Annotated in this window: 69 protein-coding genes and 5 tRNA genes (2 of these 74 running past the window's edge); 13 read left to right on the top strand and 61 right to left on the bottom strand. The window is 38.9% G+C overall.

Annotated features, from left to right (window positions below; all coding sequences use genetic code 11):
- The 15 genes from rpoC to CCAL_RS06600 form a co-directional block, all read right to left on the bottom strand.
- Window positions 1-467, bottom strand: partial view of a DNA-directed RNA polymerase subunit beta' gene (gene rpoC, locus CCAL_RS06530; protein ID WP_169937784.1) — the 5' end (the start) only. 4,042 nt of this gene lie to the left of the window's left edge; 467 of the gene's 4,509 nt are visible here — the first part of the coding sequence; it begins with the start codon at window positions 465-467; the stop codon falls past the left edge of the window.
- The gene (rpoB, locus tag CCAL_RS06535) at window positions 460-4,599 is read right to left on the bottom strand and encodes a DNA-directed RNA polymerase subunit beta (protein ID WP_172285081.1); all 4,140 of its coding nucleotides are present in this window, start codon (window positions 4,597-4,599) and stop codon (window positions 460-462) included. Before rpoB ends, rpoC begins: the two co-directional genes overlap by 8 nt.
- A 120-nt stretch (window positions 4,600-4,719) precedes the next feature.
- Entirely contained in the window at window positions 4,720-5,094 is a 375-nt protein-coding gene (gene rplL / locus CCAL_RS06540) for a 50S ribosomal protein L7/L12 (RefSeq protein ID WP_169937780.1), read from the bottom strand.
- Between the two features lie 20 nt (window positions 5,095-5,114).
- Entirely contained in the window at window positions 5,115-5,600 is a 486-nt protein-coding gene (gene rplJ, locus CCAL_RS06545) for a 50S ribosomal protein L10 (protein ID WP_169937778.1), read from the bottom strand.
- A gap of 163 nt (window positions 5,601-5,763) precedes the next feature.
- A complete protein-coding gene (gene rplA, locus CCAL_RS06550; protein ID WP_169937776.1) occupies window positions 5,764-6,465 on the bottom strand; it encodes a 50S ribosomal protein L1 in 702 nt (233 codons plus the stop codon).
- A gap of 62 nt (window positions 6,466-6,527) precedes the next feature.
- Window positions 6,528-6,953 (bottom strand): 50S ribosomal protein L11, encoded by a 426-nt coding sequence (rplK, locus tag CCAL_RS06555; protein WP_169937774.1) that lies wholly within the window; start codon window positions 6,951-6,953, stop codon window positions 6,528-6,530.
- A 12-nt stretch (window positions 6,954-6,965) separates the two neighbouring features.
- Complete coding sequence (gene nusG, locus CCAL_RS06560) at window positions 6,966-7,496, bottom strand: transcription termination/antitermination protein NusG (protein ID WP_170016757.1); 531 nt, start codon at window positions 7,494-7,496, stop codon at window positions 6,966-6,968.
- 16 nt (window positions 7,497-7,512) lie between these two features.
- Window positions 7,513-7,692: a preprotein translocase subunit SecE gene (secE, locus tag CCAL_RS06565; protein ID WP_170016755.1), complete on the bottom strand. Its 180-nt coding sequence runs from the start codon at window positions 7,690-7,692 to the stop codon at window positions 7,513-7,515.
- A gap of 15 nt (window positions 7,693-7,707) precedes the next feature.
- A tRNA-Trp gene (locus CCAL_RS06570) sits at window positions 7,708-7,783 on the bottom strand.
- 14 nt (window positions 7,784-7,797) lie between these two features.
- A complete protein-coding gene (gene rpmG, locus CCAL_RS06575) occupies window positions 7,798-7,956 on the bottom strand; it encodes a 50S ribosomal protein L33 (RefSeq protein ID WP_169937769.1) in 159 nt (52 codons plus the stop codon).
- A gap of 57 nt (window positions 7,957-8,013) precedes the next feature.
- On the bottom strand, window positions 8,014-9,213 hold the full coding sequence (gene tuf / locus CCAL_RS06580; RefSeq protein ID WP_169937767.1) for an elongation factor Tu: 1,200 nt from the start codon (window positions 9,211-9,213) through the stop codon (window positions 8,014-8,016).
- A 73-nt stretch (window positions 9,214-9,286) separates the two neighbouring features.
- Window positions 9,287-9,361, bottom strand: a tRNA-Thr gene (locus tag CCAL_RS06585).
- A gap of 126 nt (window positions 9,362-9,487) precedes the next feature.
- Window positions 9,488-9,564 (bottom strand) — tRNA-Gly (locus CCAL_RS06590).
- Between the two features lie 7 nt (window positions 9,565-9,571).
- Window positions 9,572-9,656: transfer RNA gene (locus CCAL_RS06595), tRNA-Tyr, on the bottom strand.
- A gap of 54 nt (window positions 9,657-9,710) precedes the next feature.
- Window positions 9,711-9,786 (bottom strand) — tRNA-Thr (locus CCAL_RS06600).
- Window positions 9,787-9,946: 160 nt separating this feature from the next.
- Here CCAL_RS06600 and CCAL_RS06605 point away from each other — a divergent pair.
- On the top strand, window positions 9,947-10,195 hold the full coding sequence (locus CCAL_RS06605; RefSeq protein WP_194239127.1) for a hypothetical protein: 249 nt from the start codon (window positions 9,947-9,949) through the stop codon (window positions 10,193-10,195).
- Between the two features lie 23 nt (window positions 10,196-10,218).
- Here the strand turns inward: CCAL_RS06605 and CCAL_RS06610 are convergent, their stop codons facing one another.
- The 12 genes from CCAL_RS06610 to hemB all read right to left on the bottom strand — a co-directional run bounded on the left by CCAL_RS06610 (window position 10,219) and on the right by hemB (window position 24,340).
- The gene (locus CCAL_RS06610; RefSeq protein WP_170016753.1) at window positions 10,219-10,845 is read right to left on the bottom strand and encodes a helix-turn-helix transcriptional regulator; all 627 of its coding nucleotides are present in this window, start codon (window positions 10,843-10,845) and stop codon (window positions 10,219-10,221) included.
- Window positions 10,817-11,341, bottom strand: coding sequence for a DUF5416 family protein (locus tag CCAL_RS06615; protein ID WP_170016751.1), 525 nt, complete (start codon window positions 11,339-11,341; stop codon window positions 10,817-10,819). Before CCAL_RS06615 ends, CCAL_RS06610 begins: the two co-directional genes overlap by 29 nt.
- Window positions 11,341-12,774 carry an HlyD family type I secretion periplasmic adaptor subunit gene (locus tag CCAL_RS06620; RefSeq protein WP_170000294.1) on the bottom strand — a complete coding sequence of 478 codons (1,434 nt, stop codon included), beginning with the start codon at window positions 12,772-12,774 and terminating at the stop codon, window positions 11,341-11,343. Before CCAL_RS06620 ends, CCAL_RS06615 begins: the two co-directional genes overlap by 1 nt.
- Window positions 12,775-12,776: 2 nt before the next feature.
- Window positions 12,777-14,915: a type I secretion system permease/ATPase gene (locus CCAL_RS06625; protein WP_170016749.1), complete on the bottom strand. Its 2,139-nt coding sequence runs from the start codon at window positions 14,913-14,915 to the stop codon at window positions 12,777-12,779.
- Window positions 14,916-14,920: 5 nt separating this feature from the next.
- Window positions 14,921-16,867 (bottom strand): bifunctional diguanylate cyclase/phosphodiesterase, encoded by a 1,947-nt coding sequence (locus CCAL_RS06630; protein ID WP_172285082.1) that lies wholly within the window; start codon window positions 16,865-16,867, stop codon window positions 14,921-14,923.
- Entirely contained in the window at window positions 16,864-17,529 is a 666-nt protein-coding gene (locus CCAL_RS06635) for a transglutaminase-like cysteine peptidase (protein ID WP_169937755.1), read from the bottom strand. The genes CCAL_RS06630 and CCAL_RS06635 overlap by 4 nt, the downstream gene beginning before the upstream one ends.
- 6 nt (window positions 17,530-17,535) lie before the next feature.
- Complete coding sequence (locus tag CCAL_RS06640; RefSeq protein ID WP_170016747.1) at window positions 17,536-19,248, bottom strand: TolC family protein; 1,713 nt, start codon at window positions 19,246-19,248, stop codon at window positions 17,536-17,538.
- Window positions 19,249-19,326: 78 nt separating this feature from the next.
- A complete protein-coding gene (locus CCAL_RS06645; protein WP_170016745.1) occupies window positions 19,327-20,577 on the bottom strand; it encodes a (Fe-S)-binding protein in 1,251 nt (416 codons plus the stop codon).
- Window positions 20,577-21,938 (bottom strand): oxygen-independent coproporphyrinogen III oxidase, encoded by a 1,362-nt coding sequence (gene hemN, locus CCAL_RS06650; protein WP_170016743.1) that lies wholly within the window; start codon window positions 21,936-21,938, stop codon window positions 20,577-20,579. The genes CCAL_RS06645 and hemN overlap by 1 nt, the downstream gene beginning before the upstream one ends.
- A complete protein-coding gene (locus CCAL_RS06655; RefSeq protein WP_169972243.1) occupies window positions 21,931-22,419 on the bottom strand; it encodes a DUF2603 domain-containing protein in 489 nt (162 codons plus the stop codon). The genes hemN and CCAL_RS06655 overlap by 8 nt, the downstream gene beginning before the upstream one ends.
- Window positions 22,420-22,438: 19 nt before the next feature.
- Entirely contained in the window at window positions 22,439-23,362 is a 924-nt protein-coding gene (gene argF / locus CCAL_RS06660; protein ID WP_170016741.1) for an ornithine carbamoyltransferase, read from the bottom strand.
- Window positions 23,363-24,340: a porphobilinogen synthase gene (gene hemB / locus CCAL_RS06665; RefSeq protein WP_170016739.1), complete on the bottom strand. Its 978-nt coding sequence runs from the start codon at window positions 24,338-24,340 to the stop codon at window positions 23,363-23,365.
- A 66-nt stretch (window positions 24,341-24,406) separates the two neighbouring features.
- On the opposite strand from hemB, the gene ribA reads away from it, so the two are divergent.
- The 5 genes from ribA to htpX are packed head-to-tail and all read left to right on the top strand — an operon-like array spanning window position 24,407 to window position 26,971.
- Entirely contained in the window at window positions 24,407-24,979 is a 573-nt protein-coding gene (gene ribA, locus CCAL_RS06670; RefSeq protein WP_170016736.1) for a GTP cyclohydrolase II, read from the top strand.
- Window positions 24,969-25,523, top strand: a complete 555-nt coding sequence (gene rsmG, locus CCAL_RS06675; protein WP_170016734.1) for a 16S rRNA (guanine(527)-N(7))-methyltransferase RsmG — start codon at window positions 24,969-24,971, stop codon at window positions 25,521-25,523. Before ribA ends, rsmG begins: the two co-directional genes overlap by 11 nt.
- Window positions 25,517-25,720 (top strand): PP0621 family protein, encoded by a 204-nt coding sequence (locus tag CCAL_RS06680; RefSeq protein WP_170016732.1) that lies wholly within the window; start codon window positions 25,517-25,519, stop codon window positions 25,718-25,720. The genes rsmG and CCAL_RS06680 overlap by 7 nt, the downstream gene beginning before the upstream one ends.
- Window positions 25,720-26,094, top strand: coding sequence for a hypothetical protein (locus tag CCAL_RS06685; protein ID WP_169937735.1), 375 nt, complete (start codon window positions 25,720-25,722; stop codon window positions 26,092-26,094). The genes CCAL_RS06680 and CCAL_RS06685 overlap by 1 nt, the downstream gene beginning before the upstream one ends.
- On the top strand, window positions 26,081-26,971 hold the full coding sequence (htpX, locus tag CCAL_RS06690; RefSeq protein WP_170016730.1) for a zinc metalloprotease HtpX: 891 nt from the start codon (window positions 26,081-26,083) through the stop codon (window positions 26,969-26,971). The genes CCAL_RS06685 and htpX overlap by 14 nt, the downstream gene beginning before the upstream one ends.
- Before the next feature lie 2 nt (window positions 26,972-26,973).
- Here the strand turns inward: htpX and CCAL_RS06695 are convergent, their stop codons facing one another.
- From CCAL_RS06695 to CCAL_RS06715, 5 genes are read right to left on the bottom strand one after another with little or no spacing between them, the layout of a single operon-like run.
- On the bottom strand, window positions 26,974-27,381 hold the full coding sequence (locus CCAL_RS06695) for a hypothetical protein (protein ID WP_194239126.1): 408 nt from the start codon (window positions 27,379-27,381) through the stop codon (window positions 26,974-26,976).
- Window positions 27,372-27,806, bottom strand: a complete 435-nt coding sequence (locus CCAL_RS06700; RefSeq protein ID WP_170016728.1) for a hypothetical protein — start codon at window positions 27,804-27,806, stop codon at window positions 27,372-27,374. Before CCAL_RS06700 ends, CCAL_RS06695 begins: the two co-directional genes overlap by 10 nt.
- Window positions 27,803-28,819 carry an alanine racemase gene (locus CCAL_RS06705; protein ID WP_169972246.1) on the bottom strand — a complete coding sequence of 339 codons (1,017 nt, stop codon included), beginning with the start codon at window positions 28,817-28,819 and terminating at the stop codon, window positions 27,803-27,805. Before CCAL_RS06705 ends, CCAL_RS06700 begins: the two co-directional genes overlap by 4 nt.
- A complete protein-coding gene (cmeU, locus tag CCAL_RS06710; protein ID WP_169972247.1) occupies window positions 28,812-29,060 on the bottom strand; it encodes a CmeU family protein in 249 nt (82 codons plus the stop codon). The genes CCAL_RS06705 and cmeU overlap by 8 nt, the downstream gene beginning before the upstream one ends.
- Before the next feature lie 2 nt (window positions 29,061-29,062).
- On the bottom strand, window positions 29,063-30,025 hold the full coding sequence (locus CCAL_RS06715) for a L,D-transpeptidase family protein (RefSeq protein WP_228026748.1): 963 nt from the start codon (window positions 30,023-30,025) through the stop codon (window positions 29,063-29,065).
- Window positions 30,026-30,179: 154 nt separating this feature from the next.
- Here CCAL_RS06715 and CCAL_RS06720 point away from each other — a divergent pair, with 154 nt between their 5' ends.
- The 6 genes from CCAL_RS06720 (at window position 30,180) to CCAL_RS06745 (ending at window position 33,563) form a co-directional block, all read left to right on the top strand.
- Window positions 30,180-30,611, top strand: a complete 432-nt coding sequence (locus CCAL_RS06720; protein WP_169972248.1) for a copper chaperone PCu(A)C — start codon at window positions 30,180-30,182, stop codon at window positions 30,609-30,611.
- A 49-nt stretch (window positions 30,612-30,660) separates the two neighbouring features.
- The gene (locus tag CCAL_RS06725; RefSeq protein ID WP_169937723.1) at window positions 30,661-31,203 is read left to right on the top strand and encodes an SCO family protein; all 543 of its coding nucleotides are present in this window, start codon (window positions 30,661-30,663) and stop codon (window positions 31,201-31,203) included.
- A gap of 5 nt (window positions 31,204-31,208) precedes the next feature.
- Window positions 31,209-31,595, top strand: coding sequence for a rhodanese-like domain-containing protein (locus CCAL_RS06730; protein ID WP_169937721.1), 387 nt, complete (start codon window positions 31,209-31,211; stop codon window positions 31,593-31,595).
- 71 nt (window positions 31,596-31,666) lie between these two features.
- Window positions 31,667-32,299 carry an NAD(P)H-dependent oxidoreductase gene (locus CCAL_RS06735; RefSeq protein WP_170016726.1) on the top strand — a complete coding sequence of 211 codons (633 nt, stop codon included), beginning with the start codon at window positions 31,667-31,669 and terminating at the stop codon, window positions 32,297-32,299.
- Between the two features lie 474 nt (window positions 32,300-32,773).
- The gene (locus tag CCAL_RS06740) at window positions 32,774-33,370 is read left to right on the top strand and encodes a hypothetical protein (RefSeq protein WP_170017149.1); all 597 of its coding nucleotides are present in this window, start codon (window positions 32,774-32,776) and stop codon (window positions 33,368-33,370) included.
- Window position 33,371: 1 nt separating this feature from the next.
- Entirely contained in the window at window positions 33,372-33,563 is a 192-nt protein-coding gene (locus tag CCAL_RS06745; protein ID WP_170017147.1) for a hypothetical protein, read from the top strand.
- A gap of 130 nt (window positions 33,564-33,693) precedes the next feature.
- Here CCAL_RS06745 and CCAL_RS06750 read toward each other — a convergent pair whose 3' ends face one another.
- The 29 genes from CCAL_RS06750 to CCAL_RS06890 form a co-directional block, all read right to left on the bottom strand.
- On the bottom strand, window positions 33,694-34,251 hold the full coding sequence (locus tag CCAL_RS06750; protein ID WP_172285083.1) for a glycosyl hydrolase 108 family protein: 558 nt from the start codon (window positions 34,249-34,251) through the stop codon (window positions 33,694-33,696).
- Complete coding sequence (locus CCAL_RS06755; protein WP_172285084.1) at window positions 34,251-34,631, bottom strand: phage holin family protein; 381 nt, start codon at window positions 34,629-34,631, stop codon at window positions 34,251-34,253. Before CCAL_RS06755 ends, CCAL_RS06750 begins: the two co-directional genes overlap by 1 nt.
- On the bottom strand, window positions 34,624-34,920 hold the full coding sequence (locus CCAL_RS06760) for a hypothetical protein (protein ID WP_236860481.1): 297 nt from the start codon (window positions 34,918-34,920) through the stop codon (window positions 34,624-34,626). The genes CCAL_RS06755 and CCAL_RS06760 overlap by 8 nt, the downstream gene beginning before the upstream one ends.
- A complete protein-coding gene (locus CCAL_RS06765) occupies window positions 34,913-35,308 on the bottom strand; it encodes a hypothetical protein (RefSeq protein WP_172285085.1) in 396 nt (131 codons plus the stop codon). Before CCAL_RS06765 ends, CCAL_RS06760 begins: the two co-directional genes overlap by 8 nt.
- Entirely contained in the window at window positions 35,308-35,601 is a 294-nt protein-coding gene (locus CCAL_RS06770) for a hypothetical protein (RefSeq protein WP_172285086.1), read from the bottom strand. Before CCAL_RS06770 ends, CCAL_RS06765 begins: the two co-directional genes overlap by 1 nt.
- Window positions 35,602-35,730: 129 nt before the next feature.
- The gene (locus CCAL_RS06775) at window positions 35,731-36,063 is read right to left on the bottom strand and encodes a DUF1353 domain-containing protein (RefSeq protein WP_172285087.1); all 333 of its coding nucleotides are present in this window, start codon (window positions 36,061-36,063) and stop codon (window positions 35,731-35,733) included.
- Window positions 36,056-36,532 carry a hypothetical protein gene (locus CCAL_RS06780; protein WP_172285088.1) on the bottom strand — a complete coding sequence of 159 codons (477 nt, stop codon included), beginning with the start codon at window positions 36,530-36,532 and terminating at the stop codon, window positions 36,056-36,058. Before CCAL_RS06780 ends, CCAL_RS06775 begins: the two co-directional genes overlap by 8 nt.
- 11 nt (window positions 36,533-36,543) lie before the next feature.
- Complete coding sequence (locus CCAL_RS06785) at window positions 36,544-38,313, bottom strand: tail fiber protein (RefSeq protein ID WP_172285089.1); 1,770 nt, start codon at window positions 38,311-38,313, stop codon at window positions 36,544-36,546.
- On the bottom strand, window positions 38,313-38,459 hold the full coding sequence (locus CCAL_RS06790; RefSeq protein ID WP_172285090.1) for a hypothetical protein: 147 nt from the start codon (window positions 38,457-38,459) through the stop codon (window positions 38,313-38,315). Before CCAL_RS06790 ends, CCAL_RS06785 begins: the two co-directional genes overlap by 1 nt.
- Window positions 38,452-38,832, bottom strand: a complete 381-nt coding sequence (locus CCAL_RS06795; protein WP_170017129.1) for a hypothetical protein — start codon at window positions 38,830-38,832, stop codon at window positions 38,452-38,454. Before CCAL_RS06795 ends, CCAL_RS06790 begins: the two co-directional genes overlap by 8 nt.
- Complete coding sequence (locus CCAL_RS06800) at window positions 38,829-39,821, bottom strand: SU10 major capsid protein (protein WP_172285091.1); 993 nt, start codon at window positions 39,819-39,821, stop codon at window positions 38,829-38,831. The genes CCAL_RS06795 and CCAL_RS06800 overlap by 4 nt, the downstream gene beginning before the upstream one ends.
- 104 nt (window positions 39,822-39,925) lie before the next feature.
- Entirely contained in the window at window positions 39,926-41,605 is a 1,680-nt protein-coding gene (locus CCAL_RS06805; protein ID WP_172285092.1) for a hypothetical protein, read from the bottom strand.
- Between the two features lie 17 nt (window positions 41,606-41,622).
- Complete coding sequence (locus CCAL_RS06810) at window positions 41,623-42,192, bottom strand: hypothetical protein (RefSeq protein WP_172285093.1); 570 nt, start codon at window positions 42,190-42,192, stop codon at window positions 41,623-41,625.
- Window position 42,193: 1 nt separating this feature from the next.
- Window positions 42,194-45,844, bottom strand: coding sequence for a PBECR2 nuclease fold domain-containing protein (locus CCAL_RS06815; protein WP_172285094.1), 3,651 nt, complete (start codon window positions 45,842-45,844; stop codon window positions 42,194-42,196).
- The gene (locus tag CCAL_RS06820) at window positions 45,844-47,061 is read right to left on the bottom strand and encodes a DUF4670 domain-containing protein (RefSeq protein WP_170017119.1); all 1,218 of its coding nucleotides are present in this window, start codon (window positions 47,059-47,061) and stop codon (window positions 45,844-45,846) included. The genes CCAL_RS06815 and CCAL_RS06820 overlap by 1 nt, the downstream gene beginning before the upstream one ends.
- A gap of 2 nt (window positions 47,062-47,063) precedes the next feature.
- A complete protein-coding gene (locus CCAL_RS06825) occupies window positions 47,064-47,345 on the bottom strand; it encodes a hypothetical protein (RefSeq protein WP_172285095.1) in 282 nt (93 codons plus the stop codon).
- A 10-nt stretch (window positions 47,346-47,355) separates the two neighbouring features.
- A complete protein-coding gene (locus CCAL_RS06830; protein WP_170017115.1) occupies window positions 47,356-48,051 on the bottom strand; it encodes an HIT family hydrolase in 696 nt (231 codons plus the stop codon).
- Window positions 48,052-48,054: 3 nt separating this feature from the next.
- The gene (locus CCAL_RS06835; RefSeq protein WP_172285096.1) at window positions 48,055-48,330 is read right to left on the bottom strand and encodes a hypothetical protein; all 276 of its coding nucleotides are present in this window, start codon (window positions 48,328-48,330) and stop codon (window positions 48,055-48,057) included.
- Between the two features lie 22 nt (window positions 48,331-48,352).
- Entirely contained in the window at window positions 48,353-49,861 is a 1,509-nt protein-coding gene (locus tag CCAL_RS06840; protein ID WP_172285097.1) for a portal protein, read from the bottom strand.
- Complete coding sequence (locus CCAL_RS06845; RefSeq protein ID WP_216656456.1) at window positions 49,854-50,165, bottom strand: resolvase; 312 nt, start codon at window positions 50,163-50,165, stop codon at window positions 49,854-49,856. Before CCAL_RS06845 ends, CCAL_RS06840 begins: the two co-directional genes overlap by 8 nt.
- Window positions 50,143-51,438, bottom strand: a complete 1,296-nt coding sequence (locus CCAL_RS06850) for a terminase large subunit domain-containing protein (protein WP_172285099.1) — start codon at window positions 51,436-51,438, stop codon at window positions 50,143-50,145. Before CCAL_RS06850 ends, CCAL_RS06845 begins: the two co-directional genes overlap by 23 nt.
- Entirely contained in the window at window positions 51,431-51,898 is a 468-nt protein-coding gene (locus CCAL_RS06855) for a hypothetical protein (protein WP_172285100.1), read from the bottom strand. The genes CCAL_RS06850 and CCAL_RS06855 overlap by 8 nt, the downstream gene beginning before the upstream one ends.
- Entirely contained in the window at window positions 51,891-52,280 is a 390-nt protein-coding gene (locus CCAL_RS06860) for a VRR-NUC domain-containing protein (RefSeq protein WP_172285101.1), read from the bottom strand. Before CCAL_RS06860 ends, CCAL_RS06855 begins: the two co-directional genes overlap by 8 nt.
- Window positions 52,280-52,480 carry a hypothetical protein gene (locus CCAL_RS06865; RefSeq protein WP_170017103.1) on the bottom strand — a complete coding sequence of 67 codons (201 nt, stop codon included), beginning with the start codon at window positions 52,478-52,480 and terminating at the stop codon, window positions 52,280-52,282. Before CCAL_RS06865 ends, CCAL_RS06860 begins: the two co-directional genes overlap by 1 nt.
- Window positions 52,477-53,097 carry a DUF6475 domain-containing protein gene (locus CCAL_RS06870; RefSeq protein WP_172285102.1) on the bottom strand — a complete coding sequence of 207 codons (621 nt, stop codon included), beginning with the start codon at window positions 53,095-53,097 and terminating at the stop codon, window positions 52,477-52,479. Before CCAL_RS06870 ends, CCAL_RS06865 begins: the two co-directional genes overlap by 4 nt.
- Window positions 53,094-53,984, bottom strand: a complete 891-nt coding sequence (locus tag CCAL_RS06875; RefSeq protein WP_172285103.1) for a helix-turn-helix domain-containing protein — start codon at window positions 53,982-53,984, stop codon at window positions 53,094-53,096. The genes CCAL_RS06870 and CCAL_RS06875 overlap by 4 nt, the downstream gene beginning before the upstream one ends.
- Complete coding sequence (locus CCAL_RS06880) at window positions 53,974-54,210, bottom strand: hypothetical protein (RefSeq protein ID WP_172285104.1); 237 nt, start codon at window positions 54,208-54,210, stop codon at window positions 53,974-53,976. Before CCAL_RS06880 ends, CCAL_RS06875 begins: the two co-directional genes overlap by 11 nt.
- Window positions 54,210-54,479, bottom strand: coding sequence for a hypothetical protein (locus CCAL_RS06885; protein ID WP_172285105.1), 270 nt, complete (start codon window positions 54,477-54,479; stop codon window positions 54,210-54,212). Before CCAL_RS06885 ends, CCAL_RS06880 begins: the two co-directional genes overlap by 1 nt.
- Window positions 54,480-54,597: 118 nt before the next feature.
- Complete coding sequence (locus CCAL_RS06890; protein WP_172285106.1) at window positions 54,598-54,840, bottom strand: hypothetical protein; 243 nt, start codon at window positions 54,838-54,840, stop codon at window positions 54,598-54,600.
- A 110-nt stretch (window positions 54,841-54,950) separates the two neighbouring features.
- Between CCAL_RS06890 and CCAL_RS06895 the strand changes: the two genes are divergently transcribed.
- Window positions 54,951-55,313: the 5' portion of an XRE family transcriptional regulator gene (locus CCAL_RS06895; protein WP_172285107.1), read on the top strand. It continues 300 nt past the right edge of the window; 363 of the gene's 663 nt are visible here — the first part of the coding sequence; its start codon is at window positions 54,951-54,953; the stop codon falls past the right edge of the window.

Raw genomic sequence — 55,313 nt, forward strand, 5'->3', positions numbered from 1 at the left:
TCATAAAATGCTTCGCCTGAATTTTCAACAATATATGCCTCATAATAAAGCACACGCTCAAGATCTTTCATCTTTATACCAAGAAGTGTTCCTATACGGCTTGGTAGTGAGTTTACATACCAAATGTGAGCCACCGGTGTTACAAGCTCGATGTGCCCCATGCGAGAACGGCGAACTTTAGAACTAGTTACTTCAACACCGCATTTTTCACATTTAATGCCTTTATAGCGCATCTTTTTATATTTACCGCAAAGGCACTCATAATCACGAATAGGTCCGAAAATTTTAGCACAAAATAGTCCGTCACGCTCAGGCTTGAGTGTTCGATAATTAATGGTTTCAGGCTTTTTGACTTCGCCGTGACTCCAAGACTTTATCCTATCAGGACTTGCTAAACGAAGCTGGAAAGCTTCGAAATCACGCGGTCTGCGTTCTTCTTTTATCTCAACAGGTATTAACTCACTCATCTGCCTCTCCCTCATCATATATCTCAACATCAAGTGCCAATGATTTAAGCTCGTTTGTTAAAACGAAGAATGTTTCAGGAATTCCCGTCTCAGGCACATTTTCACCACGTGTAAGCGCCTTATATGCAGAAAGTCTACCCTCAACATCGTCTGATTTTACCGTTAGCATCTCTCTTAGAGTGTGCGCTGCGCCATAAGCTTCAAGCGCCCAAACCTCCATCTCACCAAATCTTTGACCACCAAATAGTGCCTTACCTCCAACAGGTTGTTGTGTTACAAGGCTGTATGGTCCGGTACTTCTTGCGTGTACTTTTTCATCAACCAAGTGGTGAAGTTTTAACATATACATACAACCAACATTAACACGTTCTCTTATCTTAGAGCCGGTTCTGCCGTCATAAAGCTCTGTTTTACCATCACTGTCGATCTTAGCCATTTCAAATAGTTTCGCAAATTCCTCAGGTTTAACACCTTCAAATATCGGTGTTGCAAATCTAACGCCTTTACTCCAGTCTTTTGCATACTCAAGTAATTTTTCATCACTCATCTTGCCAAGAGCATTTTTAGCATCCATAAGTTTTGAAACACTTGCAATCTCTATCATTTTATTTCTTAGATCTTTTATCCATTCGCCTTTTTTGGCTTCAAAAATTTCATTTATCTGCTCACCAAGACGATATCCGACAAGACCCAAGTGACTCTCAAGAATTTGACCGATGTTCATACGGCTTGGAACACCTAGTGGGTTCAAAACGATATCTACTATCTGTCCACTTGGAAGATAAGGCATATCAACCTCAGGAACAATATTTGAAACGATACCTTTATTTCCGTGGCGGCCAGCCATTTTATCGCCCACTTTTAGCTTACGTTTAGTTGCGATGTAAACTTTTACAAGTTTAACCACACCGCTTGGCAATATATCATCTTTACCTAAAATTTCAATCTTAGCATCATGCTCTTCTTTTAACTTCTTCTTCTCGTTTTGGAAGTAGTTTTTAAGATCGTCGTATTGCTTTTGTATCTCTTTTGAGAAAGCTTTCACAACAGCATTTAGAGTAAAGCGGTTAATATTTTCAAGATCAGCCTTGTTTATCTTTTCGCCTTTTTTATACTCTTTTTTGTTGATCTCATAGTCACTAACAAGCTCATTTTTAGATAGCAATAATGTAACTTTTAGCATCTCTTCGCGATCAAGCATTAAAAGTCTATCGTGATGCTCTTTTTCTAGCAACGCTTTTTCATCTTCGTAAGCTTTATGTGTTCTACTATCTTTTTCATGACCTTTTTTAGTAAATATTTTAACATCTATAACAACGCCTTCCATTGAAGCCGTAGCATAAAGTGATTTATTTACAACGTGACCGGCTTTTTCGCCAAATATCGCACGAAGCAAGCGCTCTTCAGGAGTAGGCTTTACTTCGCCCTTAGGAGATACTTTACCAACCAAGATCATGCCAGGTTTTACCTGTGTGCCGATCTTAATGATGCCACTCTCGTCAAGATGAAGAAGATCCTCTTCTTTTATATTTGGTATATCTTTTGTTATCTCTTCAACGCCATCTTTTAGCTCACGTGCTTCGATCTCTTTTTCATAGATGTGAACACTTGTAAATTCATCATCACGTATCATCTTTTCACTAATAACAATCGCATCTTCGTAGTTGTAGCCATTCCAAGGCATGAAAGCGATAAGTGCGTTTTTGCCGATAGCAAGTTCGCCTTGTTCCATACTTGATCCGTCTGCTATAACCTGTCCCGCTTTTATCTCTTCACCCTTTTTAACTATCGGATGTTGTGAGAAAGTCGTGTTTTGGTTTGTTCTTAAATTTTTCTCAAGCGAATAGTGATCGATGTATGGACCAGCCTCATCCTCGCCTAAGATAAAGATGTTTTTATTATCAACCTTTTCAATAACACCGCCGCGTTTAGCTTTAATGCTCTCCCAAGCATCTCTTGCTATAACACTCTCCATACCTGTTCCTACGATAGGGGCAGTAGAGCGAAGCAAAGGCACGGCTTGACGTTGCATGTTTGATCCCATTAGCGCACGGTTGGCATCATCATGCTCTAAGAATGGAATAAGAGAAGCCGCAACACCTGCAATCATGCCAGAACAAAGGTCGATTAGCGTAACCTCTTCACGACGTGCAAGCATCATTTCGCCTTCGCGTCTTACCTCGATCAAATCCTCTATAATATGACCGTTTTCATCTAGCTTTGTAGAAGCAGCTGCTATTACATTACCCTCTTCTTGTGTTGCTGTTAAATAAATAATCTCATCAGTAACTCTACCGTCAACAACCTTTTTATAAGGTGCTTCAACAAAGCCTAGCTCATTTACTTTGGCATAAGTTGAAAGAGTGTTGATTAGACCGATATTTTGACCTTCCGGAGTCTCAACAGGGCAAATACGACCGTAATGAGTTGGGTGAACGTCACGAACCTCAAAACCGGCTCTCTCTTTTACTAAGCCACCTTCGCCAAGCGCAGAAAGACGGCGTTTGTGTGTAACTTCACTTAGTGGGTTTGTTTGGTCCATAAACTGGCTAAGCTGTCCACCTGTAAAAAATTCCATAATCGTTGCCGTGATCATTTTTGGATTTATAAGATCATAAGGCATTATCTCATCTGTGTTGTTGCTTAAACTTGTAAATTTATCACGTATCGCTTTTTGCATTTTAACAAAGCCAAGATGAAGCTCGTTTGCTAAAAGCTCACCGATAGAACGGATACGACGGTTGCCTAAGTGATCACGATCATCTATAAAACCTTGTCCATTTTTAACTCTGATAAGATATTTTGCAGTTCTTATTATGTCTTCGCTTGTTAGAACGGTTACATACTCAGGAACATCAAGACCTAGTTTGTGATTCATCTTCATACGACCTACTTTTGTAAGATCGTATCTTTCAGGGTTAAAGAATATATCATTTACAAAGCTCTTAGCCGCCTCTTTTACAACAGGCTCACCAGGACGCATTACTTTATAAATTCTAATCGCAGAAAGATCGTTTTCATCATCGATACCTTCTGTTTGTTTTAAAAGCTTCATGGTTTCGCTGTCAGCCAAGAATGAGTTAATAATAGCATCATCAACTCCAGAAGCTAGGTTATTTATGATCTCAATACTATCTTGCTCGTTTAAAATTTTAGCCAGTTTGTTTTCATCAAGCTGAGAAAGTGTATCATATATAACCTCGCCACTCTCTTTATCTATAACAGGAGTCGCCAAATATCTACTCATAAGAATTTCAACAGGATACTCGACCCATTTAACACCATCTTCTATGAGTTTATCCGCCTTTTTCTTAGTAAGACGCTTACCGGCTTGATGGATTACATTTCCATGCTCGTCTTTTATATCATAATCAATTCTACCTGTATAATCATCAGGGTTAAACGGAGTTAAAAATTTATTGTTCTTAACGCTTAAAGTTTGGAGTGGGTAGAAAATTTTAATAATATCTTGTTTTTTATATCCAAGCGCTCTAAATAGTATAGTTACCGGAACTTTTCTGCGTTTATTTATACGCACATAAAGCACATCTTTAGTGTCATACTCAAAGTATAACCAGCTTCCGCGGTCAGGGATAATTTGAGCAGTGTTTATTAGTTTATTTACGACAGTTGCACTCTCTTCTTGTTTAAAGATAACGCCTGGACTTCTATGAAGTTGGTTTACAACCACACGTTCAACGCCGTTTATAATAAATGAAATTCTATCTGTCATTAAAGGAATTTCACGTATAAAAATTTCTTGTTCTTTTATATCTTTTACGCCGATTCTCTCACCTGTTTTTTCATCTTTTTCATGTAAGATTAGGCGGATTTTCATTTTTAAATTTACAGAATACGTAAGACCTCTTTCGATACACTCTCTAATCGTATATCTTGGTTTGCCGATCTCTGAGCTAACATATTCTAAACTTAAGCGATTTTGTGGATCGTGAATAGGAAAAATTGATTTAAAAACTTTTTCAATTCCGCTTTCGGATTGAGTGTTGTCTAAATTTAAAAAATTATCAAAGCTCTTTTTTTGTAACTGTAGTAAGTTAGGAACATCTATCTCTTGTGGCACATTTGAAAAATCAACCCTTAAGCGACTTCCTGAGTATAAGCTATTTAACATTGCATCTACCTCGTGGTAATTTTGAAAGAAAGTATAGCCTTTTTATATAAGGCATCTAAATTTAAAAAAGAGAGGGTATTCTCCCTCTCTGAATTTTGAATAATCTCAAATAAAATGAAATTATTTAAGCTCGACTTTAGCACCTGCTTCTTCAAGCTCTTTTTTAGCTGCTTCAGCTTCATCTTTACTAACGCCTTCTTTAAGAACTGAAGGAGTTTGCTCAACTGCGTCTTTAGCTTCTTTAAGACCAAGGCCTGTAAGAGCGCGAACAACTTTAATAACGTTGATTTTCTTATCACCGCCATCAAGTAGAACTACGTTGAATTCTGTTTTTTCTTCAGCTGCCTCAGCTGCACCGCCAGCAGCAGCACCAGCTACCATAACAGGAGCAGCGCTAACGCCGAATTTCTCTTCGAATTCTTTTACAAGCTCAGAAAGCTCAAGTACTGAAAGATTAGAGATAAACTCTAATACGTCTTCTTTAGTGATTGCCATTTTATTATCCTTATATATTTTTATGCTGATTGTTCTTTTTTCTCTTTAAGCGCATTTAATCCAATTGTGAAATTTTGAATTGGCGCATTCCAAACTTGTAGAAGCATTGCAATAAGCTCGTCGCGACTTGGCATCTTTGATAGAGCTTTAACTTTCTCAACGCTTGCAACTTCACCATCTATGTAAGCTGTTTTAATTTTGAAAAATTCAGAGTTGGTTTCTTCAAATTTAGCAACAACTTTTGTTACAGCTAATTGATCTTCGCTCCAAACATAGATATTTGTATCTTTAAGATCCATGCCGTCTTTTTCAACGTTTTTAAGAGCTATGTTAGCAAGAGTGTTTTTAACAACTTGAACTTTAACATTTTGCTCTTTTGCAGCTTGTCTTAAAACTTCAAGTTTTTTTACTGTAAGGCCACGATAGTCACAAACTACGATCGCTTCAGCAGTCTTAAATTCAGTCTCAAGCTTAGCTATAACTTCAGATTTCTCGTTACGTGTCACATTTTCTCCTTTCCGACCGGTAATTTCAGGCAGAGCGGGTCGAATCGATTAAGTCAGAAGACCTCGGCCATCTCCAATCTAAAATAAAAGTCTAAATTTGGATTTACAAATTCAGGCTTTTATTTTAGGAAAAAGAGTCATAAAGACTCTTTTTAAATTTTTATTATTTAAGATCCATCACTTCTTGAGTATCAAGTGAGATAGATGGACTCATTGTAAGCGATAGTGCAGCATTTTTAACATATCTGCCTTTTGCAGCGGCAGGTTTATGTTTATTAATTGCTCTAATAAAAGTTGAAATATTTTCTAAAAGTTGCTCTTTAGAAAAGCTTACTTTGCCAAGACCAGCATGAATATTTCCTTGTTTATCAACACGGAAATTTACTTGACCGCTTTTTGCATTATTAACAGCCTGAGCTACATCCATAGTAACTGTTCCTGTTTTTGGGTTTGGCATAAGACCTTTTGGTCCAAGTACACGAGCTACTTTACCTAAAACACCCATTAGGTTAGGTGTAGCAATAAGAACATCAAAATTTATAATTCCCTTTTGAACGTCCTCTATAATCTCTTCTGCTCCGACCAAGTCAGCACCAGCAGCTTTAGCCTCATCGGCTTTAGCGTCTTTTGCAATAACTGCAACACGAACTTTTTTACCGGTTCCTGCTGGTAATACAACTGAACCACGAACCATTTGATCAGCATGTCTTGGGTCAACGTTAAGCTTAAGAGCTATTTCGACAGTCTCGTCAAATTTAGCAGAAGCTAGTGTTTTAACAGTATCAATAGCTTCAGAAATATTGTAGTTTTTTTTGTCTTCTACTTTTTTAAGTAGTTCTTGAAATCTTTTAGTATTTTTTGCCATTAAATTTCTCCGCATTTTAAAGTGCTTCCGCCTTCTGATATACAACCCGGCGGTAAGGGCTATTAGTCGATTACTTCAACACCCATAGAACGAGCTGAACCAGCGATGATCTTAGCGGCTTGTTCTTTGTCTTTTGTATTTAAATCGACAAGTTTTTTCTCAACTATCTCAAGCACTTGAGCTTTGGTGAGTTTGCCGACTTTATTTTTCAAAGGATTATCTGTTCCTTTTGTTATACCAGCAGCTTTTTTAATAAGGTCAGTTGCAGGTGGTTGTTTTGTGATGAAAGTAAAGCTTTTATCTGCATAAACAGTGATAACAACAGGTATATTAAAACCTACCATATCTTTTGTTCTTTCGTTAAATGCCTTACAAAACTCCATAATATTTACACCTTTTTGACCAAGAGCTGGACCAACAGGTGGGCTTGGATTTGCTTTAGTTGCAGCAATTTGCAATTTTATTTCGCCTATAACCTTTTTAGCCATAAACTAATCTCCTTAAATTATCTTCTCAACTTGTGAATACAAAATATCAACCGGTGTACTTCTACCAAATATCGAAACATTTAGTCTAAGTTTACCATGAACCATGTCGTACTCTTCTACAATACCTGTAAAATTCGCAAAAGGACCTTCCGTTATACGAACACTCTCGCCATCTTCAAAATAAATTTTAGGTTTAGGTGCAGCACGTTTTTCAACTTTTTCTAAAATCGTATTAATATCTTTGTCACTTAAAGGTGTTGGCTTTTTTGCCTCACCGATAAATCTTCCAACTTTTGGCAATGATTGAATTTTATGCCAAAGAGCTGTATCTAAATCTAGGTTTGCAAAGGCATAACCAGGATAAATAGTTCTTTCGTTTATTTTTTGTTTTCCGTTTTTTATCTCAATCACATCTTCTGTTGGAACGATTACTTCTTTTAATTGCTCCTCAATACCATGATCTTTTACTAAATTTTCTATAGCTCTTTTAACAGCCATCTCGCTACCGGCATATGTCTGAATAGCATACCATTTGTGCGCCATTAATCTATCCTCTCTTTTAAATTACATTAGAAAGAGTAAATGACATAATAGCGTCAACCAAAGCTAAAAAAAGAGACACCACAGTAACAACAATAAAAACGGTAATAAATGCATTCCTTACTTGTTCTTTTGTAGGAAATATCACTTTCATAATTTCAAGCTTAGATAACTTTATGTAATTTATTATTTTTTCCATTTTTAACCTTAATGATGGCAGGGCAAGAGGGATTCGAACCCCCAACCATTGGATTTGGAATCCAGCGCTCTACCGTTGGAGCTATTGCCCTAATGGTATTTTCCGTTAACTTTTTAGCTTAACTTCTTTATGAACAGTATGCTTTTTAAGTCTTGGACAATATTTTTTTAGCTCTAACTTCTCTGTTGTAGTTTTACTATTTTTTGTAGTAGTATAGTTTATATCACCACTCTCAGAACATTTTAAACCAACTTTAATTCTCATCAAAATTCCTTAAATTTAAAAGAGCGAACAAGTCGCTCTTTAATGTTATTAATTTAATTATGCAAGTATTTTAGAAACAACGCCTGAACCAACTGTTCTACCACCCTCACGGATCGCAAAACGTGTACCTTCTTCAAGAGCTACAGGAGCGATAAGTTCAACAGAAATTCTTACATTATCACCAGGCATAACCATCTCAGTTCCCTCAGGAAGTGTGATAGAACCTGTAACGTCTGTTGTTCTTACATAAAATTGTGGTCTATAGTTGTTAAAGAATGGAGTATGACGACCACCCTCTTCTTTAGTTAAGATATAAACCTCGCCCTCAAATTTTGTATGAGGAGTGATTGATTTTGGCTTACAAAGAACCATACCGCGCTCAACGTCTTCTTTCTTAGTACCTCTAAGAAGAACGCCTACGTTATCGCCAGCTTCGCCTTGCTCCATCTCTTTTCTAAACATCTCAACGCCTGTAACTGTAGTAGTTTGAGTGTCCCTGATACCAACGATCTCAATAGTGTCACCTACTTTAACAACACCTTTTTCGATTCTACCTGTAACAACCGTACCACGACCTGAAATTGAGAAAACGTCCTCAATAGGCATAAGAAGGTCTTTGTCTGTAGCACGAACAGGAGTTGGAATATAGCTATCAACTGCTGCCATAAGCTCCATAACTTTTGCTGACCACTCGCCATCTTTACCTTCTTTAGCTTCGTTAAGAGCTTGAAGTGCTGAACCAGCAACGATTGGAGTGTCATCGCCCGGGAAGTTGTATTCGTTTAGAAGTTCACGAATTTCCATCTCAACTAATTCAAGAAGTTCAGCATCGTCAACCATATCAGCTTTGTTCATGAAAACAACGATGTATGGAACGCCAACTTGACGAGATAGTAGGATGTGTTCTCTTGTTTGTGGCATTGGGCCATCAGCAGCAGAAACAACTAGAATCGCACCGTCCATTTGTGCAGCACCTGTAATCATGTTTTTAACATAGTCGGCGTGGCCTGGGCAGTCAACGTGTGCATAGTGGCGATTTTCAGTTTCATACTCAATGTGTGAAGTTGCGATAGTAATACCACGCTCTTTCTCTTCTGGAGCGTTATCGATATTATCATAATCTTTAAGCTCAGCAAGACCTTTTCTTGAAAGAACAGCAGAAATAGCAGCTGTTAAAGTTGTTTTACCATGGTCAACGTGACCGATAGTACCGATGTTTACGTGTGGCTTGTTGCGTGAAAATTTTTCTTTAGCCATCTTTTCCTCCGTTATGATATGTGTCTCATCTTTAAATTTGCATTATCTTGCAGCCAAATGTCGTATAAACCAGTGGAGCTCATAGCGGGACTTGAACCCGCGACCTCTTCCTTACCAAGGAAGTGCTCTACCTCTGAGCCATATGAGCGTTTAACGCTTGGCTGAGACGACTTTTGCTTAACAATACAAACAACTAAACTTTTGGATACTATAAACTGAATACTGTGTTAGGTAATAAAAATAACTATACAGCTCCCAGTCTGATATCCAATCTTGGAGCGGGAAACGGGACTCGAACCCGCGACCCTCAGCTTGGAAGGCTGATGCTCTAGCCAACTGAGCTACTCCCGCAATAGCATGGTGGTGAGACGTGGATTCGAACCACGGAAGACATAGTCAGCAGATTTACAGTCTGCCCTCGTTGGCCGCTTGAGTATCTCACCCTTTAATTAAAAAAGTATTGCTTGGTTTTTCTGGTCAAACACTGTTACAAAAAATGGAGCTGGTGAACGGACTTGAACCGCCGACCCACTGCTTACAAGGCAGTAGCTCTACCAACTGAGCTACACCAGCACCCCACTGTTTGTGAAGTGGGAATTATACATGAAATAAAATTAAAAGTCAAGGCTATTTTTGCATTTTTTATATTTTTTTGCGAAAAAATAAAAATTTAATTTTTTTTAAAAAGTAAAGCCATATAATAACATTTAAATTTTTAAAAAAGGACGACATAATGCAATTTTTACCATGGATTATTATATTAATGTTAATTTACGCGATATACTTTTTGATGATAAGATATGAAAAAAGAATAACCATACTGAGTAAATTAATAGAACAAAATAGCGAAGGCATAAAACAAAATCGCAATCTCATAGAAAAAAACAGAGCCCTCATAGAAGAAAATAAACACGACATACGCGAAAACACAAAAAGCATAAATACAAATTTAGAAAAAATAGATATTGATTTGGAAGACTAGTCTTTCAAATTTATTATATAAATTTAGCTGTTCTTTTGCATTAAAAGAACAAGCCCTATCCTATCTTTCACGCCTAATTTATTATATATAGAAGCAGTGTGGGCTTTTACCGTGCGTAAGGTTATACCTGTTTGCTCTGATATTTTTTGATTACTCAAGCCTTCATATATGAGTTGCGCCATCTCTTTTTCGCGTTCACTTAAATTTGCAAGACTGGATTCATTTACTTCTAAATCATTTTTTTGACCGCTAGTCATTTCTGTTATCATCTCCTGGATAAACTCAGGATAAAGCCACGCTTTGTCTTCTTGTATAGTTTTTATAGCATCATTTACGTGAATTTCTTGCATGTGAGAGTTTGCGTATCCTTTTGCTCCAAGTGTTAAAAGTGCTTTACCTTGAGCAAATTTTGGCTCATTTGCAATAAATAAAATTCTTAATTTGGCACAAAAATCAAAAATTTCAAGCATAAATTCACTAGCACTTCCCTTGATAGTTGCCACATCAACTATGGCGATATCCGGATCTTCTTGGTTTAACGCACTTAAAAAATCTCTTTTGCTACTTACAAATTTTATATCTTTGGCTAATGCATATCCCTGCCATAAATTTTGCAACGATCTATTTTGCGTGAGTAAAACTATCTTCATCTTGCACCTTTTTATCGCAGTTTGCATTACTGCATAAAATTTCATCATTTATATATATCAAAACATCATGCTTACAGCCATCGTCAAAACTACACTCTATGCTACGTAAAAAATCAATCACTCGATCAGCTTTTTCATTTAAGGTCATACTCATCTCAAAGCCATTGCTCGTTATCGCGTATCTATACGGAGCGTTTAAATTTATTTTATCAAGGTCAAAATTTATACTATCGGTGCTTTCATTATAGCCTTTTATAATTATTTTTAGGCTTTTTATGATCTCATCTTTTATGTTTAAACCATCAAATAAGTTGTTACTTTCACTAACGGTAAGCTCGCTAAAATTTTTTACGCAATCCGCAAATACAAACTCTTCTATGCTTTCATCCACAAGATCGCAACCACTTTCATGTTTAATAATAACAAATTCTCTCAAATTTAAAGGTTTTAAAATTTCACACTCGTTAAAATTAAAATCATAAAAAGCACTTCTCATTATCTTTCCGTTAATGCGTTATTTTTAGCCTTTAAAATCGGCTTTAAAAGATAGTCAAGCACGGTCTTTTTACCGGTTATGATATCTGCCGACACTATCATGCCTACTTTTATCCGCAAAGGTTTTTCTTCGCTACCTAGATAATTTTTCTCAGTTTCTATGCGAACAAGATAGTAGCTTTCTCCTGTTTTTTCGTTAGTTTCGGTGTCTGCACTTATTTGCATAACCTCACCCTTTAATCCCCCATATATACTAAAGTCGTAAGCCGTAAATTTAACCATCGTTTCAAGTCCCGGTCTTAAAAACGCCACATCGGCAGGTTTTACCTTGACTTCTGCTATAAGCTTATCTTCTAGCGGCACGATCTCTGCGATGTTTTCACCTGGTTTTATAACACCTGATACCGTATGTACCATAAGCTTGCTTACGATACCGTTTACAGGAGAGCGAACATTTGTCCTATCTACTCTGTCACTTAAATTTATCTGCGACTCACTTATACGGGCTATCTCAGCTGAAACTTCGTTTAACTCGGCTTTGGCCTTATTTTTAAAGGCAAGTCTTGCTTCGGTTATTTTGTTTCTAGCCTCTTTTATGGTTGATTCCACGCGCGGGACGGCTAGTCTTGACGCATCAAGTTCACCTTTTAAGTCGCTTAACTTTTTTTGTAATTGGATGTATTCTATCTGACTAACAAGCCCTTTTTTAAACACTGGATCCATGATAGCTTTTTCCTTAAGCGTGAGGTTATATCCTGCTTGAGCTTGCTCGATCTTGTTTTGTAGCTCAACCAACTCGTTTTCTCGTTGGGCGATTTGCTCGTTTAAAATTCCTATCTGTTCGTTTAGATGCTCCATATTTGAGTTATGTAGACTTATCTCATACTGTATAGCTTTTGTGTTATTCGCATCTCTAACCTCGTCATATACAAAGGTTGTATCGTTTGACTCGGCATCAAGTCTTAAAAATTTCGCCATCAACTCATTGAATCTAAGCTGTGACTCACCATAACTACTTACGAAATTTTTATTATCTATTTTGACTATAACCTGATCTTTTTTGACCTCATCACCCTCTTTTACTAAAATTTCTTCGATGATTCCGCCTTCTAAATTTTGAATGGCTTGGTTTTTGCCGGATGGTATTATCTTACCGTCTCCTCTTGTTATCTCATCGATTTGCGCCTGTGACCCCCAAACCAAAAGCCAAAAGATCGTTGCGCCTATTACATAAAGCAACATCTTAGAGCTTGATGGGGTTCTTGCAAGGACTGCTTCTGAAAGGCTTGACATAAATTTTAGATCGTTTGAGTCATATTCGTTTTTTTGAATATTGCCTTTTATATTTTTTATACTATTAAGAATTTCTTCGCAAGCCGACTCTTGATTTTTGATATGATCTTGTCTTATTTTTACATTTTCTTTTTCTTGCATATCTACTTCCCGCCAAGTTTTGCTAAAACATCATCTCTTGCACCGTCTAGTAAAATTTTACCGTTATCGATAACTATTAGTCTATCTACAAGCTCAAGCATAGATGTTCTGTGTGTTACCAACAACATGGTTTTTCCGACTGTGTTTGATTTTAAATTTATTTTTAGCTTGTTTTCTACCGTGTTGTCTAGCGAATTTGTCGGCTCGTCAAGCAAAACGATCGGGCTATCAAGCAAAAAAGCCCTAGCCACCGCTATACTTTGACGCTGACCACCGCTTATGCCGTCGCCTCTTTCGTAGACAGGCATGTCAAATCCAAGGGGATGAGCATTTACATACTCGTCAACACCACTGATTTTGGCTGCTTTGATGATTTGTATATCATCTACATAAGGTGCTTTTTGTACGATATTTTCACGAACAGTGCCTTTAAATAAAACAACATCTTGCGGAACATAGCCGATATTTCTTCTAAGGTCTGCAGGATCGATTTGGTTTATATCTATACCGTCAATTAAAACAGAGCCGTCAGTTGGCGAGTAAAGACCTAAAATAAGCTTTTGTATGGTTGTTTTTCCTGAGCCGTTCTTGCCTATGATACCTACCTTTTCGCCTGGTCTTATAACAAAATTTATCCTATCAAGTGATCCTTTTGTAGTGTCCGGGTAAGTAAAGCTTACATTTTTAAATTCTATCTTTCCTTCAAAAGAATTTCTTCTTACAAATTTCTTTCCTTCCGGACGTTCAACAGGCATTTGCATTATCTTATCAAGACTTGCGTAAGCGGTCTTTGTCTGCTCGAAATTTGCCGCCAACGAAGCTACTTGCCCCATAGGTGCGATAGCTCTTGAAGCAAGCATGACTGAGGCTATAAGCCCACCCATAGTAAGCTCAACAGCCTCTATCATATAAACACCAAGAACAATGATAGCAATGGTATTAAGTTGAACCAAAAACGTAGTAACAGTCGTGATAGAGGTAGTTATCATTTTTGATTTGATATTTCTAGTAGCTATCTCGCCCGTTGCCTCTTCCCAGTGCCACTGAATATGTCCGTTGGCACCCAAAGTCTTTATCGTCTCAAGACTGCTTAAACTCTCTATCAAAATTCCGTTTTTAGCAGCCGAGGCTTCAAAAGTACTTTTTATGGCATTTTGCAAAGGATCTTTTATAAAAAATGTATAACAAAGTATGCAAATTATAATAATAATAGGCACAAGCACTAAATATCCGCCGATAAAATACGTAACCACTAAAAATATAAAAGCAAAAGGCAGATCCACAAGTGCGGCAATAGAGGCTGATGAGAAAAAATTTCTAACCGTATCAAATTCTCGCAAGTTGTTTGCAAATGAGCCCACTGACTTTGGCTTGTTGCTAAATTTCATGTCCATAACGCGCTCAAAAAGCATCGAGCTCATGATAATATCACTCTTTTTGCCGGCAACTTCTAAAAAATAAGAGCGTATAAATTTTAAAAACAAGTCAATAATGTAAATTATCGCCACGCCAAGAGCCAAGACCCAAAGTGTTTCTACTGCGTTGTTTGGCACAACTCTATCGTAAACATTCATTGTAAACAATGGAGTTGTTAGAACAAATAAATTTACCAGTAAACTAGCCAAAATAACATCGATGTAAATTTTTTTAGAACGCTTTATCGTGCCCCAAAACCAATGCTCTTTACCCGTATCCACAAGACGAGTTGCATTTGTATCCTCTGGAGTAAATTTACGCTTTAGATAGTAAGCATAACCAAGGTATTCGTCTTTAAGCTTATCTATCTCGATCTCATTTGTGCCAGAACTTGAGTCGGGAGTTATTATCTTTGCTCGTTTTTTATCAGCACTAATCGATTGAAGTATGCATGCCTTTTTGCCCCTAAGCATCAAGATACAAGGCAAAACTAAAGGAGAAATTTCTTCTATGCGTTTTTTAACTATACTTGAAGAAAAGCCGGCTCTAGAAGCCGCACGAGAAAAAAGAGACTTAGAGCCATCGATCGAAAAAAGCTCAACCTCTTCTCCGTCTTGAACAGGAAGTCCGGTAGTTAGCGCATCGGCACTATAAGGGTTGTTATGAAGCTTGGTAAATATAACCAAACACTGAAGTAGCTCGTCTTTTGTCTTTTCATTACTCATGGGCACTATCCGATATTTTTAATCTCATCTATATAAAATCCTTGCATGTTTATAACGCCAAGCTCGATTAGCTTGTTTTTTTGCTCCTCGTTTTCAACGCCGATAGCAATTAATTTTATGCCTTTTGAACTCATTATAACTTCAAGCGAACGTCTTGTTTGCTCACTGCCGTTTTCGCTAAAGAAGTCTATGATGTTGCCTGCTTGAATTTTAACATAATCCGGGCTTAAAATTTTTAATTTCTCTATACTTTTTGCATCAAGCCCAAAATGGTCAAAGCCAAAGCCAAAGCCAAGCTCTTTTAATTTCTGCGTTAATCTAACAATGCTTTGTATACTCATATCGTCTTTATTTGGAATTTCTATATAGTTTTTAAATTTAGAATTTGCACTTATCCTTTTAAGAGCCGTCTCAAGCCTAATAAAACTATTTTGTGAAGTTAAAATTTCTTTACCTAAATTTATAGCCAGCGAGCCGTTTGGTAAAATTTTATTTGGTAAAATTTCAGCTATTCTATTTAATATATGAAGATCAAGCGTCGCACTTAAGTCAAGCTCCTTAACCATCGGCATAAAGTAGCTCGCCGACTGCCATTTGCCCTCATCATCAACAAGACGTAAATAAAGTTCGTATTGTTCAAATCCATTTTCATCACCCACTTTTTGAGAAGCAAATTTAAATTTATCGTTTTTCATGGATTTTGATATTAGATCGCGGTATTTTTCCTTGCCTATAATTAGCGCTGCACTATCATCTTTGAAAATTTTGTATTTGAAATTTCCAAGCTCTTTTGCATCTGCAAGAGTTATGTCTGCCGTAGTTAGGATGGTCTTTAGCCCAGAATTTGGCTTAAATTCAACTATCGCGGCATTTACTAAAAGCTCGTTTTGATCTATATCAAAATTCTCACTCTCTTTTTTAATCTCTTTCATGATACTTTCAATCAAAGTAGCAACACCGCTTGAAGTTACCGCGGGCATTAAAAGCGTAAAGTCATCATCGTTTAACCGTGCTGCAACACCGCTATATTTGCTATCTTCAAGCTCAGTTTCTAAGATATTTGCTATCTTGATAACAAAACTTTGCCATTTTTCAAAACCTAAATTCTTCTTCAAATTTGCAAGCTCTTTAAAGCTCAAAAGCACCATAGATCCGCTTGAATACTCCTCACTTGCGATGTATTCGTTAAATTTAGTCTGAAAATAACGTCTATTATACATGCCACTAAGAGCATCTTTATAAAGGAGTTCTTGGTATCTATCAAGTGTTTTTGCCTCTTGCTCAAATATATCTTGCACCTTTGCAACCATGGAGTTCATAGCCAAAACCATTTGACGAAGATCGGTGGTAAAAGGAATTTTATCTTGGATCAAAAATTTATTATCAAGTATGGCCTCGGCTTGATTTCGCACCTTAACAAGGGGTCTAAATATCGTTTTAAGCCCAAAGTAAGTCGCACAAATAGCCAAAACCATCATTGCCAGCAAAAAGCCAAACATCTCTTTCATATTGTTATAAAGCTCATAGTATGCAAGTCCTGCACTGCTTTGAACATAAAGCGTGCCAAATTTCGTCCAACCAGTCATTATCTCACTGCTTTCGATAGGAGCCGTAAATTTGGTTAAATTTAAAAACCACTCCGGAACACTGACGACTTGTATATCTTGCGCTCGCTCGATCAAAATTTCATCATCCACGCCTTTTAGTGTGATATTTTGATAATACCCACTATCAAACATGGAATTTATCATAGTCTCCGCCATAGACATATCGTTAGGATCTATAACAGGCTTTAGCGCAAGTCCTAGCGAATTTGCAGTATGTCTTGCATTTGCTCCAAGTTGGTCTGCTATGTAGGTATTTAGACTTTTAAAATTTAAATACCCAACCGCGCCAAATATCACGAAACTAAACAGTGTCGTAGCTATTATTATCTGTTTAAAAAGTGTCATAGTCCCTCTTTTTTCATTTTGTCTATTAATTCCATCCATTTTGGATTTTGCTTTTTGTTTCCACCAGGAACAACCTGCCCAAGCCCCTCTTGTTTTGCAAGGTAAAGCGAATCACCATTAAAACTATAGACCGGAGCTAGGTCTGTTCTTTGTGTTGCTATTTTGATATTACCGTTGATATTATCTAAGATAAGCGGCACCGACTTTGGTGTCTCATAATAAGAAAGCACCATGTGTGCTTGGTTAAATTTAAGAGCTTTAACATAGGTAAAATAAAGCTTACTCGTAGGAACACCAAGCTGTTTTAGAGTAAAATACTTTGCCGTAACAAAGTCCTCACAATCCCCGGCCCCTTTGCCTAAAAATTCCATCCTAGTAGCCCAATAATCCTTTTTGCCCCAAACTTCCATATCATTAGCCCATCTTAAAGAGTTAAAAAATTCATTTACTTTTTTTAATTTTTCTTGCTCGGATTCGTTTTTGAGTGAATTCATTAAGGCATTTAGCGCTACAACTCGTCTTTTGGCATTTTCGCCATATATCTTAGAAACATTAGCTATAGTTGTTGACTGGATAAATTCGCCTATGGCGCTAACGCAAAATAGTAAGGCAAGAGCTGCTAAAAACGCTCTTGCTAAAGAATTTTTTACCTTTTTAGGCATAAATTTTTACTTTAAATCATTTTGGATACTGCAAGCACCTTGAATATATCTTTTAGCAAATCCCGGCTCAAAGCTATCAGCTAGCAAACCCATATTATCAAGAAGTCTGTATTTTGCATAGATTAAAGCCGTTTCGGTATTGATAATCTCTTTTAACGCAGTGTTATACTCACTCTCTGCATCAAGTAAATTTATAAGATCACGACGACCTATCTTAAATTCGTCCTGATATGCGTCAAGCGTTGCCTTTGCATATTCGACGTGTTGAGCAAGATACGACATCTTTTTTTGCTCGAGTTCATAGCTTTGCCATGAAAACTTAAGCGACTCTCTAAGCTCTCTTGTTAGGGTTTCAAGGGCTTGCTGCTCTTGTCTAACAGCCAGCTGACTCTTTTCTTTGTCTAGCTTATCATTTCCTTTATTATAAAGGTTATAGTTAAACCTCACAAGCGCATTTACGCTTTGATCTTCGTAGTTATTATATAACACATCAGTATGATCATACCCGCCAGATACCACAAGATCTACTTTTGGTAAAAACGGTGCATTTTTTTCTTTCACCACAGACTCCGCCATCGCAACATTTGATCTTTGAACCAAAAGAGATGGGTTGCATAGTAAAGCTCTATCATAGACCGCCTGCTCGTTGGTCGGTAGAGGTATATTAAATTCAGGCTCGATTAAATTTTGAGCAAAAAGCTTTTTACCGTATAATCTCTCAAAAGTAGAAACTGCATCTTCATAATTGTTTGCCGCAGAAATATAATTTGACTGCGCCAAGGTATACCTAGATCCTGCTTGGCGCTCTTCTGAAGCTATACCGTATCCAGACTGTGCCCTATCTTTTATCTGTGAGTAAATTTCTTCGTGATTTTTAACATTTAAGTCTTCTATGTCTAAAATTTTCTTAGTTTTTATAACTTCAACATAAGCATTTACCATCTCAAGAGCAAGTCTGTCGGCTCTTTGTGCCACGCTATAAGCAGCAGAGTCAAGACGCGCGCTTTGAGAATTTATCCTATTTTTATCGGCTCCGCCATTGTATAAATTTTCAACTAAAGTAAGTGTTGCGCTTGAAATTCTACCGTTGCCGGTTCTTGTGTTCGTATCATTATCCAAGCGTCTTCTTTCATGCCCAACCGAAGCTTGAGCATCAAGCGTTGGATAGTAGGCGTTTTTGGCGATATTTAGATCTTTACCAACTTGAAGGTAGTTATACTCCGTCTCTTTTAAGCTTGGATTTTCACTAAGAACGGTTTTTATAACTTCATTTAGCGTTACTGCACTATTTTTATCAGTGCCATTTGTTTGTGTTGAGGCAAAATTTGATTGACTAGTTTGAACCAAAAAGCTCTCTTTAGCTTTCTTGGTATCAGCGATATCGGTTTTGCTTAAATTTGTAAAATTTTCACTTTTGATCTTCATGTAAGCGTCGCTATAGCCAGGTGTCGCTCTTAGGTTTTTTAGTATATTATCTGCTTCAAAGGCCGAGATTGCAGAAGTATCGACGTAAAGAAATTCCCTGCCATTTTCAGCATAACTGCCAAAACTAAGTCTTTCGTCTTGTGAAATTATATCTTTTATATTTTGTTTTACGTTAGTTAGCTTAGTCTCGTTTTCAGACTGGGTAAACGCACCTAAAAACACCCTATACGTTAGGTCTTTAGCGGAAGAAATCGTAGCCGCAACTATCATTCCTACGATAAATATCTTTTTCATAGAAATTTCCTTTTTTCTAAAAATTTATAGGCATTTTATATACGAAAATGCCCAATTATACATAAATTTGTTTGAATTTTACAAATTCGCCGCGATCAGATCTATCGGATTTTCAAATTTAACATTTGAGCCGTGTATGTGAAGCGCATTTGAAATTTGCATCTTACAAGCACTGCACTCGGCGCTTACAAATTTCACATTAGTATCATTTACCATTGCGGCTTTTCTTTGTCCTGCCGCACGACTTAGATGATACTTCTCCGCTTGCATCGTCACTCCGCCAAATCCACAACACTCATTTGGATCGCTCATCTCTACTATATCGTAATTTTGCGCTAAAAGTTTACGAGGCTCTTTATAAACTCCTTGCATTTTTCTAGCATGACAAGCATCATGATACGTCACACTCTCTAATCTTTTGCCTTTGCTTGCCAGAATTTGCGCCAAATTTGTCTCTTTCTCAAGATACTCGGTGGCTAGGAAAATTTTCTTACTTATCTCTTTGGCTCTCTCTCGCCACTCGTCATTATCGTGGAAAAAATGCTCGTAATCAACCTTAACCATCGCAGAACAGGTCGCTTCAGGGATAATGATAGCATCTATCTTATCTCTCAGGCTTTCAAAATACTCAATATTTCGCTTAGCCAAAACCTCAACCGTCGCAAAATCACCCGTAAAATACGCCGGTGCGCCACAACAAGCTTGCTTTTTCATCAAATGCACGTTTAGTTTTAGCTCGCGAGCTATTTTTAGCAAGCTCTCACCAATGCTTGTGTATGCGTAGTTTCCCATGCAGCCGATAAATATTCCTATAGTCTTTTCGCCGCCATTATCTATAAATTCCTCATGCGAATTTAAAAAGCTCTTGCCTTTAGCGGTCGGAAATAGCCTCTCTTTTTTTACCATCGGCAGGCTAAAGCGTGGCGTCATCGTGCTCTCTTTTATCTTAAACGCACAGCTTTGAAAGACATAGCCCATTTTAGCGCAAAAGTCCATTATCTTGCGGTAGCGAAGCAGCCAAAAAAACGCCTTTTTATACCAAGCTATGCCGTATTTATTTGCTAGATCTTTTCTGACATTTTCTATCGCCGTATCCACGCGCAAGGAATTTGGGCAGACATCTACGCAGTTGGTGCATAAAAAACAGCTCTCAAATATATTTTTTGCATTTTTATCAAGGTTGAGTTCACCTCGCTCGTAAGCGCCTAAAAGATCCAAAAAACCCCTTGGGCTCGTTACCTCATCGCTATTTATATTGTGGATAGTGCAAACCTGTATGCACTTGCCGCATTTTACACATTTGTCTGAAATTTCACTAAATTTAAACATCATATCGTCTTTGAAAAGCTATTTTTACTATCTTTAAATTTTATCATATATTCATCAAAACACATAGCGATATTGCGGATTATGAGTGTGCCGGTCTCGTTTACGCTGATCTTATCGGGCGTAACGCTAACAAATTCACTCAAATTCTCAAGCTCTTTTAGCTCCCCATTAAAGTGATCAAAAAAGTCTATCTTAAACTCCGCTTCAACCGCTTTTATATCAAGCGCGAAGTTACTCATCAGGCTCATTACAACAGCCTTTCTAAGCAGGTCTTCATCGTTTAGATAAACACCCTTTGCGTAAGGTAAAATTCCGCTATCAAGGGCCTTTTCGTATTCGTCCATATCTTTATAATTTTGCGCGTAGTAGCGCTTGCCCTCACCTATACTGGTTAGTCCTATACCGATAAGATCGGCTCCTCCCTTTGTCGTATAGCCTTGGAAATTTCTATGCAAAGTCCCGTTTGCAAGCGCGCCAAAAAGCTCGTCATTTGGCTTTGCAAAGTGATCCATGCCTATCATTTTATAGCCGTTTTTGATAAAAAACTCGGCCGTGTATTTTAAAATTTCAAGTTTGGTTTTTGGGCTTGGGAGCGTAGCTTCATCAAATTTACGCATTGACTTTTTGATCCACGGCACATGAGCGTAGTTAAACACCGCCAGCCTATCAGGACTTAGTGTCAAAGCCTTATCAAGCGTAGTTTTAAAGCTCTCAAGTGTTTGATAAGGAAGTCCATAAATAAGATCCATATTGATTGAGTTTATACCTTTTGCGCGTGCCATGTCTACAGCATTTTTAGTGATCTCATAAGGCTGTATCCTATGAATTTCCTTTTGCACTTTCTCATCAAAGTCTTGCACGCCGTAGCTTATACGGTTAAACCCATGCGAAACAAGCACATCAAGTTGCTCATCGGTTAAAAATCTAGGATCTATCTCGCAGCTAATCTCCGCCTCACTCATAAAATTTGGAAATTTAGCTTTTATAAGACGGATTATTTTATCAAGTTGTTCAGCATTGTAAAAAGTAGGAGTACCGCCGCCAAAATGCATCTGAAGCACAGGCGCATTTGTGTCAAGATGACGTGATAAAAGCTCAAGCTCTTTTGCCAGATACTCGATATATCGCTCTTTTTTATCCTCTTTACTTGTATAAATTACATTGCAACCGCAAAAATAACAGGCGCTTCTACAAAACGGAAGGTGCAAATAAAGCGAAAGAGGTCTTGATTTATCGCGATTTTCAAGCTCGTTTATATATGCTTTATAGTCAAATTTATCACTAAACTCAAGCGCAGTCGGATAGCTTGTATATCTTGGCCCAGGGCGTGAATACTTTACATATGCGTCAAAATCAATCATTAAATTTACTCCTAGCTGCTTTCATCATCTCGCTCATATCGACAAATAAATTCGGATGATCTTTTTTTATGTTTTTTACTAATTTCTCAATATCAACACTAAAATTTTTCTCATTTTTCTTCGTTGCTATGCGTTTTATCTCATCCATAGCCACAACCCAAACATCACTAAAATCAATCGGAACATTCTGCCAAATCGTCTTTTCAAGCTTTAGATCAAAATTTTCTTTTTGCAGTTTACGAAAGGCTTCGATCATCTGCGAAAGGGATTTTATCGAAACCATCGTGTGTAAATTTTGGTTTTCATCGATACCAAACCAAGGCTCAACACCATCCCAAGAGCCACTTTTTAAATTTAAAGCACGCTCGTTTGGATTATCAGTCGGCACTATCTCAAATATCGTTCTCTCATCCTCGTTAATACCAAGTGAGCTGCTAATCTCGTTGATTTTAGCCAGTGGATTTTTATTTTTTTCACTCATTATTTTCTCATTTCAAATTTTATCTATGCTTATCAAGCCAAACCATTACACCCTTTTGCGCGTGCAGTCTATTTTCCGCCTCGGCAAAAATTTCGTCCGCATGCGCCTCAAAAACCTCTTCGCTCACTTCATATCCGCGGTAAGCAGGTAAGCAGTGCAAAAATATAGCTTTTTTATCGGCTAATTTCATTAGCTCACTATCCACACAAAAGCCCGCAAATTCTTTTATGCGTTTTTCCTTTTCCGCCTCTTGTCCCATTGAGACCCAAGTATCGGTAGTAACGACATTTGCGCCGCTTATCACCTCTTTTATATCATTTGTGATAATAATTTTAGCACCTGAAATTTTAGCGTTTTCTTGCGCCATTGCTAAAATTTTAGCATCCGCTTCGTAGCCCTTTGGCGTGGCGACTCTAAGCTCAAAGCCAAGCTTGCTAGCTAACATCAGCCACGAGTGAGTCATATTATTTCCGTCTCCCACATATGCGGCCTTTATCTCTTCTACTTTTAGTCCGCACTCGATCATCGTTAGCATATCGGCCATTAGTTGCACGGGATGAAATTTATCACTAAGTCCGTTTATCACAGGGATCTTACTAAATTTCGCAAATTCCACCAACGTCTCGTGGCGATTAACGCGAAGCATCGCCATATCGCACATTCCGCTTATTACGCGTGCCGTGTCTTTTATCGGCTCACCGCGTCCGATTTGGATATCATTTGAGCTTAGAAACATCGCATGCCCGCCAAGCTGATACATCCCCACATCAAAGCTCACCCTAGTCCTAGTAGAGCTTTTCTCAAATATCATAGCTAGGCTTTGCTCTTTTAGATAAGGCTTATAGTTTTTGTCTTTAGCCTCTTTTTTTATCTCGATGGCTAAATTTAAAATTTCAATAATTTCCTCTTTACTAAAGTCGTTTAACGTTAAAAAATGTCTCACTTAAAGTCCTTTTCTTAAAATTTGGGCAGCCTCTTTGGCGTGGTAGCTTATGATCAGATCTGCACCCGCCCTTTTAAAGCCAAGCAAGGTCTCCATCATCACTCTTTCATAATCGATCACACCAGCTTTTGCTCCAGCTTTTAAAAGAGCATATTCGCCACTTACGTTATACGCACAAACGGGAAGTCTTGTAGCATCTCTTAGCTCACGAATGATGTCTAAGTAGGCAAGTGCGGGTTTTACCATGAGTATATCGGCTCCTTGCGCCTCATCTTCTAAGCTCTCATTTACTGCTTCTAGGCGGTTTGCAGCGTCCATTTGATAGCTTCTTCTATCGCCAAAGCTTGGCGCGCTCTCTGCTACGTCACGAAACGGTCCGTAATACGCTGAAGCAAATTTGGTCGAATACGCCATAATAGGCAGATTTTCATAGCCGTTTTCATCAAGCGCTTCTCTAAGCGTCGTGATAATGCCGTCCATCATGCCGCTAGGTGCTATCATATCAGCTCCGTTTTTAGCATGTATAAGCGCTTGCTTGGCTGAAATTTCAAGCGTAGCGTCATTATCAACAGTCTTATGAACATGATCTAAAATGCCACAATGTCCGTGATCTGTGTATTCACAAAAGCAAAGGTCGGTTACGACGACAAGGTGTGGAAATTTATCCTTGATCGCACGAAGCGCTGTGGCGATAATGCCATCATTACTTAATGCGTCAGAACCGATACTGTCTTTTAAATTTGGAATTCCAAACAAGATAATAGACTTTATGCCCAAATTTACGATAACTTCGCACTCTTTTAAAATTTCATCTAAACTCATCTGAAAGACGCCCGGCATAGAGTTTATCTCTTTTTTTATCCCCTTGCCTTCCACCACAAAAAGCGGATATATAAAGTCGCTTGCACTAAGCGAATTTTCACGAACCATGTCCCTTATTGCAGGGTTTATCCTAAGTCTTCTAAAGCGTTTAAACATAATTTTGCCTTTTATCTGCTAAAATATTTCATTTTATAAGTGTATCATAGTTGGAGTAAATTTAATATGAAAATCGAGATTTCAAACATTGCCAACCTGCCCTCAAGATTTGGTAAATACAAAATTAAAGCTTTTAAAGAGGGATTTAAAGAGCATTTAGCGATCTACAAAGAGCCTTTTGGCGATGTAACAAATGTGCGTATCCACTCAGAGTGTCTAACAGGAGATGCGATAGGAAGCCTAAAATGCGACTGTCGCGATCAACTTGAGGCGAGTTTAAAATTTATAGAAGAACATAGCGGTATGGTTATCTATCTTCGTCAAGAAGGTCGTAATATAGGGCTTTTAAACAAAATAAACGCTTACGCACTTCAAGACAAAGGGCTTGATACGATAGAGGCAAACCACCAACTTGGCTTTAAAGCCGACGAGCGAACATATGAGATAGTTGATTTTATCTTAAAACATTTTGGTATAACAAAGATAAATTTACTCACAAACAACCCACTTAAACTAATGGGGTTAAAGTGTGTAGAAGTCATAGCAAGAGTGCCGATCGTAATAGAGCCAAACGAATTTAACGAGGGTTATTTGCGTGTTAAAAAAGAGCAAATGGGACATATTTTAGATGAAAAATAGCTTGGTTTTGTCACCTGAATTTAAAGATAAAACAGTTAAATTTGCCGAAATTTTAGCCAAATTTAACCGCATACACAGCCTTACAAACTACAAAAATATAGACGAGCAAATTCTTGACAGCATAGCTCCGATAGAAATTTTTGACATAAAAGATGCTAAAGTAGCCATCGATGTCGGTAGTGGCGCCGGCTTTCCTGCGATATTTTTAGCAATGATAATGAACGAATGCGAGTGGCATTTGTTTGAGCCAAACGCTAAAAAATCATCCTTTCTAAGTTACGCAAAAGTTGCTCTAAATTTACAAAATCTCACGGTTCACAGCCAAAAGATCGAAAATTCTAATAAATTTCATGCAGACCTTATAACATCAAGAGCCTTGATGAAAACACCCCAGTTGATCAAAATATGCAATGGCTTTTATGATAAAAGCACAAAATTTCTGCTTTATAAGGGATCGAGCGTAAACGAAGAACTAGGCGATATAAAGGCTGAAATTTATAATAACAAAAACAGAAATTACATTTTAATGGAAAATATATGCTAGGAAAAATCATAACTTTAATCATCGTATTTGCGGTAATTTATCTCGTATTTTTTAAAATGCTACGCAAAAAAGACAGTGGGAATAAAGAAATAGAAAATTTCGTAGAATGCGACAAATGCAGCACTTTCGTCGACATGAAAAGTGCTGTTTTAAGCAATGGCAGATATGTCTGTCGTGATTGCATAAAGGCTAAATAATGCAACTTATCGGACATGAGCTAGTGGAATTTGAACCGCTATTTTGGACGCAAAGCACAAACGAGATGTCAAAAGATAGGCTAAATTTGTTTGAGTTTGATAAAGATCTCATAAAATTTGCAAAGCAACATCAAATGAACTTCGCCACCGTCTGCATAGACACCAAACAAGCTATCATAGCAAACGCTTGTGGCGCAAAATTTATACTTTGCCATAAATTAATCGCAAAAAATTTGTCAGATCTAGCACAATTTTATCTTTTTGACGCAAAAATAGCCTGCGTAATAACTCATGAGCACGAGCTTGAAGAGCTTGCTAAATTTGGCGTTGATGTTGCGATATTTCAGAAAGGGGTCGTAGGTGGAAATTTTTAAAACCTGTTTTTTAATGGTAGGGCTTGTGCTTCTTTTTATGTTTGTAGGAGCATGGATCGGTGGCGAACAAGGCATGATAATGGCATTTTTAGTGGCGCTTGGCATGAACTTTTTTAGCTACTTTTTTAGCGACAAGTTGGTATTAAAGCGCTATAACGCCATTGAAGTAGACGAAAACAGCGCGCATGGACTTTATGCCATCGTTAAAAGACTTTGCCAAAAAACAAGCATGCCAATGCCTCGCATTTACATCATACCCGAGCAAATGCCAAACGCCTTTGCCACAGGAAGAAACCCAAGCCACGCAGCCGTAGCGGCAACGGAAGGGCTTTTAAATTTATTAGACGAAAACGAAGTGGAAGCGGTTTTAGCTCACGAGCTAAGCCATGTACGCCACTACGACATCCTAACCGGAACGATCGCCGCAGTTATTGCAGGGGCGATCGCCATGCTTGCAAATTTTACTCAATTTGGCGCGATGAATAGAGAAAATTCACAGCGCAACAATGCTCTTATGATGATCATCATCGCGGTTGTGATGCCACTAGCAGCTAGCGTAATACAAATGGCTATCTCAAGAGAAAGGGAGTATAAAGCCGACAAAGGTGCAGCGCTAATGACTGGACACCCGGAGTGGCTAGCAAGCGCACTAAACAAGCTTGAAAACTACTCGCGCTCATATGCTATACAAAACGCCTCACCGCAAAGCGCACATATGTTTATCGTAAATCCATTTGGCTCATTTAAAGACAAATTCAGCGGTCTTTTTAGGACTCATCCAAGTACAAGCGATAGGATAGTAAGGCTAAACGAGCTAGCTCAGCAACTAAGCACAAGTCATAGAAATCACGGGGCAAGCGGCTTTTTTAGAAGATAAATTTATTGATTTTGCAGCAAAAGACAGTCAGCCTTTTTAATGCTATACTCAAACAAAAGCTTGCCAGTCTCAAAATAAAAAACATGTTCCATAATAATGTCTTGGTCAAGCATATCAAGAGCTTTTTTATCGGAGCAAATTTGAGTCAAGTTCATTTTTCTTGTTTCGCTTGCGTATTTTTCAAGCTCTTCTTTGTTAAATTTTGAGACCCAAGTCTTTTTTGTGTCATTAACAGCATATCTATAAAGCAAGACATCAGCGATATTTAAAAGGTCGTTTAAAACGATGTTTGAATTACATCTAAGCGGAAGAGCCTTTTTATATGCTTTGGCATAAATTTCAGCAGCTTCGTGGCTTGTTTGAGAGAGGACAAAATTTAAAATCACACATAGTAAAAAAACTACTCGCAACTGCTCTTATCCACCGATATATCAAAAAGATGTTTGTTGTTTAGCGTATAGCTACCATTTAGTTTTATACCTCTTTTTAGCATGACTTTTGCAATACTTGTAGCACAAATCGCACTTTTGCCGTTTTGATAGAATTCATTTTTAAGCCGTGCCACCTGTGCTTTTTTTAAATTTGAAATCTTTCTATTTGCGGTATCGTTTAATTTAAAATTTGCATTGACGTTTAAACCATCAATATCAAGCGAGTCTATCACAACCATCTCATCAACTCTGTATGGTAAATTTTGACCTGCTAGTTGTTTTATAAATTTTGGAATTTCTTCCGTTTTTAGACTTGATAAAATTTGTTCATAAATTTTAAGCTCGTTTGCGTTATTTGCAAAAGCCACCACTCCCAAGCAAATGGCAAAAAGAGCTTTTTTCATGATTGCCATTTTCTATCTATAAACGGCGAGAGCTTTGTTAAAACATCATAATTTATCGTATTAAAAAACTGCGCCCACACATTTGCATCATCAAACACACAAACCATCTCACCGCAATTTTCACAGCTAAAGCTATCCATCGACATCTTGCCAAGAAGCCGTTTGCCGTTTGCTAGCGTTAGATCTCCATCTCCCGTATATCGCAAAAGCCCGTCGCCATATCCAAGGTCATATGTAGCTATATTTATGTCGCTTGTAGCGCAAAATTTAGCCCCATATCCTACGCATTGACCGGCTTTTAGCACTCTTTGACTAATGCGCTGTGCCCACAGACTAAGAACGGGTTGCAAATTTAGACTATCGTTAAACTGCGCGTATCCATGCTGAGCGATACCTACACGAACCATATCATCGCTCATATCGCTAAATCTTTCAACTCCGGCTGAGTTATGAGAGTGAAATATCGGTTTTAAAAGTCTAAATTTATCACAAAAGGCGAGAATTTTCACCTTCGCCTCACTAAATTTTTGCTTTTGCACAAAATAATCCGCATTCATCTCGTCACTAGCCCTAAAGTGCGTGTAAGCACCCTCAAGCTTTAAATTTTTACTTAAAATAACATCAAAAGCACTATCAAGCTCATCTATACAAAGCCCGTTTCTATGCATGATCGTATCAATCGCAAGATGAATTCTAGTGCCGTCTTTGACGCTATTTAAAGCATAAATATCATTTATACCGTATATGAAATTTTGACTTTCGTTTTTATTTGGTATGTGAGAAAGGATCAAAATTTTATCAAAAAACTCACCTATCTCATGCGCCTCTTTTTCGTTTTTTACGGCACAAAATTTTATACCAAATTCCTTTGCAACAGGAGCTATAAGCAAAGCCCCGTGCCCATATGCGTTATCCTTTAAAACCAAGATAACGCGCTCTTTACCGCCCGCTTTATTGCAAATTTGTGTTAGATTATGTGTATAGGCGGATTTATTTAGACGAATTTCAGACATTAAATTTCACATCATAAGCGCTATATACGTCTGGTAGTAGCTTTCTAACAGCGTAGTCATACGCATAAAATTTGGCATAAATTTCTTTTAAATTTACATCTTTTGCTTTATCAAAATCAAAAACATCAGTATCACCCTTTTTAGGCACATTTGCATCTAATAACTCAAAAAATTGCGCTCTTGCGGCAAAAATTTTTTCTATCTTTTCCTTAACTTGTGCTTGTTTTGACTCTTCTTGCACGCTTACTCCTCTATTAAAATTTTCATATCGTCGCCGTAAAGTTTCACGTAAAGTGTTTTTTGTCCTTGAAATTTATATGTCGGCGTAGAGTAGTCCTCAAAAAAGCTTACTCTAAAAATATTCTCATTTTTTAAATTCGGATAAGGTGTGATGATAAGGTTCGAAAAAGCTATATTTTTACTCTCTTTTCTGGCAAATATCGCTCTTTTCATGCTTTGAAATTTATCCAAACTCATACCGTCGTATCTTGCGAAATTTTTATCGTAAAATTTTAGATAATTTTCTATATCGCTCTCACTCCATGTCTTTTTCCATCTAAAGAGCTTTGAAATAATAACAGCGATTTGCTCGGCACTTGCATTTGGCTTAGCATCTTCGTAAATTAACGCCAAAGAGCGCTTGTAATCGATGATTTTGTCGTATTGCATTAAAGTATCGTTCTCCATGGCGACACAGCCTTTTGTTTTAAGCTCATCAGTCCTCTCGCCATCAAGCGGATAACCATGTATCCATATGCCTCCGCCGTTTCTTTTTGCAAGTTTATCAAGTAAATTTGGGTAAGAAAGAGAAAATGCAAGCGGTCCAAGATATCTATCGCTAGGCACAAATCTTCTTGTTAGCTGATACACGCCAATCGGCGTCTTAAGGTCGCCCTCTATAAGCTTTTCACCGCTTTTGCCAACTATAACGCTAGTATCAAAAGTCTTCTTTAAAACACCGTCCGAGTAAGTAAATACGCTTAGTTTTTTATCTGTTTTATCAACCACCGTAAGCAAAATATCATTGTCATAGTAACCGTATTTTACGTCCTTGCCATCAAGCTTTTTAAGCCAATACTCTTTGCTTAAGATATTTTTTTCTATCTCTTTTATGACAGCTGAAATTCCATTTTTTAGGTAAATTTCTTCGTAGTTTTGAGCCCAAGCGGCCACCATGAAAGACACAAGTAATAAAAGCTTTTTCAATCTAACCCCATTAAAGTAAAAATTTAAAGCGTAATTATAGCCTAAAAATTTCACTTTTAAGCGTTAAATTTCACTTTTTAAGCTAAGCACTATATAATAAAACTTGCGTATAATGACATAAAATACAAAAAAATAATTTCACAAGGAGTTAGTTATGAAAAAATTTCTACTTGTTTGCCTTTTGTCGGGCGGTTTTTGTGCGAGTCTCTTAGCAGCTGATATTAGCGTTGAAAATTTAAGAGCTCGTCCTTCAAATATCGGTGCAAGCAATAGTGCGATATTTATGGACATAAAAAACAGTTCAAACGCCGATGTAAAACTAGTCGCTGTTAAATCAAGCATATGCAAAAGCACTGAGCTACACACACATAAACTGGTTGATGGCATGAAAATGATGACAAAGATAGACGACATAAATGTTCCCAAAGAAGGCATGGCAAAACTAGCTCCGGGCGGACTTCACGTTATGCTTATAGGGCTTGATAAACCGCTTGTTGACGGTGATATAGTTGATCTTGAAATGAGCTTTGATAACGGAGAAATACTAAATTTTAACGATATAAAAGTCATAAACAACTTCAGATAAACGCAGCTTGCGTTATTTAACCACATTTATGCAAATTTAGGAGTGTGTAATGAAAAAAATATTTGCTTTTTTGGTTTTTGTGCTAATAATCGGTGGAGCTGCTCTTTTGCTTCTAAAACCGTCAAAATACGACTTTAAGGCGTATTCTCCAAGCGGAGAAGTTAGCTTGCAATCATTTGAAGGAAAATATAAAGCGATATATTTTGGCTATCTTTTTTGTCCAGATGTTTGTCCTACTACGCTTTCACTGGTAGGCGATGTGCTAACTAAGCTAGATAGAAATGACTTTGAGCTAATCTTCATAACGCTTGATCCAAAGCGAGATAAGCCAGAAGACCTAACAATGATGGCTAAAAATTTCTATAAAGATGCAACTGGTCTAAAGCTACTTGACATTGACAAAGTAACGGCGAATTATGGAGTTAAATTTAAAGAAATTCCTATGCCAAATTCGGAAATGTTTTATACCGTAGCACACAGTTCATCGATATATCTAATCGACAAAAATGGTAAATTTTACTCTGAAATTTCAAATCTAACCACAGAAAATATCAAAGAAAACATCTTAAATCTTATCAAAGAAAGACCGTAATCAAAATGATAAAAATACATAAATTTCTTCTTACAACACTATGCGCTACGACTATGTTTGCTGAAGTTGCGACCATAGATGCAACACCAAAAAACATATCTGAATTTAAACAGATCATAGACATTAGGACACCTCCAGAATGGCACAATACGGGTGTAATAAAAGGCGCAAAACTTATTACTATGACAAATGACAAAGAGGGCTTTTTGATGTCATTAAAGGCAGCCGGCATAGACACAAAAGAGCCAATCGCGCTTATTTGCAGAAGTGGCGCAAGAAGTAGAGCTTTTGCAGAGTTTATAAATGATGATAACTTAAAGATCATAAACCTACATGGAGGCATGAGTTCACTCATAGCAAAAGGCTATCAAACCGTTTCGCCCAATCAATAAATATAAATTTTATGTAAAATATTTAAATTTAAATCGTATCATATCGTATAAATTTTTAAAGGAGAAAAAAGATGAAAAACTATCTTGACATTATAAATTTTCGCCATGCATGCAAAATTTTTGACGACACAAAAAAGATTAAAAGCGAAGATTTTGATTTTATTTTAGAAGCGGGTCGTGTAAGTCCAAGCTCGACAGGACTTGAGCAATGGGACTTTGTGGTGGTGCAAAACCCGGCACTTAGAGAAAAGATACGCAAGGTATCATGGGATCAACCGCAAATCACCACTTGCTCGCACTTGGTTATCATTTTAGCTAAAATTTCAGACATCAAAAGCGATAGCAAATACGTAGCTGATATGATAAACAGACGTCCTGATAAAACACCTCAAGAGCATGAAGCTAGAGTGAATTTTTACAAAAATTTCATCACAGAGAATTTTAAAGACGATGATGAGTTGTTGTTTCAGTGGTCACACGAGCAGTGCATGTATCCTGCGATAAATATGATGAATGCCGCAGCATCTCTTGGCATAGACAGCTGCCCGATAGAGGGTTTTGAGCGTGAAGAGGTTGGCAAGCTTTTAAATATCGATCCCAAAAAACACCGCGTAGCCATAGCTATACCGTTTGGATACCGCCTAAACAAACAGCCTGTTAAATATCGCAGAACGATGGACGACGTTGTTACTTGGATAAATTAATCTACTTAACGAGCCAAATTTCGGCTCGTTAAAAATCTTCAAAAATTTACTTTTTAAAAATTCAAACAATCATTAAAATAAGAACATAGCAAAAATAAATAAAACCGTATCAAAATGAAAGTTATTAAAAGTTATTAAAATGTGTTTAAATAGTCCAAATGGTGGAAGCGAGGGCTACCATATTATGTCCATATAATAACGTTATATAAGGATTTTAATAATACAAAATATAAAAAAGTCCGTTAATAAGTCCGTTAAAATAATTTTGCCCGCTTTATGGGATCGAATTTGCGGGATCGAACTTAGCCGCTAGATTATTTCTTTATCCCAACCATTTTCCCCGCTTGGCGAAAATGGTTTTTTCTAAAAAAATAATCAAAAAACTATAATTAAAGTGTAGTGTATTACCTTTTTTAAGTTTTTTATAAGTAATAATGCGTTATTATTCTCTTATCAAAACAAAAGGATAATAAAATGATACAGTATTTATTAAGCGCGGCAAGAGAGCACAACAAGGAGCTTAGCGAGAAAGAATTTATAACAAACGGCTTATACCGCGAGAGCTTAGAACAAATTGAAAAAGAACTTGAGCCGTTTATATTTGACGGCGAAGCTTGCGACAACCTTGCAGAGGGCTTCGTGAAATTTAAAGAGCTACTAGAACAAATCGAAAAAAAATCAGGCGGTGCGTTTGCGCTACTTGCTGCCGAAACTCTTTTGATGACCCCGCCTTTTGGTCTTGTGGCAACTAATGATAACTTGTTTTTCGAAATGGATAATTTTTATAGTGATCTTTGCTATGCCTCTACTGAGGCAGCAAGTGGCGGTCGAAACATCGCGGAAGCCAGAGAAAGTTTAGGAATTCCACAAGTAAAAGAGTTTCGAACAAATCTTATCTACGCCGGAAACCCGCAAAAGGGTCAAGTGTTTATTTGTGAGCTTGTTGTTGAAATCAAAAGCACAGGGGCAGTTTTCGGCTTACCATTGATAGATGTAAGGTTTAAAACGAAAACACTAAGAAAGATGGTCGGCGAAACAATGGTTGATGTAGTCGATAATGTAGAGATTTAAAATGGCTGGAGAAACAAAAATCAAAAAAGCCACCCTAAAAGAGGTAGCTGACTTCCTAGAGCGCCCATACGAAACCGTGAAGCGCTGGGATAAAAAGAAAAAGGTGGCGCTCCAATACGGAGTGCCTATTATAAAAGAGATAAGAGAAAATTCAGAAAAAAAAGAATACAATTCAAACACGGCTAGCATTTAATTTTTGCCCGCTGGGCTTTGAAACCATTATCTTAGAATTTTTAACCTTTTAGGTTTCGAAATTATTAATTTGATATTCAGGTTTTAATAGCTAGCCGTTTTACCCTATGGGTCTTGGGGGCTTAACGCCCCTACACCGCTTCCGCTCTAGTTCTCCAGCCATTGGCGTATATTTTCAAATTTTGTTTCTTTTCTATCAGCCTATTGTAATAGGTTATCTCGGACTTGTCATACTCTTTGTCAAATTTCACTTCGTCATAGCGATTTATCGCTGATATACTCGCCTCGCTCATATTGCCGTCATCCACTACGCCAACAACTCTTTGAGCGGTTTTAATTGCCGTTCTTATTCCGACATTAACTCCAAACGCGAATATCTCGTCCGCCTTTTTTTGGGAGTTAATATCATCGCCTTTTATCTTATCCCAGAAATTCACTCTGTAAAATTTAACTACCAAGTCTTGCAAAAAATCGTTTTGCATAAGGACTTTAGAGGCAGATTTTAAATCACCTTTTTTTACGTCTATCATAGTATGTACCATGCCCCACCCAGCCCAATTTGGGTGTGCCTTTTCATAAATGCCCATAAAGGTTAAGCCCTTTTCGGTTGGGTTTTGATGAAGTGCATTACTAGGATTATTAAACTCTAAGTCTAGTAGTATTTCGTATGATTGTTTAAAATTTGCCATTAAAAATTGTCCTTTTCATCTAAATTTCTTGGTATTGGTGGCACTTCATTGCCATATCCATACCCACGATAATCATCTTGCGGTTTATTAATTCTTGATTTTATGGCTTTATCTACCATCTCATTAGCCCAGTTTGCACCACGCCAAGCAAAAAAGCCACCAACTGCTACACTTATGCGATCAACTTGTGTAAAGTAAAATGTTGCTTCGTAAGCTAAGTAGCATAAAAACATCGAGCCAGCTATACCAGTGATGATATTTAATGCGTTGTGAGCATTTGACTTTTTAGGGTCTGCAAGATTTAAAAGCCCACCGATAAAACCCATTACAACCACCCAAAAAAATGGCTTATTTGTTAAATCCTCTAAAAATTTATTCATCGCCTACGCACCCTCTTAGCAAGGCTTCAACCTGTGCGTAGTATCTTGCTAGCTCTTTTGCACTTTGTAAGTTGTTTTGGTTATATGCTGGTTTAGCTGGTAGCTTTGCTTCACATTTTATCGGCACATAAACATCTTGAAATTTTGTCTGTGTGATGATTTGTGGCTTACTACTAGCACAACCACCGATTAATACAATCACTAAACATAGCAAGATTATAAAAGCTATCTTACGCACCTTTTGGCGTGTTTTATAAAGCTTGTATCTTAAAATTTGTGCTTCACTCATCGCCAAGCTCTTTAAAAAGATTTTCATAAAATTTTAGTTTGCTTTCGCATTTTGCATTATGTGCTGGTGTTTGTATGCGCTCATATTTACGCTCTAACTTAACTTGTAGCTTTTGTGCTTGCTTTTTTAGCATATCATTATCAAGGCTTATGGCTTTTAGCTTTGTATTTGTAAGTGTTATTCTACTTTCACACTCATTTAAATTTGCGTTTGATATTTGTAAGTTTGCCTCTTTGCTAACTAGGTTTAAACTAAGTTGTGAGTTTTGCTCTTTTAAGCTTTTTATCTCGTTATTTAGTTTTAAATTTACTAACCAAAGACCAAGCAACACACCAAGCAAACCACCAACTACTACAAGCCAAAATTTGTTATTTAGTAAAAAGTTCATTATTCTACCTTTTCATACGTCGCTTCAAATATGTCCGGCTTGCAAGGATAGATTTCACCTTTAACGCCTTTTATAATATAATCGCCGTTATCGGCGTGCATTACGCCTTCTAGGGTATGTATATCCGCCATTATTAGATGACTTGTATCTTCAAAAGGGCTCTCTGTCTCGTAGTCTTGGGGCAACAATGTTATTAGCTCGTTTTTATTGCGTGCCTCGATAGCCCAATCAGGGAAGTTATCCACGCCTAGTTTAAAAGCTTCGATTACAACCGGTTTCTTTTTGTATTTCATTTTTTGCTCCTTGTCTTATTTTATAATAACCACCACACTAACCCTACCGCACAAGCACCTATGACAACTCCGCCTAATATGCAATATACGATAAGACATTTAATTACATCATCGAAGTTTGGAACCATCTTACCCTCCATATCTTAACTTATGCCACGCACGGCACGCTAGGTAAAAGCACCATACTTTGATTTTAGAGCAGCCAAGCTCGGTCATCATCTCACGCAAAACTTCGTCCGCCTCTTTGTACCTTTCTTTGTCGCACAGGTAGTCATGCACCACTATCGCCGAAAGATATTCGGGGCTATTTGGTGGAAATACACTCCAAAAGATACGTGGTACATTTGCGCCGTTTGTCTTGTATGCTGCTGGAACTACGATATTGCCGTACTCGTATGACTCGACTAGCTCAAACCTATCTTTTGAGAAAGGTTTGAGTATGGGTCTTTTGATTTCATTCATTGCTTGCTCCTTGTTCGTTAGACGGTTCTATTTGTGTAGAAGCTTCGGGAAGCTCGAGACGCGGCATATCGCTCATCGCTCTTGCGATATTTTCTTCGCTTATCTCTAGCTCACCTTTTTGCACCTTTTCAAGAATTCCGTAGCAGTATGTATAGACGTTCGAACGCCACTTGAAAAAGGCTACTCCCTCATCGTAGAAAGGATTTGGCATAGCCGCATAGCTTGCGGCGGTTGCTATGTTGTCGTATCCTTTTTCGTGTGCTTTTTGATTTAGAAGAGCGTCTACGTCCGAAAGGAACTTAGCTTTTACTTCCTCAAGTGTCGGCTCTTTTGGTTTGTTTAGCTCTTCGAGTTCTTTTTGAGTGAGTTTTTTTAGCCCTAGTTCTTTTATCTTTGAGTTTAGAAATTCACTGCTTACATCATCGTCATAAGCGTAGATTTCATTGTTTTTGTTTTTGTAGTGTTTCATTGTTTTGTCCTTTATCTTAATTCAAGCCATAGAGGTATTGTTCCTGCGTTGATTGCTGCAGAGTATGTGGAGCCGGGAGGTATTATCGCACAAAGTGATATGATCTCTGATGCTGATGTTGCGAAGTATTGGAGCGGTTTTCCATCTACCGTGAGTATTCCGCCACAACTGCCTGTGAGTGCAGATGTTCTTAGGGAGATATAAATAGGTCTACCTGTAGTGTTGGTATATGTTATACCCGGCTTTCTGTCTTTGGTCATATCTTGCCAAGCTTGGTCTACACCTATACTTTTGTTTGCCTCTATGGCTTCTTTCACCGCTTTTTCGGTTACGGCTACATCTTCGGCATTACCGGTAATTGAGTTTTTTAGCTTTGTTATTCCAGCCTTTGCTTCTGTGGCGTATGGCGTGTCGTCTATCTCTGATTGCGTGGCTTCTTTGACATCTTTGGCTTTTATAAGAACAACTACTGAACTGTTTGTTGGTCTTGTTTCATCACCACCAGTTTCACTGGTAGGGTTATTCAATGTTAAAGATTGGTGTCCATACCAGTTGCCACTCTGTGTGCCTATGTTTCCTCTAGATGTATAAAAGTTATGACTATGTTTCTTTATTTCATCTTGCTGTAGCTCGCCCAAAGGCAACGCATTCCCGCCTACGCTTCGCATAAATCTACCATCGTTGAATGTGGGGATATTGAAACTCTCTCCGCTTCCGCCGTATGTATAGCCTATGACGGCAAAGAGTTCGGCATACTCTGATTTTACAAGGCTTCGTCCGTCGCAAACAAGAAAACCCGAGGGCGTATGGCTTTCAGAACTCCAAAGCAGGTATGAGCCAATTTTGAGCCCGTCGCTTATTTCGGATTTTAGGGCGTATTCATTAGCACTTACTCCGCCAAGTTTTGCACTATTAGTTGCCGTGGCGGTGATGTCTAGCTTTGTATCATCTGTTATCGTTATATCTTTAGTGCCGTCAAAAGCTACTCCGTTTATGGTTACGGGAGTTGCTAGTTTTGACGCACTTGCTGCATTTTCGTTTGAATCTAGCTTTTTGTCTAATTCATTTTGAACAGCTGTAGATATAGGTTTGTCTATATCCGGCGTATTATCTACCTTGTCTATGCCTAGAGTTGTTTTATTTGTCGAGGATGTAATTAGCTCGTTTGTTTTTGCGGAGCTATATACCGTTGCTGCGCTTACCATATCATCATTTACTAGACCATTCGTGTTTATGCTGATCAGGTCTCGTAGCTCGTTTTCTACCCTTTCTTTGGTCGCAATGAATTCTTCTTTGCTTTCGTCGTATTGGGTTTTATTGTCGGTTATATCGGCGTTTAATTTGCTTATATCATTTCTTAAACTGATCGTGTCGTTAAATGCGATTAAAAATTCCTCTACTTTTTTATATATTTCCGTCTTAGTGCTATTTACCTCGACAGCCGTCGCACTATTTTCGTCGCTTATATCGTCTATGGTAGTTTTTAGCTCGTTTAACCTATCAAGAAGAGGCGTAAACTCCGGGTAAGTGTTAAGAAAAACGGAATACTTAGAATTAAAGTCTGACGCTTGAACGTCTAGTGCCTCTTTTGCAGCTAGAATATCTTGCTTTATGTTCGAGACATCATTTTTTGTTTTTGAGATTTGTGCCCCTATTGCCCTGACACTATCTAAGTTTATATTGTTTATTGCTTCTTCAAGCGACGTAAGCTCATTTAGTAAAAACTGCAAAGCTTCTAATTTTTCAGCCCCAAGTTTTAGTTCATAGATTGATGATGGCATTATTTATCCTTTTGTAGTCCGCTATTTTTTATTGTTTCTTTGGATGATATAAGTTTTTTGCTAATCTCTTTAAATATCTTTAGCAAATCTATTTTTGATAGTTTTTCTGCGTTTTTTAAAGCTGTTATAAAACCACTTTCATTCATATAGATTTCCTCTTCCATCGTTTGCGATATACTCTGAGATATTTTCAAGTGCCAAAGATCTGTAAAACTCATCTTTATTGATGATAAAAGCCACGTAGTTTATGACCGCATAAGTTAGGCTCTCATCTATCATTATGTGTTCGTTCTCGTTGGCAAAATTTGGTTTATCTGGGTAAGTTATATAAAAACCGTCCTCTAAGTGCCTATACACACGCCCACCTTGTTCGCCCCTTATTAGCTCACTAGGCACGCACTTATTAGCCACATACAGCATAGCTTCTAAAAATATTTCAGAGAGTATCTCATCAGACGGCAAAGCCCTACCGCTCGCCGTCTTTATTTGTAAGATTTCCTTAGCTCTTACGCTAGTCATACTTGCTCGCTTTTTAGTCCCACACCGATAGCAAAGGCATTAGGGTTACGCACCTCTAGACAACACTCGGTGTAGTAGCGCTTTTGCTTTGCGGTTTTGCTTGTCGGAACATCCTCGATAGTAGTCGGAATAAATAGCCCGTTTTTCGCGTAGCTAAAATCCCCCGCGATTAGCACGTCAGCTAGCCCAAATTTACTACTTAAAAAGCGGTGCATTCTAAAATTGACTTTACCGAAATCAGTATCCAGGCTTACCACTTTTGCCTTTAGCGCGGTTTCGTTGCTAAATTGACGCGTTGCTAGCTTATTGATCGCGGGTTTTAGCGCAGCACCGATAAATATGTCTTTTGGTGTCGCCCCACTGTCCCAAATTTGCTGTAAAATTTGATGCAAAAGCGTCTCGTTAAGAACAACCGCGTCGCCTTTCCAATCCCCCGTGCTATCAAAAGCCAGCACATTGCCACGCTTGCCCCCACTAAATGTAGTTGCTCCATTTGCCACATAGTGGAACAACCCCGCCATTTCTCCTGCCTGCATATCTGTTCTTGCCGTAGACGCCTTGAACACGCTCTTTTTAACGTCTGCATCGCGGCCCAAGCCAAGCAAGGCATACTCTATATCGAGTTTATGCTCTTTTGCCTTTTTTGTTGTTTCATGCTCTAGCTCTTTGCCACCGTAAGTTCTAGCTGTTTGCATGGTCTTTGATACGCTAATATCTGTTGTTAGGATTTGAGTATCGTTGCTTAGCGATACTTTTGTGCTTTTGCCATCTCCCGTGAAGTCACTTATCTCCACTTGAGCGTTTTTCTTTGGTGTACCGATAGTATCGGTTATCCAGCTATGCTTTATGCCTTTTACCGGACTTGTGCCGATTAGGCTTAGCATAGGTGTTTCGTCGGCACCTATCATTATGATTTTGTTGTAGACTGATGGAATTAGCCCCTCACGTTTGGTTGCGGGCGATTGATACCCTGTTGAAGTTATCGCCATATTTACTCCTTTTTTTAAAATTTGTTAAATTATGGCTTAAGTGGCTGTCTCAAATCCACCCTAATTTGGGAATTTTGTATAAAATTTGACGGGTTTTGAAAGTTTTATCTTAAAAGCGTATCATCATTGCTCATCAGCGTCCCAGGTTCAAGCCCTATGTCGTATTCATCTTCTATTGTGTAGAATTTTCTAACTATCACGTCCGAGTTTTCTTCTATCTCATCAAGCGATGAGTAGTTTTCATATTCGCCCTTTTGCGAATTATCAACCATGTCTTCATCGACATAGTTGTTGCTTTGCCTAAAAGCCCCGTTTATATCTTTGATAAGACCAAATCCTTTTGCCCCTATGCCTACTATATCAAGCGCCCTGGTAAGCCAGTTTTGACTTCTTGCAAATACATTTGCATGAAGTGCCTCGCTAAAGCTCATATGCATTACACTTTTTTGCCCAAATTGCGAGGCAACCTCTTTTGTTCCGCTATTTAAAACGCTAGAGCTTAAATTTGATCCTGCCGCGCTTGTCGCGCTTGTGCTACCGCCTACAGCCCAGCTTTGCACGGCTACTCCGTTGTATAGGCTAGCAGTTGTTGTTGCAGTCGCGCCCGTTCCTCCGCTTGCGCTAATGGTTTGAGACGGTAGTGTTGAAGCCGCCGCAGTTTTTGCCCCGGATGAGAAAAATGCATTGATTGAAGCACCAAGAGAAAAAACTACTCCTATGATACCTATTTTTTTGCCCAGCCTCATTCCTCTTTGCGAATTTGATCCAATCCCCATCAAGGCTACACCAACACTGATCGCGCTCAGTCCTATCCCAAGCGCCGTAGCTATGCCTACTATGCCACTACCGGCAGCTACTCCAAAGGCAGACGCACTAACACTAGCCACGGCTGAAGTGGCGCTACTTGCAGCCACACTAGCGGCGCCGGCAGTCATAATGGTAGCTGCCATAATGATTATCGCTCCTATAGGTGCGAGTATACCAAGGCCTTTGTTTTCTTTGATGATGAGTGTGTAGTTTTTGCTCCATTCATCAACCCATGTTCTTACGCTCATCACGGGATGATTATTTTTTTCATAAAAAATCGGCATAAAAAACACTATAGCATCGTGATACTCATACCCCATACCATTATCGCCGCCGCGACCTGTTACATATGGTGGTATGTATACGATAGCATATCCGTCAGCCAAAAACCATGCATATCCGCCGCTATCTATAGGGTATATCCTTTTGATTTCTGTCCAACTATTTTGCATGATCGGATCATTGAAATTATATGTTTTACCTTTGTATACATAGCCGGCATAATCCTTGCTTGTGGCAATTATTTTTACTTCCGTGCCGACTTCATACCCGTCATTATTTACGATGCTACTTGTCTGTGTCCATTCGTATATACTCTGTTTGAGTGTTACCCCCGGTATGCTACTTCTTTGATTTGTGACGATATTTACCGTATCGTGATATATCCCATCTTTTGGGTTGCCATTATAGGGCTTGTATGGATTTTGTCCTACAAAAAGCTGATTCAGCCCTAGGTCATACCCGCTATCTTTATTGTATGGATTTCTGCTTGGCGTTTTTATGTCATACCTTAAATAAAAATACGCCTCTTCACCATTTGGCAGCGCTCCCCTTATTTTATCAAACGCTCTTGCTTTGCGAAGTAGTTGCAGATGTAGGAGTTCTAGTATCTTTGTAGCTGAGCGCGTCTTGCTAAATAGTATGTTTTTTGTTTGCTCAACAAGATCGCCGATGGGGCGATATAAGTGCTTTGTCATACGCTTACCTTACAAATTCATGGCGTAATTTTATCTATTGCGTTCAAAGCCTTTGTCGTCATGTCAGTAGGAGGGACAAGCCCGCCCGCCGTATATCCAAAAACAACGTCTTTTAGTATCGTGGCTTCTTGAATTCTTAATTTGTCGTCATAGTGTCTGATTTCTCTCTCTATCGCCTCTATGCTTTTTTCTTCTTTTTTCTTTTGAGCATCGAGCAGGTTTGTTCTTGCCTCATTAAAGGTTGCCTCTTTGTCGGCTAAAAGCAGTCTTTTTTCGGCAAGCTCCAGCTCTTTGGCTTTTAGGGCAAGGTCTACCTTTAGATTTTGTGCCTCTTGTTCCAGCCTTTCGTGTTCCACTAGGATTTGTAGTGCTATTTGCTGGCTCGAGGTGGTTACTGTTTGCGTCATCGCCACAAGGGCGTTGCACATAGTTTCAAAGTATTTTTCGTTTTTGAGCCCAAACTCATCGTGGTATTTTTTGAGCTCTACTGTAAATTTATCATACGGAGTGCCACTATCCATAGTGTTGGCTAAAACCTGCGTGTATATCTCGCCGTATGCTTTCTTTCTCTCATCCATTGTTGCCATTTTAGCTGCCTTTCTTTTTTAAATTTTCTTTTATTCTTTTGATAGAGGCGTTTAGGATACTGACTTTGCTACTCACGCTTATATCTTTGCTTTCTAGCGTCTTTTGCATTATCTCGCCGATTTTTGGGTTGTCGTTCATCTTTGAAATTCTTTTTATTGCTTCATCTTTCGGTAATTGTGGTATAATGTCGTTAGACTTTGCAGAACGTGATTTATCACCAGCCTTGCTCAGCGATTCTTTATCGGACTGAGGTGTAGAGTGCGGCGCCTCTACCTGCAAAGGTTGATTGTTTTTTTGTAGCCTAGATAGCTCATTTTTATTTGAGCTGGTTGTTGCGTGTCCTATTTTGCCACTTTCTTTTACTACTGCTATTTTCCCAATCTTGCCATTGTTAAGTTGTTTTGCTATTAAAGCCATATCATCATTGTTATTCTTAAAAAAATGTGTCGGATTATCCTTTATCTCTTTTATTAGCCTAAACACATCAGCCTCACTTTTAAACATTTCAGGGTGTTTTATGGCTAGGCTTTTTAAGTTTGCTACCCACTCATCATTTAACACACCACTTAAGTCATTTATCCATTTTTCTGGCTCAAATTTTTGCTCGGCGTATTGATACTCTTTGCCCCTACTAATTTCTGCGAAATTTTGACTAGTATCCTGTGCTTTTAAAAACGCATTTAGCCCCTCTTTTGTTGCACTCTTTAAAGATTTTTTGCTTTTAATTTCACTTTGTGGTATAATACTTCTATCAGCATCTAGCCTTTTAGCTGTTTGTGGGACACCTTGGCTAGTGGGTGCGTTCCCACCCCATACAATATCTCCTTTTAGTATATTTTTTAAGTCGGTATTTTTTATTGGTGTTGCCGTTATCCCTATAAAATTCCCTTTATCGTCCTCTACAACACTTAAAAATTTTACAACCTTGTCTTTACTGTCTACAAAAGTTTTAACAAATCTGTATCTGTCGCCATCTTTTACTATAAACAAAGGGTCTTCTAGCGTTGGCTTTACTAGATTAATATACTCTATCCTTCTTTCAAAATCCGATTTATCGGCTAAGTGATTTAACATCTTTACAAATGAAATCTTACTCTCAAAGATAGGTGTTTTTATGGGCTTCGAAAAGTCCCTAACGACCCCTAAAATATCAGCCTTAGGGTCTAGTTTTAAAGCCCATTCTTTGTTTTTTGATACATCTTTTACAATTTGCTTTATGTGTTCCTCGTTTAACCTAGATGCCTCTTGTATTCTTCCGCCAAGCTCATCTTTTACCGCCTTTGTCATAGCCTCAGCCATTTCATCGCTTGCGCCGCTTCTTTTTACGGCTTGTTTGAAGTATCCCAAGTCTTGATTTGCCTTTAAAGCCTTAAATCCCTCTTTCAAGTGATATTCAAAAGCTCCGTCATCGCCCCATTTGCCTATGTATTTAAAGACCGATTGTTTTAGTTTGTTTATAGCCACGGACTTAAGCATCCCCTCGGGGGTTTGAGCGATACCCGGGCGAGGTCTTGACGGGGCGATAAATTCCTTTTCAATATGGTTAAATATCGTAGCAAAGTCGCCCCTAGCATTTGCAAGATTTATCAAAGCGTCTTTTATATCTTGTGCTTCTTTGCTCTTAAAATTTATTTTTTGTAAATCCTCTTTTAGCCCGATACCATCTAGTAGTTCCGTTGGGTTTAGCTTGCCTCTTGTCGCTATGCGTGAGTCAAACAACGCCGTTAAAAGCTCAGTTTCAAATTTGGCTAGTTCGTCCTTGTTTAGCTCTTTTGTAAAAGCGTGCAAAACGTCCGCTTGTGATTTTTCGGCATCAAACACGGCTTTTAAAATCTCATCACTACTTGCGTTACCGTCAATTATCTTTTTTAAAAGCGGATTATCTTGTAAGTTTTTCATAGCGGAATATTTATTTAAAGCTTCTTTGTAGTAAGACTTTAGCCCGCTATCGCCTATAAGGTTATCTATCGCATTATCTATCACTTTACCAACCGAGGCTGTATCGATAATGGTGTTATAGGAGGGGTTTTTATTAAATATCCTTTGCGCATATTGATTAAAGTCCGTCTTTAGTTTTCTTAGCTCGTCAAAACTAAGTGGTATATCTTTTAATGTTTCTAGGCTTTCGATTAGCTGTGACGCCTCAGGCGACTTTGCGTCAAAGGTATTCATCCCTTTTAGCATTGCGCTTTTTGCCTCGTCTATCGCATTTGCGTTTAGCGTTGTGGTTTTACCTTGCATGGCTTGTGATATTTCTTGTTCCGCCCTTCCAAAGTCATCGCCTACTCTTGCGTAGTAGTCTTTAAAATTTTGACTTAGCTCGCCCTTTACGCCTTTTGGGAGAACCTCTCTTACGGCATTTACGTCAGATTGTGCTAAATCCGCTAAATTTCTAGCCCCTTGCCCTGTCGCATCGCCCCTTAGTGCGTTTATGACACGCCCAGTCATCTTGCTATCACTTAGCGACAAATCCACCAGTTCGCTTTGCGCAGCATTTACGCCCTTTGCATTATTTATAGCATTTGAAACATCATCTAGTTTTAGTTTTTGAGCTGTGCTAGCTAGGTGTTCCTTTATAAAATTTATCGGCTTATTTAATACTCTTATATCGGTAAAGTTGCCGTTATCTACATTGTATCCACCGACATTCTTAGCATTTTGTTGCATTAGCTCAGCCTCATCGCCCGCTATCGCTTTGGCTATGTTTTTCGCACCGCTTACGTTCGCACTAGGCAGCCCCTTTATTGTATCCTTAGCTACTCCGACAATTCCAAAATCACTAAGTTTTGAGGCTAAATCAAGTCCTTTATTGGCTACTATCTTTGCGGGTTCTTTTAGCACTTTTGCACCAGCACCCACTCCCATTAGTGCGCCGCCCGCCGCCAAATCATCGCTAGCGCCCTCTAACGCACGCATTAAAAGAGCTTGCGGGTCTATTTTTTCATTTATATTCTCAGCTCTATTTGCATAGTCTATACCAGCTCCCGCACCAGAGCCAAGCGCACTTGATAGCATTTTTACAGGGACGCCGCCCGGCAATAATGCACCGGCAGCCCCTCCCATTATTTCGCCCTTGTTTGCCGATATTTGATTTGTAAAATTTGGTGTAGCATCTAGCGTGTGTATTTGTCCGTTTTCACCGGTTTTACCAAAGTATATTTTATCGCCCTCTATTATTGCACCTAAATCATACCCACGATCTTTGGCTAGCTTATCATAGGTTTGTGCTAGCCTCTCATTGTTTGCCGCCCTACTCTCATCACTTTGTGCTAGTGTTTTTATAAGCCCTTGGGTGTTTTGTGCTCTTGCAATGTCGCTTTTTATCTTATCGGCATCGCTAGCCCCCGTGCCATAGTCGCCAAATACGCTATCTTCCCATATTGAATTAGCCGTGCGTTTCACGCCTTTGCCAAAACTTTTTACGCCCTCGCCAAAGTCTTTTGCAACCGCTATTGCATTTTCTACAAAGCCGTCCGGTGCCTTAGGTTTATTACTGACGATTGGCGCACTTGGTATAGGTTTGCCGTCTATGCCTAAATTTTGACTTTTAAAGTATTCTTTTTTAGCATACTCTTTTATTTGCAAAGGGGTTAGCCCTTGGCTTGTTAGCTCATTTATTTTATCTTGCCCTAAAAAACTTCTTGCGTTCATTACCAATCCTCATCTAGCGGATTTATACCACCGCTGTAATATCCACCATTCTCGTCCATTTGGTCGTGAAAACTCTGTGTTTGTGTTTGCTGTTGCGCTCTTTTTTTAAATTGCTCTTCTACCGAAGATGTTTTTTGCCCCGTATCGGCTCTTTTTTGTAAAAACGGCGTTATCTCTTTTGGTAGTCGCTCTATTAGTTCGTTTTTTTGCTCCTCTAATAGCTTAACCCCACTATAATTTCCCTGTGCTTCTAACATTTTTATAACTTCATTGTATGCACTTAGCTGATTGTCTATGCGTGAAGCCACCCCAGATAAAGTAGTGCTAAACAGCGTATTTACAGGAGTTATTTGTTTTAATGCGCTTATCTTGGCTTGATTGCCCCCGCCCTTTGTGTATGCCCTCTCCATATCGGCGATCGCTTCAGCGTCGGCATAAAGCCCGGCTATGGCATCACTATTTAAACCCAATGCTTTCCCAAGTGGAGCGGTAAGGTTATCAATGCCACCGCTTATTTGGCTCTCGTTTGCAACCAAATCATTAGCGTAAGGCACATATCTATCGAGTAGAGTTTTAGCATTATTTAGCCTATTTTGAGTGCCAACGGGCAAATTTTTAAGTGGATTGGCTTGCAGTTCTTGCGCCGCTTTTGCCTCCGCCTCTCTCATTTTCACCGCATTAGGATTTAAAAATGCCTCCTGATATGCGCTTATAACTTGCGGTGAAGCATTTTCTAGCTCTTTTGGCAAAACTCCGCCCATTTGATTAAATAGCATAGTTCTATTTAACGCCTCTTGCGCCGCTTTTGCCTGTACCTCTTGCTGACGCCTTAAATTTTCGTTCTGCTGAGACTGTAAAATCTGATTTTTATACCACTGGTTAAACGCTCTATTCTCGTTTTGAGCTTGTATCTGTGCGTTTAGCTGCTGCTGTTTTAGCGCGTAGTCTCTAGCGTCGGCTTCTTGCTTAAATTTAAATTCCCTCTCGCTATTTTCTTGCTGTGTCTTTCTCCACGCCTCAGTAGCATTTAGCACATTGGCGTTATGTGTTTCTTGTGCCTTATTCGAGCGCTCTTGCTCGTCTAGTTTCATCTGATTTTGATTTTTCTCGACATTTGTCTTATAAATATCCCAAAGGGAGCGACCTACCGCCCCCACCGCGTCTATCATATTTGTGTTGTAATTAAAGGCTACACGATTTGGGTTAAAATACGCCATCTTTAAATCCTGCTATAGCTTGATTTATTCCAAGCGTCGTATAAATTTTGCTCGGCTCTGTTTTGCCTGTCTATCTCTCTTTGAGATAGCATTTTGTTAAAGTTATAAGCGTCCTCTTGTATTTTTAGAGCCTTTTTAGCCTGTTTTTGCTGATTATACGCACCATAAAGCGCCCCGCCTGTTCCTGTTGCTGTTAGCCAGTTTGTGGTGCCTGCTTTGTCAGTATTTCCTAGCCAATCCCATACGGTGTTGCCTGCTTTTTTTAAAAACTCAAAAAAATCCATCTTGTCTCCTTTATACTAGCCCTGCCGATTTTAATATTTGTGCTCCGATTTCAACATCATCTACCTCTTCGCCGTTTTTGAGCTTATCAAACACACCTAGCTCCCCACCTGCTTTATCCGCACCTAATATCGGGTCAGGCTCCGAGGTTGGCTTTGCTACATTTATCATCGCCATCGCTACTGCTTTCCAGCCGTTGTAGTCCTCGCCAAGCAAATTTAAAAAGCCATTTTTCTCAGCCCACTCTCCTAGCTCCTCAGCCTTTATGGTAGGAAAGTCTTTATTAAATGTGTCAAGATTTTTATTAAAGATCTCTTGTCTTCTGGCCATCTCTTGCGCTTGCGCTTGTTGCTGTTGTAAAGCATTTAGTTGCTCCCTCATCTGATTTATATCAGTTAGCCCTAGTTGCTCGAGTAAAGTTTGCATCTCGGGTGATAAAGCTTGAGCTTGCGTCTTAACCTGTGCTTCTTGCTCAGCCTTAGCTTGTTCCGCCTTTTTAGCCTCTATACCAGCCATTGCATTTGCTATCATTGATTGCAGGCTTTGAGCTGTTATGCTTTGGTTGGCACTTGCGCCGTCATTGTTTGCAGCCTCAGCGCCGTTTGGCTCGCCTGCGCCCTCGCTAGGCACAGCAACTGTATTATCTGCCATCTCCTCGCCACCCTCTACATCGCCTAATAAACTTAATATTGCCTCTTGTTCTGTCATCTTTTACTCCTCATTTAGATTTTCGTTGTCATTGCCAGCGTAGCTCTCAAAGAAATTTATAAAACTCTCCACCAGCTTCGCACTCTCTATCGCTCTTATTCTTTTTTCATTTTCTAGTTTCTCGTTTTGTGCTGAGTGCATAAATTCAGCATACATAGCGCTCATTAGCACCAAAAAATCTAAAAACGCTCTATTGCTTAAAAGCCCTATTAGCTCCTTATTCTGCCCCATCTTGTCTATTTTGGCCATAAACAGCTCTCTTTGTATATCTCTTAACACTTTTTCTCCTTTAAATTTGATTTTACACGCATAATAGCTTTTGCTCTAATTTGTTTGTTTCACCTATGTATTCGCTTGCGTTTTTGATGCCATAAAGCGGTAGAAGCTCTAAGAGTAGTTTTTTACTAGCCTCTTTCATCATGATAGCCCCCTCTTGGTCTCCTATTTGTAGGCACATGCCAAATTGAGCATTTATGAGACCGCCCACATCCATTAGTGATTTCTTTTGCACCTCTTTATTTAGCGCGCCGATGCCTGTATTTAGGTTTACCCTAAAGCTTGGCACTTCGCCCCTGTTAAAGCCAGCGAAAAATATCGGGTCGCCATACTTCCACACCAAAAACGCCAACCGCTCAAATATTGGTTCAAAGAAGGTTTCATTAAAGGTCCTTATGTAGCCTTGCAATCTTACGCTTCCCTCGTTTGCCATTATTGAAGCCATTGTCGCCGTTTCTTTTCGCACTGTTGTAGCTCCGTTTTGTTGAGGACTTACGCCACTTACCTCGCTCATCTCATTTTCAATTACTTGTAGGCTAGCCATTGCTCCGCTTATGTCGCCTGTTGGCAAAGGCACTATACGAGACGGCTCGTCAGCATAGATTGGCGCTCCGACACGCTCCAAATCAACTCTACTTACTTGCATACTTTTTGGCACGATTAGCTTCCGTGCCGTTTGTTCTCTTATCACGTCAATGATTGAGTTTCTAGTTACGTTTATCTCGTCTTGCAAAGGCATCATCGAAGCAAGCGCCGGCTCACCGTAAGCGCAAACATAATCATCCTCGTCCATCGCTTTTACTTGCGGCAGCATATATCCAAAGACAAAAGGCTGTCCGTCTTTTAGCTCCACTTTGTCCCTTAGAAGCGAGCTTTCAAATAGCGTGCTTACATACCATTTACCGCTCGTCTTTTCGTAGATTTCATAAAGCTCAAAACGCTCATACTCTTTGGCTTCGTAAAAGCGCTCGTCTGCTTCTATCTTGAAAATTTTGGCTTTCGCGTATCTTTTGATGTCCTCTTTTGTGAGGTAGATTTTATGCACGATGTAGTTTATGTTGTCTATGTTCTTTGCCATAGGGTCAAAAAATATCTCATCAATAGCCACCTCGTCGATAGCCACCCTCTCGCCACTCCAATACACCTTTACGATACACGTCGGACTGAACGAAGCTTTTAAAAAGATAGGCGCAAAGACCTTGTATAGATTGACGAAAGTAGTGTAGTGGTCTATCGCCTCTTGCCACTTATCTATGACATCATTTGTTGAGTTTATGTAGGGTTCAAGCTTTGCAAATTTGTCATTGTTGAAATATGTCTCAGTGAGCCCATCGTAAATCCTCTTAGCTTTTGAGTTTAGCTTCGGTATGAAATTTCTTGATTTGTTTCTATCCTTTAGGCTTTGAAGCTGCATTTCTTCCAAAAACAGCAAATACGCACTATTTAGCTTCACAAACGCTGGGCGATACTTCTCAAAGCCATTTACCGCGAGCTGCTTTAGTTCCTCAAGATAAGCCACTCTATCTTCATTCATTTTCACCCCTTAGCCGATAATATGTAGATTTGCTAATATTTAAAAGTTTCTCAATTTTTTTACATTTTACCCCTCGCTTGATTAACTCTTTTGCCAGTCTTGTTTTATGCGCCTTTGTTGGCATTTGCTTTACCCCTTTCGTTAGCTCGCATATCAAAACCATCACGCTTAGCTTTATCGCCTCATCATCAAGTTTCGCGATAGCCCTTATCGTTTCAGGTTCTATTCGCGCATAAATATACTCAATCTGCGGTGTCAAATCCACCCTAATTTGGGAATTTTTACCATCCGCTATCATATTCATCCGCTCTTGAAGTGATTATTTTTGGCAAAACCGGGTCAAAATAAGTAAGCGCCAAAGCGTCCGCCAGGTCTGGGCTCACCCCGAATTCTTTCTTAATTGTTTCTTTTGGCAATATTGCGTATCTATCCTTTTTGTCGTAGATATACTCTATCATTTGCAACTGTTTTTTGAGCTTTTCGTTTGCTGGTATTGAGAGTAGATGAAATTTGTCTCGCAGTGTGAAAAACATCTCAGCTCTTTTGTTTGGGTATTTGCGCTCATCGCTTGCCTTGAAGCTAGCCTTTGCCTCTCGCACTATCCCGCTTAGCCCCAGATCGCAAAGTGTGTCGTAAGTGCCGGCGCCTATTCCTACGGTGTCAATGAAAATCGCGTCGGGCTTTGTTTCGCTTCTTTCGTATTCGCCCATTACCACCCTTGCCAGCTCGGTTACGCTATTTACGCGGTATTCTTTCATCTCCTCTATGTGGTTGCCTGCTCTTTTGCAAAGCACGCTTTCATCATCGCCCTCGCGTGCTACATCTAGCCCCCACACTATGACGCCTTGCGGCTCGTGTATGTGCGGCGCACCAAACGCCCTTTCTATCATCGCAAGCGTGAAAAGCGCGTTTGTCGTAGTGTCAAGAAACTCGCCGTATATCTCTTGGCGGACTACATCGCTCTCCGCTCCGCCAAGCTCGGCGATAAGCTCGTCTATCTCGTCTTTTCTAAGCAGTGGATTTTCAAAGCTAGAGATTTGATAATTCACCCAATCTTTCTCGTTTCTCATTCCCCTCATTGCCAAATCATAAAAGCGGTTTTTGCCCTTTGGCACACCGCCGATAAAGGCTCTTGATGTTGGATAGTCAAGTAGCATAGGGCGGATTGCGTTGTCCCAAAGATAGGAGTTTTTCAAGATTATGCCAGCCTCATTCAAAATCACGATGTCATAGCCAAACCCCTCTATGTTTTGCGGTATTTCAGCCGAACGCATATCAAGCCAAGCTCCGTTGATGTTGAGTTGCTTGTCTTGGTAGTTGAATTTCCACATACTAGGTGGCAGCTTCTTAAGTTCAGGCAAGAAGTAGCGCTCATAGTAGCGCTTCAAGTTTGTGTTGATTGTATCCACCCAAAGTATCTTTTTGCCCTCTAGCAGCCACTCTATGCAAGCGTTAGCAATGCCCTTGGTAAAGCCCACGCGCCGCCCTTTTTCTATCGTGGTAAATCTTGCTTTGTTTTTAAAAAATATCTCTCTTTGCCAGTCGGAATATTTAAGACTTAGATTAATCTCACTCATCAACTAGCCCTTTGCGCTCTATAACTATCTTTGTATTTGTTTGCTGCGCATTTGTGTTATTTATAAGTGTGCTCGGCTCTTTGCCGCATACTACGTCTTTATTCCTTGCGGTTATACGGCTATGCGCTTCAACGTCGGCTAAATCCTCTGCGTATTCTAAAAGCTCGTCCGCTTTCTTTTGATTTGCTAGGGCTCTATTTTGAAAAAAGATTAGGTGTTTAGTCTGCTCTTTCACTATTTCGTGAAAGGCTTTCACTTCTGTTTCACTTTGTGTTGATAACGCCGTATTTATGGCTACTTGCTGTTTCACTAATTCTGAATTTTCTTGCGATACGTCTTTGCATATCTTAAACACGGCACCTATACTTACTTCATATTTTATAGATAAGCTCTTTTTGCTAGCGCCTGATTTATATTCGGCTCTTATTTGATCTTTTATTTGTTCTGTTATCTTAGCCACGCTTCATCTCGCTCTTTATAAAATCTATCGCTTCGCCTGCGCCGTAACATACCTTAGCTTTAGCGTAGTCGTAGCAGTTGATGGTGCCTATCCAGTCCTCTTGCTCGTTGCTTACCCTGCTTAGGCTTTTTTTAGCGCGCTTCATCTCGACACAAACCAGCCCGCTAGGTAAAAGTATCAGCATATCGGGAAATCCCGCACTTGTCCCCATCGCTTTTAATTTCTTTTTATATTGCACGCTTGCCACTCTTTCGTTTGCTACGTGCGTAAAGGGTATTTTTTGAATTCTTAACCACGTAGCAAAGGCTATTACTTCTTGATCTTCTAACGGCACTGCTCCGCTTGCTTTGAGGTGTGCCACTGTTTGTTCGTATCTTGGCATCATAGCTCCAAACTCCCCTGTTTATTGTCTATCTCCTGCTTGCGTAGTTTTATCTCCAGCTTATGGGCTATCCCGCCTATCTCATTGATCGTTGTGAGTGCTTTAGCTTGGATGTTCTCGCTCGCCCTTTTATTGTTCTCATCCACAAAATAAATTTCAGGGCTGATCGGGTCTAAAATTATTACGGCTTTTTTGATCATACCGCCGCCTTATTAATGCCCGCTAGGAGTTTGTTTGTTGGGCTGATTTTTGCTAGTCCCTCTTTAAATTCAAGCGCTGGGATTGGCTCTTTATCCATCCCGATAAAATAAACCTTGTCAAATTTACCGCTTTGGTTACTAAAGCTATTTTCTCTCTCGTGTTTGCCGATTAGATATGCCGGTGCTGTTTGGTTTGGCTTTGAGTAGGTTTTGTAAAGCTTTTTAAACTCCCATTTTTTAAAATCCTCCCACTCTTTGCCCTTTAAATTTCCCACAGCTTCCCAGCCACCAGCCGCCTTTACTACGCTCATAATGGCGTTGTCGCTAAAGCAGACGCTGCGGTCAGGGCCGTATTTGTTTATCGCGTAAATCAAATCGTCTAAGGCTAGTTGCGCCTTGCTTTCAAAGTCGCCCTCTACAGCCTCTATAATCTCGGCGATCGTCGGCATATTTGAGTATTTGCGGCTTTGCCTTAGCTCTCTTAGCCCGCGTTTTAACTCACTCGCTTCAAGATGTCCCAAATCCTCAAAGTAAAGTGCTATAACCGCCTTGCTTAGGTCGGCTTTGTAGTATTCAACTACCGGCATAAATACGCCGTAAAATTCTTGTATTGTCATTTGAAATCTCCTACTAGGTGTCCTTGTCCGTTTGCGATCATATCCTTAGCCAGCTCGTCAAAAGCTCGCATCGTGTTTAGTGTGCCTTGATTTAGGCCGTGTGGGTTTGTCGTAGCATTGTTTGGCACGTTGCGCCCGCTACCCCCTTGCGTCTTTGGTTTAAACACCCCTTGCCACTCATTTGCCATTGCCTCTCGTATGCAGGCATTGACGTCTATGCCCTCGCTATGCCATCTGCTCCACTCGCTAAATTTCATCTCGATACCTTGCTTGCTAAGTTTTTCTTTGCGCTCTTTTTTGTAGGCTAGGTATTGCTCCCATAAAGCGGGGTCAAGAAAATCGGGCAAAACTTGCGTAGGGGGTAAGGGGGTAGAATTTAAAGCTTGTATTTTTAAAGGCTTGTAATTTTCACTGCTTGTATTATTCATTCGCGCGCATACATTATATGGCGGACGGCAAATTTTCCGTTCGCTGTCCCTATTTTTTCCGTTGGCGACGGTATTTTTTCCGTTGGCGAACGGTAAATCAGCCGAATTTATATCACTTTTTTCATCTATTCCGTTGGCGAACGGCAAATTTTCCGTTGGCGATTGATTTGCTTTTTCAAGTGCTAAAATTCTAATTTTTCTATTTGTGATTACTGCTCCAAATTTTTCAACTTCAGTTTCAATGTAGCCGTATTTTTTTAGCTTTGTTATACCGGCAGAGATTGTGTCGGCTGATTTGCCTAACTTTTCACCTAAGTACTCATTACTAGCGTGGCAGTAGCCATTTTTAGCCGATAGTGATGAGATTAAAAGAAGCAGTCTAAGTTCGTTTTGTATCTTATCATCAAACAGCCACGAGTTAAAACAGATGGCATATCCGTTTTGTAGATCATCGCTCATTTTTACCCCCTTCTGCTAAATATACAAACACCGGCAACACAGCGAACGCAAAGCCGACAAATAATACCCTTCCTATCCCCCAGTTCATGTGAAAAGTCAAAAAAGACATAATCAGCATAAAAAAGAAAACAAAAAGACCCACTCCCCCCAAAAACGCAATAAGCACATATCCTTTGTCGCACGCATTTTTATACGCGTCTTGAAACAAATTAGGTATTTTTAGCATCACGCTACCCTTTCTACTGCTTTTAAAATTTCCGCACTATGCCCCGTGATCGCATCTTTTTTCGTGCCGACCACTCTTAAATAGCCCTCGTGCAGTAATTCATTTACTCTGCCGCATACGCTACATTCCTTTTGGATATACCAGCGCGCTATCTCTTGTCTTGTCGCGCCGTTTTCGTGTTGCAAAAATAACTCGTATATCATCTTGCGCTTGCCGCGCAAAAACGGCTTGATCTCTCTATACGCCTGTCTTGAAGTTTGTGCTATCATTTATGTTCCTAATTTAATTTTATTCTCTTGCGCTTTTAAAATTTGTCTAACTATCATCTCTACTACATTTACGCTCATCGCTCTGGCGCGCCTATGCCGCTAAATACGGTCGCGATAGTCATTTTTTAGCCTTTTTGCTCTGTTTTTCGGATAATTTTTTCTCCGCTAAAAACGGTTTTATTTCTAAGCCCCATTTGTTTTCAGGGTGTTTTGTCCTGCCGTACAAGCTTATTCTTAGCCTTGCATATTTGCTTGGCTTTTTATCGTTTGTGCCAGCCAAATAAACTACCGTCGATGAACGACAAATACCATTATCCATCAAATCCAATGCTAATTTTTCTCTATAACATAACTTTTTCATAACAAAAATATTACCTATTGTTAGATTAAATATAACTTAAAGTTATTTGCTTTTTTTAGAAAATAGTTATAAAATATTACAAAACGTAATTTTTAGTAAAAGGAAAGTGGATGAAAACATTTGCCCTAAAGATAGAGGAAGTACTAAAAGATAAAAATATAAATACGGTACAGCTAGCTGAAAAGCTAGGCGTTTCGCAGTCGCTAGTCAGTCAGTGGCTATCAGGCGAAAAAAGAACAAGAAAATTTTTAAAACCATTAGCTGATTTTTCTGGTCGCCCTATTGAATATTTTTTAGATGACAACATAGAAACAGTAGAGCAGTTAAAAAGTGAGATAAAAGACGACAACGACACGGTTTACGTGCCGTTTTTCAAAGATGGCGTTGTGTCAGCTGGCTTTGGTGCGGAAAATGACGACCTAGGAGAGCCTGATTTATTGCCATTTAAACCAGAGGATTTAAGGATAATGTTT

It is taken from the genome of Campylobacter sp. RM6914 (genome assembly GCF_004803835.1).
Taxonomy (GTDB): Bacteria; Campylobacterota; Campylobacteria; order Campylobacterales; family Campylobacteraceae; genus Campylobacter_A; species Campylobacter_A californiensis.

Coding starts and splice junctions, on each gene's coding strand:
- CCAL_RS06735 (WP_170016726.1), top strand. CDS start 31,667: ATGAAAAACTATCTTGACATTATAAATTTTCGCCATGCATGCAAAATT.
- CCAL_RS06725 (WP_169937723.1), top strand. CDS start 30,661: ATGAAAAAAATATTTGCTTTTTTGGTTTTTGTGCTAATAATCGGTGGA.
- CCAL_RS06860 (WP_172285101.1), bottom strand. CDS start 52,280: ATGCCAAGATACGAACAAACAGTGGCACACCTCAAAGCAAGCGGAGCA.
- CCAL_RS06640 (WP_170016747.1), bottom strand. CDS start 19,248: ATGAAAAAGATATTTATCGTAGGAATGATAGTTGCGGCTACGATTTCT.
- CCAL_RS06795 (WP_170017129.1), bottom strand. CDS start 38,832: ATGACTAGCGTAAGAGCTAAGGAAATCTTACAAATAAAGACGGCGAGC.
- CCAL_RS06730 (WP_169937721.1), top strand. CDS start 31,209: ATGATAAAAATACATAAATTTCTTCTTACAACACTATGCGCTACGACT.
- CCAL_RS06780 (WP_172285088.1), bottom strand. CDS start 36,532: ATGAAACACTACAAAAACAAAAACAATGAAATCTACGCTTATGACGAT.
- rsmG (WP_170016734.1), top strand. CDS start 24,969: ATGAAAAATAGCTTGGTTTTGTCACCTGAATTTAAAGATAAAACAGTT.
- CCAL_RS06810 (WP_172285093.1), bottom strand. CDS start 42,192: ATGGCAACAATGGATGAGAGAAAGAAAGCATACGGCGAGATATACACG.
- CCAL_RS06840 (WP_172285097.1), bottom strand. CDS start 49,861: ATGAATGAAGATAGAGTGGCTTATCTTGAGGAACTAAAGCAGCTCGCG.
- CCAL_RS06630 (WP_172285082.1), bottom strand. CDS start 16,867: ATGACACTTTTTAAACAGATAATAATAGCTACGACACTGTTTAGTTTC.
- secE (WP_170016755.1), bottom strand. CDS start 7,692: ATGGAAAAAATAATAAATTACATAAAGTTATCTAAGCTTGAAATTATG.
- CCAL_RS06610 (WP_170016753.1), bottom strand. CDS start 10,845: ATGAAGATAGTTTTACTCACGCAAAATAGATCGTTGCAAAATTTATGG.
- rplK (WP_169937774.1), bottom strand. CDS start 6,953: ATGGCTAAAAAGGTTATAGGCGAAATAAAATTGCAAATTGCTGCAACT.
- CCAL_RS06825 (WP_172285095.1), bottom strand. CDS start 47,345: ATGGATTTTTTTGAGTTTTTAAAAAAAGCAGGCAACACCGTATGGGAT.
- rpmG (WP_169937769.1), bottom strand. CDS start 7,956: ATGAGAATTAAAGTTGGTTTAAAATGTTCTGAGAGTGGTGATATAAAC.
- CCAL_RS06645 (WP_170016745.1), bottom strand. CDS start 20,577: ATGTTTAAATTTAGTGAAATTTCAGACAAATGTGTAAAATGCGGCAAG.
- CCAL_RS06760 (WP_236860481.1), bottom strand. CDS start 34,920: ATGAGTGAAGCACAAATTTTAAGATACAAGCTTTATAAAACACGCCAA.
- CCAL_RS06885 (WP_172285105.1), bottom strand. CDS start 54,479: ATGATAGCACAAACTTCAAGACAGGCGTATAGAGAGATCAAGCCGTTT.
- rplA (WP_169937776.1), bottom strand. CDS start 6,465: ATGGCAAAAAATACTAAAAGATTTCAAGAACTACTTAAAAAAGTAGAA.
- CCAL_RS06635 (WP_169937755.1), bottom strand. CDS start 17,529: ATGCCTAAAAAGGTAAAAAATTCTTTAGCAAGAGCGTTTTTAGCAGCT.
- nusG (WP_170016757.1), bottom strand. CDS start 7,496: ATGGCGCACAAATGGTATGCTATTCAGACATATGCCGGTAGCGAGATG.
- CCAL_RS06705 (WP_169972246.1), bottom strand. CDS start 28,819: ATGTCTGAAATTCGTCTAAATAAATCCGCCTATACACATAATCTAACA.
- CCAL_RS06805 (WP_172285092.1), bottom strand. CDS start 41,605: ATGACAAAGCACTTATATCGCCCCATCGGCGATCTTGTTGAGCAAACA.
- CCAL_RS06750 (WP_172285083.1), bottom strand. CDS start 34,251: ATGGCAAATTTTAAACAATCATACGAAATACTACTAGACTTAGAGTTT.
- CCAL_RS06620 (WP_170000294.1), bottom strand. CDS start 12,774: ATGCAAGAAAAAGAAAATGTAAAAATAAGACAAGATCATATCAAAAAT.
- ribA (WP_170016736.1), top strand. CDS start 24,407: ATGAAAATCGAGATTTCAAACATTGCCAACCTGCCCTCAAGATTTGGT.
- CCAL_RS06720 (WP_169972248.1), top strand. CDS start 30,180: ATGAAAAAATTTCTACTTGTTTGCCTTTTGTCGGGCGGTTTTTGTGCG.
- CCAL_RS06680 (WP_170016732.1), top strand. CDS start 25,517: ATGCTAGGAAAAATCATAACTTTAATCATCGTATTTGCGGTAATTTAT.
- CCAL_RS06605 (WP_194239127.1), top strand. CDS start 9,947: ATGCAATTTTTACCATGGATTATTATATTAATGTTAATTTACGCGATA.
- CCAL_RS06745 (WP_170017147.1), top strand. CDS start 33,372: ATGGCTGGAGAAACAAAAATCAAAAAAGCCACCCTAAAAGAGGTAGCT.
- CCAL_RS06770 (WP_172285086.1), bottom strand. CDS start 35,601: ATGAAATACAAAAAGAAACCGGTTGTAATCGAAGCTTTTAAACTAGGC.
- CCAL_RS06775 (WP_172285087.1), bottom strand. CDS start 36,063: ATGAATGAAATCAAAAGACCCATACTCAAACCTTTCTCAAAAGATAGG.
- CCAL_RS06685 (WP_169937735.1), top strand. CDS start 25,720: ATGCAACTTATCGGACATGAGCTAGTGGAATTTGAACCGCTATTTTGG.
- rplL (WP_169937780.1), bottom strand. CDS start 5,094: ATGGCAATCACTAAAGAAGACGTATTAGAGTTTATCTCTAATCTTTCA.
- tuf (WP_169937767.1), bottom strand. CDS start 9,213: ATGGCTAAAGAAAAATTTTCACGCAACAAGCCACACGTAAACATCGGT.
- CCAL_RS06755 (WP_172285084.1), bottom strand. CDS start 34,631: ATGAATAAATTTTTAGAGGATTTAACAAATAAGCCATTTTTTTGGGTG.
- CCAL_RS06890 (WP_172285106.1), bottom strand. CDS start 54,840: ATGAAAAAGTTATGTTATAGAGAAAAATTAGCATTGGATTTGATGGAT.
- CCAL_RS06615 (WP_170016751.1), bottom strand. CDS start 11,341: ATGAGAAGTGCTTTTTATGATTTTAATTTTAACGAGTGTGAAATTTTA.
- hemN (WP_170016743.1), bottom strand. CDS start 21,938: ATGATTGATTTTGACGCATATGTAAAGTATTCACGCCCTGGGCCAAGA.
- CCAL_RS06740 (WP_170017149.1), top strand. CDS start 32,774: ATGATACAGTATTTATTAAGCGCGGCAAGAGAGCACAACAAGGAGCTT.
- CCAL_RS06870 (WP_172285102.1), bottom strand. CDS start 53,097: ATGACAATACAAGAATTTTACGGCGTATTTATGCCGGTAGTTGAATAC.
- CCAL_RS06785 (WP_172285089.1), bottom strand. CDS start 38,313: ATGCCATCATCAATCTATGAACTAAAACTTGGGGCTGAAAAATTAGAA.
- hemB (WP_170016739.1), bottom strand. CDS start 24,340: ATGTTTAAACGCTTTAGAAGACTTAGGATAAACCCTGCAATAAGGGAC.
- rpoB (WP_172285081.1), bottom strand. CDS start 4,599: ATGTTAAATAGCTTATACTCAGGAAGTCGCTTAAGGGTTGATTTTTCA.
- CCAL_RS06655 (WP_169972243.1), bottom strand. CDS start 22,419: ATGAGTGAAAAAAATAAAAATCCACTGGCTAAAATCAACGAGATTAGC.
- CCAL_RS06815 (WP_172285094.1), bottom strand. CDS start 45,844: ATGAACGCAAGAAGTTTTTTAGGGCAAGATAAAATAAATGAGCTAACA.
- CCAL_RS06880 (WP_172285104.1), bottom strand. CDS start 54,210: ATGCTAAAAATACCTAATTTGTTTCAAGACGCGTATAAAAATGCGTGC.
- CCAL_RS06850 (WP_172285099.1), bottom strand. CDS start 51,438: ATGAGTGAGATTAATCTAAGTCTTAAATATTCCGACTGGCAAAGAGAG.
- CCAL_RS06875 (WP_172285103.1), bottom strand. CDS start 53,984: ATGAGCGATGATCTACAAAACGGATATGCCATCTGTTTTAACTCGTGG.
- CCAL_RS06625 (WP_170016749.1), bottom strand. CDS start 14,915: ATGAGTAATGAAAAGACAAAAGACGAGCTACTTCAGTGTTTGGTTATA.
- CCAL_RS06865 (WP_170017103.1), bottom strand. CDS start 52,480: ATGATCAAAAAAGCCGTAATAATTTTAGACCCGATCAGCCCTGAAATT.
- CCAL_RS06765 (WP_172285085.1), bottom strand. CDS start 35,308: ATGAACTTTTTACTAAATAACAAATTTTGGCTTGTAGTAGTTGGTGGT.
- CCAL_RS06830 (WP_170017115.1), bottom strand. CDS start 48,051: ATGACAGAACAAGAGGCAATATTAAGTTTATTAGGCGATGTAGAGGGT.
- CCAL_RS06845 (WP_216656456.1), bottom strand. CDS start 50,165: ATGAATATGATAGCGGATGGTAAAAATTCCCAAATTAGGGTGGATTTG.
- CCAL_RS06700 (WP_170016728.1), bottom strand. CDS start 27,806: ATGAAAAAAGCTCTTTTTGCCATTTGCTTGGGAGTGGTGGCTTTTGCA.
- CCAL_RS06800 (WP_172285091.1), bottom strand. CDS start 39,821: ATGGCGATAACTTCAACAGGGTATCAATCGCCCGCAACCAAACGTGAG.
- CCAL_RS06820 (WP_170017119.1), bottom strand. CDS start 47,061: ATGGCGTATTTTAACCCAAATCGTGTAGCCTTTAATTACAACACAAAT.
- CCAL_RS06790 (WP_172285090.1), bottom strand. CDS start 38,459: ATGAATGAAAGTGGTTTTATAACAGCTTTAAAAAACGCAGAAAAACTA.